The organism is Streptomyces sp. NPDC048288, from assembly GCF_043201555.1.
Classification (GTDB): domain Bacteria; phylum Actinomycetota; class Actinomycetes; order Streptomycetales; family Streptomycetaceae; genus Streptomyces.
Window position 1 is genome coordinate 1 of the sequence record NZ_JBICZD010000016.1, and the last position, 56592, is coordinate 56592.

Annotated in this window: 55 protein-coding genes; 21 read left to right on the forward strand and 34 right to left on the reverse strand. The window is 69.6% G+C overall.

Annotation, left to right across the window (positions count from 1 at the left end):
- Positions 1-198 precede the first annotated feature (198 nt).
- The 4 genes from ACGFZS_RS41820 to ACGFZS_RS41835 all read left to right on the forward strand — a co-directional run bounded on the left by ACGFZS_RS41820 (position 199) and on the right by ACGFZS_RS41835 (position 4179).
- Complete coding sequence (locus tag ACGFZS_RS41820; protein ID WP_393799564.1) at positions 199-1155, forward strand: ATP-binding cassette domain-containing protein; 957 nt, start codon at positions 199-201, stop codon at positions 1153-1155.
- A gap of 1 nt (position 1156) precedes the next feature.
- The gene (locus ACGFZS_RS41825) at positions 1157-1933 is read left to right on the forward strand and encodes an ABC transporter permease (RefSeq protein WP_393799565.1); all 777 of its coding nucleotides are present in this window, start codon (positions 1157-1159) and stop codon (positions 1931-1933) included.
- Positions 1934-2053: 120 nt separating this feature from the next.
- Positions 2054-3304: an ABC transporter ATP-binding protein gene (locus ACGFZS_RS41830; protein WP_393799566.1), complete on the forward strand. Its 1251-nt coding sequence runs from the start codon at positions 2054-2056 to the stop codon at positions 3302-3304.
- Positions 3301-4179, forward strand: a complete 879-nt coding sequence (locus tag ACGFZS_RS41835) for an ABC transporter permease (protein ID WP_393799567.1) — start codon at positions 3301-3303, stop codon at positions 4177-4179. The genes ACGFZS_RS41830 and ACGFZS_RS41835 overlap by 4 nt, the downstream gene beginning before the upstream one ends.
- Before the next feature lie 11 nt (positions 4180-4190).
- Here the strand turns inward: ACGFZS_RS41835 and ACGFZS_RS41840 are convergent, their stop codons facing one another.
- Complete coding sequence (locus ACGFZS_RS41840) at positions 4191-4532, reverse strand: ATP/GTP-binding protein (protein WP_393799568.1); 342 nt, start codon at positions 4530-4532, stop codon at positions 4191-4193.
- 222 nt (positions 4533-4754) lie between these two features.
- On the opposite strand from ACGFZS_RS41840, the gene ACGFZS_RS41845 reads away from it, so the two are divergent.
- On the forward strand, positions 4755-5783 hold the full coding sequence (locus ACGFZS_RS41845; protein ID WP_393799569.1) for an LLM class flavin-dependent oxidoreductase: 1029 nt from the start codon (positions 4755-4757) through the stop codon (positions 5781-5783).
- Positions 5784-5886: 103 nt separating this feature from the next.
- On the opposite strand, the gene ACGFZS_RS41850 is transcribed toward ACGFZS_RS41845, so the two are convergent.
- A complete protein-coding gene (locus tag ACGFZS_RS41850) occupies positions 5887-6279 on the reverse strand; it encodes an SCO5389 family protein (RefSeq protein ID WP_355721006.1) in 393 nt (130 codons plus the stop codon).
- 289 nt (positions 6280-6568) lie between these two features.
- Between ACGFZS_RS41850 and nucS the strand changes: the two genes are divergently transcribed.
- The gene (gene nucS, locus ACGFZS_RS41855) at positions 6569-7240 is read left to right on the forward strand and encodes an endonuclease NucS (protein WP_393799570.1); all 672 of its coding nucleotides are present in this window, start codon (positions 6569-6571) and stop codon (positions 7238-7240) included.
- Positions 7241-7787: 547 nt separating this feature from the next.
- Here nucS and ACGFZS_RS41860 read toward each other — a convergent pair.
- The 3 genes from ACGFZS_RS41860 to ACGFZS_RS41870 form a co-directional block, all read right to left on the reverse strand.
- On the reverse strand, positions 7788-10286 hold the full coding sequence (locus tag ACGFZS_RS41860) for an ATP-binding protein (protein WP_393799571.1): 2499 nt from the start codon (positions 10284-10286) through the stop codon (positions 7788-7790).
- A gap of 291 nt (positions 10287-10577) precedes the next feature.
- Positions 10578-10901 carry an STAS domain-containing protein gene (locus ACGFZS_RS41865; RefSeq protein WP_329301685.1) on the reverse strand — a complete coding sequence of 108 codons (324 nt, stop codon included), beginning with the start codon at positions 10899-10901 and terminating at the stop codon, positions 10578-10580.
- A gap of 186 nt (positions 10902-11087) precedes the next feature.
- Positions 11088-11936 (reverse strand): 3-hydroxyacyl-CoA dehydrogenase family protein, encoded by an 849-nt coding sequence (locus ACGFZS_RS41870; RefSeq protein ID WP_351321981.1) that lies wholly within the window; start codon positions 11934-11936, stop codon positions 11088-11090.
- Positions 11937-12505: 569 nt separating this feature from the next.
- On the opposite strand from ACGFZS_RS41870, the gene ACGFZS_RS41875 reads away from it, so the two are divergent.
- Together ACGFZS_RS41875 and ACGFZS_RS41880 are read left to right on the forward strand one after the other, a co-directional pair.
- Positions 12506-13078 carry a cob(I)yrinic acid a,c-diamide adenosyltransferase gene (locus ACGFZS_RS41875; protein WP_393799572.1) on the forward strand — a complete coding sequence of 191 codons (573 nt, stop codon included), beginning with the start codon at positions 12506-12508 and terminating at the stop codon, positions 13076-13078.
- A gap of 193 nt (positions 13079-13271) precedes the next feature.
- The gene (locus tag ACGFZS_RS41880) at positions 13272-15092 is read left to right on the forward strand and encodes a glycosyl hydrolase family 18 protein (protein WP_393799573.1); all 1821 of its coding nucleotides are present in this window, start codon (positions 13272-13274) and stop codon (positions 15090-15092) included.
- A 5-nt stretch (positions 15093-15097) separates the two neighbouring features.
- Here ACGFZS_RS41880 and ACGFZS_RS41885 read toward each other — a convergent pair whose 3' ends face one another.
- The 19 genes from ACGFZS_RS41885 to ACGFZS_RS41975 form a co-directional block, all read right to left on the reverse strand.
- Positions 15098-15544: a DUF2550 domain-containing protein gene (locus ACGFZS_RS41885; RefSeq protein WP_355721018.1), complete on the reverse strand. Its 447-nt coding sequence runs from the start codon at positions 15542-15544 to the stop codon at positions 15098-15100.
- Positions 15545-15673: 129 nt separating this feature from the next.
- On the reverse strand, positions 15674-16048 hold the full coding sequence (locus ACGFZS_RS41890; protein WP_355721021.1) for a F0F1 ATP synthase subunit epsilon: 375 nt from the start codon (positions 16046-16048) through the stop codon (positions 15674-15676).
- Positions 16049-16182: 134 nt separating this feature from the next.
- A complete protein-coding gene (gene atpD / locus ACGFZS_RS41895) occupies positions 16183-17619 on the reverse strand; it encodes a F0F1 ATP synthase subunit beta (protein WP_359220708.1) in 1437 nt (478 codons plus the stop codon).
- Complete coding sequence (locus tag ACGFZS_RS41900) at positions 17619-18536, reverse strand: F0F1 ATP synthase subunit gamma (RefSeq protein ID WP_393799574.1); 918 nt, start codon at positions 18534-18536, stop codon at positions 17619-17621. The genes atpD and ACGFZS_RS41900 overlap by 1 nt, the downstream gene beginning before the upstream one ends.
- Positions 18537-18557: 21 nt before the next feature.
- Positions 18558-20147, reverse strand: coding sequence for a F0F1 ATP synthase subunit alpha (atpA, locus tag ACGFZS_RS41905; protein ID WP_393666962.1), 1590 nt, complete (start codon positions 20145-20147; stop codon positions 18558-18560).
- A 126-nt stretch (positions 20148-20273) separates the two neighbouring features.
- Entirely contained in the window at positions 20274-21089 is an 816-nt protein-coding gene (locus ACGFZS_RS41910; RefSeq protein WP_393799575.1) for a F0F1 ATP synthase subunit delta, read from the reverse strand.
- A complete protein-coding gene (locus ACGFZS_RS41915; protein WP_393542354.1) occupies positions 21086-21631 on the reverse strand; it encodes a F0F1 ATP synthase subunit B in 546 nt (181 codons plus the stop codon). Before ACGFZS_RS41915 ends, ACGFZS_RS41910 begins: the two co-directional genes overlap by 4 nt.
- A 38-nt stretch (positions 21632-21669) precedes the next feature.
- Entirely contained in the window at positions 21670-21906 is a 237-nt protein-coding gene (locus ACGFZS_RS41920) for an ATP synthase subunit C (protein WP_019060721.1), read from the reverse strand.
- A 72-nt stretch (positions 21907-21978) separates the two neighbouring features.
- On the reverse strand, positions 21979-22800 hold the full coding sequence (gene atpB / locus ACGFZS_RS41925; RefSeq protein ID WP_355721031.1) for a F0F1 ATP synthase subunit A: 822 nt from the start codon (positions 22798-22800) through the stop codon (positions 21979-21981).
- Between the two features lie 225 nt (positions 22801-23025).
- The gene (locus tag ACGFZS_RS41930; RefSeq protein WP_355721034.1) at positions 23026-23439 is read right to left on the reverse strand and encodes a hypothetical protein; all 414 of its coding nucleotides are present in this window, start codon (positions 23437-23439) and stop codon (positions 23026-23028) included.
- Positions 23440-23751: 312 nt separating this feature from the next.
- Positions 23752-25116 carry an MraY family glycosyltransferase gene (locus ACGFZS_RS41935; RefSeq protein ID WP_393799576.1) on the reverse strand — a complete coding sequence of 455 codons (1365 nt, stop codon included), beginning with the start codon at positions 25114-25116 and terminating at the stop codon, positions 23752-23754.
- 138 nt (positions 25117-25254) lie between these two features.
- Entirely contained in the window at positions 25255-26526 is a 1272-nt protein-coding gene (glyA, locus tag ACGFZS_RS41940) for a serine hydroxymethyltransferase (protein WP_393799577.1), read from the reverse strand.
- An 84-nt stretch (positions 26527-26610) separates the two neighbouring features.
- Positions 26611-27294, reverse strand: a complete 684-nt coding sequence (locus ACGFZS_RS41945) for a protein-tyrosine-phosphatase (RefSeq protein WP_355721041.1) — start codon at positions 27292-27294, stop codon at positions 26611-26613.
- Positions 27291-27938, reverse strand: a complete 648-nt coding sequence (locus tag ACGFZS_RS41950) for an L-threonylcarbamoyladenylate synthase (protein WP_217555092.1) — start codon at positions 27936-27938, stop codon at positions 27291-27293. Before ACGFZS_RS41950 ends, ACGFZS_RS41945 begins: the two co-directional genes overlap by 4 nt.
- Positions 27939-28032: 94 nt before the next feature.
- Complete coding sequence (gene prmC / locus ACGFZS_RS41955) at positions 28033-28878, reverse strand: peptide chain release factor N(5)-glutamine methyltransferase (RefSeq protein ID WP_393666764.1); 846 nt, start codon at positions 28876-28878, stop codon at positions 28033-28035.
- A gap of 30 nt (positions 28879-28908) precedes the next feature.
- Positions 28909-29985: a peptide chain release factor 1 gene (gene prfA, locus ACGFZS_RS41960; protein WP_359220722.1), complete on the reverse strand. Its 1077-nt coding sequence runs from the start codon at positions 29983-29985 to the stop codon at positions 28909-28911.
- Between the two features lie 113 nt (positions 29986-30098).
- The gene (rpmE, locus tag ACGFZS_RS41965; protein WP_030672379.1) at positions 30099-30323 is read right to left on the reverse strand and encodes a 50S ribosomal protein L31; all 225 of its coding nucleotides are present in this window, start codon (positions 30321-30323) and stop codon (positions 30099-30101) included.
- Between the two features lie 165 nt (positions 30324-30488).
- Complete coding sequence (locus tag ACGFZS_RS41970) at positions 30489-31604, reverse strand: LCP family protein (RefSeq protein WP_393799578.1); 1116 nt, start codon at positions 31602-31604, stop codon at positions 30489-30491.
- Between the two features lie 228 nt (positions 31605-31832).
- Entirely contained in the window at positions 31833-33665 is a 1833-nt protein-coding gene (locus ACGFZS_RS41975; RefSeq protein ID WP_393799579.1) for a trypsin-like serine protease, read from the reverse strand.
- A 404-nt stretch (positions 33666-34069) separates the two neighbouring features.
- Here ACGFZS_RS41975 and ACGFZS_RS41980 point away from each other — a divergent pair, with 404 nt between their 5' ends.
- Positions 34070-34600: a hypothetical protein gene (locus ACGFZS_RS41980; RefSeq protein WP_393799580.1), complete on the forward strand. Its 531-nt coding sequence runs from the start codon at positions 34070-34072 to the stop codon at positions 34598-34600.
- 106 nt (positions 34601-34706) lie between these two features.
- Here ACGFZS_RS41980 and rho read toward each other — a convergent pair whose 3' ends face one another.
- From rho to ACGFZS_RS42015, 7 genes are all read right to left on the reverse strand, one after another.
- The gene (gene rho / locus ACGFZS_RS41985; protein WP_393799581.1) at positions 34707-36731 is read right to left on the reverse strand and encodes a transcription termination factor Rho; all 2025 of its coding nucleotides are present in this window, start codon (positions 36729-36731) and stop codon (positions 34707-34709) included.
- A 404-nt stretch (positions 36732-37135) separates the two neighbouring features.
- Positions 37136-38065 (reverse strand): homoserine kinase, encoded by a 930-nt coding sequence (gene thrB, locus ACGFZS_RS41990; RefSeq protein ID WP_393799582.1) that lies wholly within the window; start codon positions 38063-38065, stop codon positions 37136-37138.
- 299 nt (positions 38066-38364) lie between these two features.
- Positions 38365-39423 (reverse strand): threonine synthase, encoded by a 1059-nt coding sequence (thrC, locus tag ACGFZS_RS41995; protein WP_393666779.1) that lies wholly within the window; start codon positions 39421-39423, stop codon positions 38365-38367.
- A 6-nt stretch (positions 39424-39429) separates the two neighbouring features.
- Entirely contained in the window at positions 39430-40722 is a 1293-nt protein-coding gene (locus ACGFZS_RS42000; protein ID WP_393666781.1) for a homoserine dehydrogenase, read from the reverse strand.
- 134 nt (positions 40723-40856) lie between these two features.
- Positions 40857-42248 carry a diaminopimelate decarboxylase gene (lysA, locus tag ACGFZS_RS42005; RefSeq protein ID WP_393799583.1) on the reverse strand — a complete coding sequence of 464 codons (1392 nt, stop codon included), beginning with the start codon at positions 42246-42248 and terminating at the stop codon, positions 40857-40859.
- A 19-nt stretch (positions 42249-42267) separates the two neighbouring features.
- Positions 42268-43305, reverse strand: a complete 1038-nt coding sequence (nrtL, locus tag ACGFZS_RS42010) for an ArgS-related anticodon-binding protein NrtL (protein WP_393799584.1) — start codon at positions 43303-43305, stop codon at positions 42268-42270.
- A gap of 114 nt (positions 43306-43419) precedes the next feature.
- Positions 43420-43956: a response regulator gene (locus ACGFZS_RS42015; protein WP_393799709.1), complete on the reverse strand. Its 537-nt coding sequence runs from the start codon at positions 43954-43956 to the stop codon at positions 43420-43422.
- A gap of 265 nt (positions 43957-44221) precedes the next feature.
- Between ACGFZS_RS42015 and ACGFZS_RS42020 the strand changes: the two genes are divergently transcribed.
- From ACGFZS_RS42020 to ACGFZS_RS42040, 5 genes are all read left to right on the forward strand, one after another.
- Positions 44222-44440 carry a hypothetical protein gene (locus tag ACGFZS_RS42020; RefSeq protein WP_393799585.1) on the forward strand — a complete coding sequence of 73 codons (219 nt, stop codon included), beginning with the start codon at positions 44222-44224 and terminating at the stop codon, positions 44438-44440.
- Positions 44441-44503: 63 nt separating this feature from the next.
- Positions 44504-44728, forward strand: coding sequence for a hypothetical protein (locus ACGFZS_RS42025; RefSeq protein WP_393799586.1), 225 nt, complete (start codon positions 44504-44506; stop codon positions 44726-44728).
- Positions 44729-45502: 774 nt separating this feature from the next.
- Entirely contained in the window at positions 45503-45778 is a 276-nt protein-coding gene (locus tag ACGFZS_RS42030) for a hypothetical protein (protein ID WP_355721088.1), read from the forward strand.
- A gap of 58 nt (positions 45779-45836) precedes the next feature.
- Complete coding sequence (locus ACGFZS_RS42035) at positions 45837-46046, forward strand: hypothetical protein (RefSeq protein ID WP_393799587.1); 210 nt, start codon at positions 45837-45839, stop codon at positions 46044-46046.
- A 374-nt stretch (positions 46047-46420) separates the two neighbouring features.
- Entirely contained in the window at positions 46421-47896 is a 1476-nt protein-coding gene (locus tag ACGFZS_RS42040) for a sialidase family protein (protein WP_393799588.1), read from the forward strand.
- Positions 47897-47991: 95 nt separating this feature from the next.
- Here the strand turns inward: ACGFZS_RS42040 and ACGFZS_RS42045 are convergent, their stop codons facing one another.
- A complete protein-coding gene (locus tag ACGFZS_RS42045; protein ID WP_393799589.1) occupies positions 47992-48201 on the reverse strand; it encodes a hypothetical protein in 210 nt (69 codons plus the stop codon).
- Positions 48202-48727: 526 nt separating this feature from the next.
- Positions 48728-48958: a hypothetical protein gene (locus tag ACGFZS_RS42050; RefSeq protein WP_393799590.1), complete on the reverse strand. Its 231-nt coding sequence runs from the start codon at positions 48956-48958 to the stop codon at positions 48728-48730.
- Positions 48959-49466: 508 nt separating this feature from the next.
- Here ACGFZS_RS42050 and ACGFZS_RS42055 point away from each other — a divergent pair.
- Positions 49467-50396: a phosphotransferase enzyme family protein gene (locus tag ACGFZS_RS42055; RefSeq protein WP_393799591.1), complete on the forward strand. Its 930-nt coding sequence runs from the start codon at positions 49467-49469 to the stop codon at positions 50394-50396.
- Positions 50397-50416: 20 nt separating this feature from the next.
- Here the strand turns inward: ACGFZS_RS42055 and ACGFZS_RS42060 are convergent, their stop codons facing one another.
- The gene (locus ACGFZS_RS42060; protein WP_393799592.1) at positions 50417-51664 is read right to left on the reverse strand and encodes a hypothetical protein; all 1248 of its coding nucleotides are present in this window, start codon (positions 51662-51664) and stop codon (positions 50417-50419) included.
- Between the two features lie 412 nt (positions 51665-52076).
- Here ACGFZS_RS42060 and ACGFZS_RS42065 point away from each other — a divergent pair, with 412 nt between their 5' ends.
- The 6 genes from ACGFZS_RS42065 (at position 52077) to ACGFZS_RS42090 (ending at position 56587) form a co-directional block, all read left to right on the forward strand.
- On the forward strand, positions 52077-52628 hold the full coding sequence (locus ACGFZS_RS42065; RefSeq protein ID WP_393799710.1) for a bifunctional DNA primase/polymerase: 552 nt from the start codon (positions 52077-52079) through the stop codon (positions 52626-52628).
- Positions 52618-52926, forward strand: a complete 309-nt coding sequence (locus ACGFZS_RS42070) for a hypothetical protein (RefSeq protein ID WP_393799593.1) — start codon at positions 52618-52620, stop codon at positions 52924-52926. Before ACGFZS_RS42065 ends, ACGFZS_RS42070 begins: the two co-directional genes overlap by 11 nt.
- A gap of 3 nt (positions 52927-52929) precedes the next feature.
- Positions 52930-53259 (forward strand): hypothetical protein, encoded by a 330-nt coding sequence (locus tag ACGFZS_RS42075; protein WP_393799594.1) that lies wholly within the window; start codon positions 52930-52932, stop codon positions 53257-53259.
- 542 nt (positions 53260-53801) lie between these two features.
- Positions 53802-54605, forward strand: a complete 804-nt coding sequence (locus tag ACGFZS_RS42080; protein ID WP_393799595.1) for a DUF6928 family protein — start codon at positions 53802-53804, stop codon at positions 54603-54605.
- 173 nt (positions 54606-54778) lie between these two features.
- Positions 54779-56158 carry a TIR domain-containing protein gene (locus ACGFZS_RS42085; protein ID WP_393799596.1) on the forward strand — a complete coding sequence of 460 codons (1380 nt, stop codon included), beginning with the start codon at positions 54779-54781 and terminating at the stop codon, positions 56156-56158.
- A gap of 6 nt (positions 56159-56164) precedes the next feature.
- Positions 56165-56587, forward strand: coding sequence for a hypothetical protein (locus ACGFZS_RS42090; RefSeq protein ID WP_393799597.1), 423 nt, complete (start codon positions 56165-56167; stop codon positions 56585-56587).
- Positions 56588-56592 lie beyond the last annotated feature (5 nt).

Consider the following 56592-nt stretch of genomic DNA (forward strand, 5'->3'; position numbering starts at 1 on the left):
ACCCCGGTGGCGGCGCCCCCACCATTGTGGGTGGGGGTGCGCCCCTCCGTCGGCGGCCCCCCCCCCCGGGGGGGGGGGGCGCGCCGCCCCCCCCCCCCCCCCCGGGGCGCGGGGAACTGCGCGAGCAACCACACACGACCCGCACCCGGGCGACAGCCTCAGGTGGCACCCCCTGCACCCCCGTCTTAGCGTGGCCGCATGATCGAGCTGGAGGGACTGACGAAGCGGTACGGCGACAAGACGGCGGTCGACCATCTCACGTTCGCCGTCCGGCCCGGCATCGTGACCGGGTTCCTCGGGCCCAACGGTGCGGGGAAGTCCACCACCATGCGGATGATCCTCGGGCTCGACCACCCGACGGCCGGCGACGTGCGGATCGACGGCAAGCGGTACGAGCAGCTCAAGGACCCGTTGACGTACATCGGCGCGCTGCTGGACGCCAAGGCCGTGCACGGCGGGCGCAGTGCCTTCAACCATCTGCTGTGCCTGGCGCAGAGCAACGGGATCGAGAAGAGCCGGGTGGCCGAGGTGCTCGACACCGTCGGGCTGACGGCCGTGGCGCGGAAGAAGGCCAAGGGGTTCTCGCTGGGGATGGGGCAGCGGCTGGGGATCGCCGGGGCGCTGCTGGGCGACCCCCGGATCCTGATGTTCGACGAGCCGGTGAACGGGCTCGACCCGGAAGGGATCCACTGGATCCGGACCCTGATGAAGTCGCTGGCCGCGCAGGGCCGGACGGTGTTCGTGTCGAGTCACCTCATGAGCGAGATGGCGCTGACCGCCGAGCACCTCGTGGTCATCGGGCAGGGACGGCTGCTCGCCGACACCTCCATGGCCGATTTCATCCGGGCCAACTCACGGTCGTACGTCCGGGTCCGCTCCCCCCAGCGCGAGCGGCTGCTCGACGTGCTGCACGGGGCCGGGATCACCGTCGTGGAGACGGGGAGCGGGGCGCTGGAGGTGGAGGGCGGGAAGGCCGAACCGATCGGGGAGCTGGCCGCGCAGAACGGGATCGTGCTGCACGAGCTGAGCATCCAGCAGGCCTCGCTGGAGGAGGCGTTCATGCAGTTGACGGCGGAGTCCGTGGAGTACCACGCGCACACCGACTCGCCCCCGGTGCCGCAGGCCTGGGGCACCGGCTGGGACAAGGGGGCCTGACATGGCGGTCGTCACCCAGGCCGTGCGGTCCGAGTGGACCAAGATCCGGTCCGTCGCCTCCACGGTGTGGACGCTGTCCCTGGCCGTGGTCGTCTCCGTGGCCCTCGGGATGCTGCTCTCCGCGCTGGCGAACCACCAGTTCGGCAACATGCCCGTGCGCGAACGGCTCTCCTTCGACCCGACGAACATCAGCTTCGCCGGGATGACCCTCGGCCAGCTGGCGATGATCGTGTTCGGGGTGCTGGTCGTCTCGAACGAGTACAGCACCGGGATGATCAGGACCTCGCTGGCCGCCGTGCCGCAGCGGGCCACCTTCCTGTTCAGCAAGATCGGGGTGGCGGCGGTGCTGGCCCTGGCGGCCGGCATGGTCACCAGCTTCGCGGCCTTCTTCCTCGGGCAGGCGATGCTCGGCCCGCACCGGGCCCACCTCGGCGACCCGGGGGTGCTGCGCGCGGTCATCGGCGGCGGGCTCTACATGACGCTGATCGCGGCGTTCTCCATGGGCGTGGCCGCGATGCTGCGCTCGCCGATGCTGTCGCTGGGCATCCTGATGCCGTTCTTCTTCCTGATCTCCAACATCCTCGGCAACGTCGACGCGACCAAGAAGATCGGCCGGTTCCTGCCGGACCAGGCGGGCAGCCACATCATGCAGGTGGTGCCGAGGGCCGGGGACGACGTCCCGTACGGGCCCTGGGGCGGCCTCGGGATCATGGGGCTGTGGGTGGTCGCCGCGCTGGCCGGGGGCTATGTCCTGCTGAAGAAGCGGGACGCCCAGTGACCTGATCGGTACCGCCCGGCTTTGCCAGCTCTTGGTGGGAACCGTCAGCGCCCGGATATCCTCCTAACCCTTACGGGGGCGTCTGCCCTGCTGTCCTGATCCTTTCGATGGGTGCGGAGCATGATCGAGGCTGTCGGCCTGACCAAGCGCTACGGCGACAAGACCGCCGTCTACAACCTTTCCTTCCAGGTACGGCCGGGAGCCGTCACCGGCTTCCTCGGGCCCAACGGCTCGGGCAAGTCGACGACCATGCGGATGATCCTGGGTCTGGACAACCCGACCGCCGGTTCCGTCACCATCGGCGGCTACCCGTACCGCAGGCTGCCCAACGCCGCCCGCCAGGTCGGCGCGCTGCTCGACGCCAAGGCGGTGCACGGCGGCCGCTCCGCCCGCAACCACCTGCTCTCCCTGGCCCAGCTGTCCGCCATCCCGGCCCGCCGGGTCGACGAGGTGCTCGGGGTCGTCGGTCTGCAGGACGTGGCGGGCAAGCGCTCCAAGGGCTTCTCGCTCGGTATGGGCCAGCGGCTCGGCATCGCCGCCGCGCTGCTCGGCGACCCCCAGGTGCTGCTCTTCGACGAGCCGGTCAACGGCCTCGACCCCGAGGGCATCCTCTGGGTGCGCAACCTGATGAGGTCGCTGGCCGCCGAGGGCCGTACGGTCTTCGTCTCCTCGCATCTGATGAGCGAGATGGCGCTGACCGCCGACCACCTGATCGTCATCGGGCGCGGCCAGCTGCTGGCCGACATGAGTGTGACGGACTTCATCTCGGCCAACTCGGCCGACTTCGCGCGGGTGCGCACCCCGGACACCGAGCCCCAGCAGCGCGAGAAGCTCAGCTCGGCGCTGACCGAGGCCGGCGGCCATGTGCTGCCCGAGCAGGACGGCGCGCTGCGGGTGACCGGCCTGCCGCTGCCCCGCATCTCCGACCTCGCGCACGAGGCGGACGTACGGCTGTGGGAGCTCTCCCCGCACCAGGCCTCGCTGGAGGAGGCGTACATGCGGATGACGCAGGGCGCCGTCGACTACCGGTCCAGCATCGACCAGAAGGCCGGTCTCCAGCAGCCGCTGCCGCCGGGCGCCCAGCCGCCCATGCCGGTGCCCGGGCAGGGCCAGCCGGGCTGGTACGCCCCGCCGCCGCCCCAGCAGGGCGGCGCCCCGTTCGCGAACCCGTACGGGGCACAGGGGGCGCCCGCGGGGCCGTACGGCGCTCCACAGGGGCCGTACAACCCCTACGCGGCCCCGGCGCCCGCGCCTGCCCCGGCGCCCGCCGCCGAATCGTCACAGCCGGCCTCGGCGCCCGCCACGGCCCCCGCCGCGCCCGCGCCCGCCTCCGCCCCCGCCGACCTGACCAAGCCCGAGGACGCCCGATGAGCACCCACCAGCCCCCGATGCCGCAGGCGACCCCGGCCGCGCCCGACTGGCAGGCGGCGCCCGGCGGTCCGTACTCCGGCTACACCTCGCCGATCCCGGTGGTGCGCACCCACCTCGGGCACGCGATCTCCTCCGAGTGGACGAAGATCCGGTCGGTGCGCTCGACGATGTGGACGCTCGGTGTGTTCGTCCTGCTCGTCGTCGGCATCGGCCTGCTCGCCGCCGCGGTGGTCAGCGGCTCCTCCGCCGAGGACCTCGGCGGGGAGAACGCCCTGTCCCTGGGCTTCTTCGGACTGCTGCTCGGCTCCATCTGCGTCATCACGCTGGGCGTGCTGACCACGGCTTCCGAGTACGGCACCGGCATGATCCGCACGACGACGGTGGCCTGCCCGTCCCGGCTGCGAGTGCTCGCCGCGAAGTCGATCGTCTTCTTCGCGGTCGCCTTCGTGATCACCCTCGCGGCCAGCTCGTTCGTGGCCATGACGCAGGTGTCGATCCTGGGCGACAGCGCCCGGACGCCGACCGGCGGGGAATGGCTGAAGGCAACCGTCGGCGTCAGCCTCTACATCGCGCTGCTCGGGCTGCTCGCCCTGCTCATCGGCTCGGTCATCCGGCACTCGGCGGGCGCCATCACCATCATGATCGGCGCGGTGCTCGCCCCGCTGGTGATCGCGCTGTTCATGTTCTCGTCGTCGCTGGAGAAGGTGCGCGCGGCGCTGTTCCAGTACTCGATCCCGAACCAGATGAGCATCTTCTACTCCAACTCGCTCAGCCAGGAGGGCCCTTCGGGCTGGGACCCGCTGTGGATCATCCTGGGCGTGACGGCCGTCGTGTTCGCGGGCGCCTGCGCGCTGCTGGAGAAGCGGGACGTGTAGCCGTACGGCCCTCAGAACTTCGGCGCGTTACGGGACCGCTGCACCCGCGTGGTGCGGCGGTCCTTCGCGTTCCAGCAGGCCTTGTGCCAGTGCCGGCGCTCGTCCACGCCCGAGTGCTCGGGCCAGGCCACCACGTGCGGGACGCCGGAGGGGATCACCTGGTCGCAGCCCGGGCAGCGGTACGTCTTGCCGACCGCGCTGGCGCCCGCCACATGCCGTACGTTCCACTCCTCGCCCTGCCAGTCCTCCGTGGACTGCCAGCCGCCGTACCGGTCCGCGCGGTCGTCCTCGGAGCTCCGGCCGGAGGAGGGGGCTCCATTCGGGCCCTGGGGTCGGTTGCGACGCGGGGACACGGAACACCTCTCGGGGCTATACAGGAAGCAAGGGCTGCGTCCAGCCTACGACGCGCGCACGGGGGTACGCGTAGGGCACCAACCCCCACAAGTCCCCCTCCAGGGCGACCCATTCTCCAGACAATCCGCAAATCTCTTCGCCAGGCCGTGTCCTCGGCACGTGTCAGACGGTTATGCCGGGAGGGGGAGCTCCGGGTCGGAGCCAGGAAAGCAGGAAATGCGATGCACGTAGGAAGTTTTGTGCTGGCGGCCCAGTTCCCGGGCCAGGGCCAGGGGGAGGCCCTGCACCGGGCGGTGCGCACGGCGGAGGTGGCCGAGGAGGCCGGGCTGGACGCGGTCTGGCTGGCCGAGCACCACTTCGTGCCGTACGGCACCTGCCCGTCGGCGGTCACGCTGGCGGCTTTACTGCTGGGCCGCACCCAGCGCCTCCGGGTCGGTACGGCGGTCAGCGTACTGCCCACGGTCCACCCGGTGGCACTCGGCGAACAGGCCGCGCTGCTGCATGTGACGAGCGGCGGCCGCTTCACCCTGGGCGTGGGCCGGGGCGGGCCCTGGGTGGATCTGGAGGTGTTCGGATCCGGACTGGAGGCCTACGAACGCGGCTTCCCTGAATCACTCGATCTGCTGATGCGCTGGCTGCGCGAGCCGGCCGTGTCGGCCTCGGGCCCGCGCTTCTCGTTCCGTGAGGTCCCGGTCGTACCGCGCCCCTCGGAGGCGCTGACGGAGGTGCCGGGGCCGGAGGTCGTGGTCGCCTGCACCTCGCAGGCGAGCATCCGGCTGGCCGCCGAGCAGGGGCTGCCGATGCTGCTCGGGATGCACGTCGGGGACGAGGAGAAGGCCGAGATGGTCGCCCTGTGGCGGCAGTACGCGCGGGCGGCCGGGCGGCCGGGCGAGGAGGTCTCCGGCGCGGCCCATGTCTCGGCCGGCGTCTGCCAGATCGCCGACCGGCGCACGGAGGCGGTGGAGACGCTCACCAAGGCGATGCCGGGCTGGCTGAAGCAGGGCCTGGAGGCCCATGTGACCGTGGACGGCCGGTTCCGTTCGATGCGGGACCCGCTCGCGTACACCGAACTGCTCTGCGGGCTGCACCCGGTGGGCACCCCGCGGCTCTGCGCCGACCGGCTCGCCGCGACCTCGGAGCGCACCGGGATCTCCCGCTTCGCCCTGCTGACCGAAGGCTCGGGAGACCTCGCGGCCACCGAGGAGAACGTACGACGGCTGGGTGCCGAGGTACTGCCGCACCTCCGGTGACCGCGGTGCCGCGGAGAGCTTGCCGCCCCAGTGACTGATGCACCTCCCGCGTGTGGAGCGGCAAGCAAGCGGCTCACTGCGTCAGCAGTACCGGAGCTCCGCGTCAGCAGTCCCGGAGCTCCGGGGACTGGTTCAGCAACTGACTGCGCACCGAGGTGAAGCGGGCCAGCGTCTCGTCGACCGAGGCGTCCAGCGGGAACACCGCAACCCGGTGGCAGTTCTGGAAGGCCAGCCGCACACCGAAGTGCCGCTGCAGGGCGCCGCGTATGGCGTCACTCGCGAGCGCACGCAGCAGCTGACCGCGTGCCTGCTCGTCCGGCGGGGGCGTCTGGTTGTCGGCGAAGGCTCCGCCGTCCACCTTCAGCTGGGCCACCAGGGAGCTGATCATCTCCCACGCGTAGGGCAGGGAGGTCCGGACGCAGTCGACGAATTCTGCTTCGTCGACCTCGCCTCGCTCGGCCTGTTCGAGTAGGGCCGGTGAGACGTCGAGCGACATGGGTTCTCCTCTCGCACCCCCGGACAGCGGGGGTTGCCGGACAGGTAAGGGAGTTCGCGATACCGAACACGCTGAGTACACACATCGCGACCTCCCGTTTACTACGGTAGGCAACGGACGGTGACGCCACCAGGAGATTGCGTATATGCGACGGTCCCTTTAGGCACACAATCGGCCAGGTTTGAACAGGGGTGTTCAGACGACCCAGCAGCAGCGGCCGCCCGGGGGCCGGGTCGGCTTTGGTGGGCGAATCGCGTGAGGGGTGGGGCGTCGAGTAGCGTTGCCGACCATGCGTCTCGTCATCGCCCGGTGCTCCGTCGACTACGCCGGCCGGCTCACCGCCCACCTTCCCTCGGCCCCCCGTCTGATCCTGGTCAAGGCGGACGGCAGCGTCTCGATCCACGCGGACGACCGGGCCTACAAGCCCCTCAACTGGATGTCGCCGCCGTGCACGCTCAAGGAGGGGGCCGGTGACGAGGAGGGCGTCTGGACCGTCGTCAACAAGGCGGGCGAGAAGCTCATCATCACGATGGAGGAGGTCCTGCACGACTCCTCGCACGAGCTGGGCGTCGACCCGGGGCTCATCAAGGACGGCGTGGAAGCGCACCTGCAGGAGCTGCTGGCCGACCGTATCGAGACCCTCGGCGACGGCTACACCCTGATCCGCCGCGAGTACATGACGGCGATCGGCCCGGTGGACATCCTCTGCCGCGACGCCGAGGGCCAGACCGTCGCGATCGAGATCAAGCGCCGGGGTGAGATCGACGGCGTCGAACAGCTCACCCGCTACCTCGAACTCCTCAACCGCGACCCCCATCTCGCCCCCGTCCGCGGCATCTTCGCCGCCCAGGAGATCAAGCCCCAGGCCAAGGTCCTCGCCACCGACCGCGGCATCGGCTGCACCATCCTCGACTACAACGCCCTCCGCGGCATCGAGGACGACAAGCTCCGCCTGTTCTGAGAGAAACCGCCGCCGGGCCCCCTCTCAATGCGGCCGCCGCCTCGGCATGACCCCGTTCAACGGAACTCCCGCCGCCAGGGGCGGCCCCCATTCAATGGAACCCCCGCCGCCGGGGGCGGCCCCCGTTCGACGCGGCAACCGCCGCCGGGGCAGCCCCCGTTCCACGATGCTGACGCCTCGACACGGCCCTGTTCAGTGGGGCTGCCGCCAGCCGGGGTGGCCGGCCACCGTCCGAGGCGGCAGCCGACGTCGCACAGCCCCCGCTCCACAAGGCTCCCGCCGCCGGGACGGCCACCGATCGATGCGGCGACCGGCATCGGGCGGCCCCCGTCCCATAGGGCTCCCGCCGCCGGGACAGCCCCCGTTCCCCAGGGCTGCCGCCGCCGGGGCAGCCCCGTTCGATGACGCTGCCGCCGAAGATGCGGCCGCCTTTCAATCCGCCGCGACGGCGCGGAGCGGCGGTGCCGGACAGCGCTCAGGCCGGTGGTGAGTGCCGGGTACGGCTGAGGGCCGGTCTCCGTGTGGGAGACCGGCCCTCGGTCGTGGCTCAGATGACCGTGTCGGTGGATGTGCCCGGACTGGTGCCTTCCGATGCGCTCGACGTGGTGACCGACGGGGAGTCGGACACCGGGCCGCTTGCGCTGTCGCTCGTGGACGGGGTGTCGGACGGCGACGCAGAGGGCGAGTCCGACGGGGACGCCGACGGCGACTCGGACTTCGACGGGCTCGCGGACGGCGAGTGCGACGACGAAGACGTCGGTTTGCTCGTCGTCGGCTTGCTGGACGTGCTCGGGGTTCCCCCGCCGGACGTGCCCTTCGTGCCCGACGGCGTGTCCGACGGAGTCTCCGTGTCCGTGGGTGGGGTCGGGTCGTCCGAGGTGCCGAGGGTGCCGTCGGGGCCCGGGTCCGTCGGCGTGGCCGAGGTGGTGCCGGAGTCGCCGGTGCCGGAGCTCTGCTTCGGGTCGGCGCCGAGGCTGCCGTCGCCCGTGCCCTCGCTCGCCGACGGGTTGACGCTGACGTTGTTGGCCGGGTTGTCGGCGTTGTCGTGGGAGGTCATGCCGAGCCCCACCACCGTGCCGAGGACCGCGGTGAGGAGCACGCCCGCGCCGACCGCCACCAGGTTGCGGCGGGCCATCCGTACCAGGCCGTTGCCCTGGGCCGGCGCCGGCTGCGCCGGGACCCGGTGGGTGATCAGGGTCTCCGACACCGGGGAGTGGACGGCCGGGAAGGGCGTCGTGACGCCGCCCGCCGGGGATATGGACTCCTCGTGGCGGGCGTCGGGGATCTCGTCGCCCGCCATCGCGGCGAGGAGCGGCAGCACCTCGCCGGAGCGGTCGGCGACCAGGGCCAGCGCGCGCCGGCCGGCCGTCGTGCCCCGCTTGTCGGAGAGGGCGCCGCGCAGGCCGATCGAGGCCTCCAGTTCCGCCCGGGCCCGGTCCAGCTGGTCCCCGCAGAGCGCGAGGATGCCCAGCTCGTGGTGGAAGTAGGCCTGTTCGCCCACCTCCCCGGCGAGCCGGGAGGCCTCGGCGCCGGCCCGCAGCGCCCGCTCCCAGGCGCTCCAGTGCAGCCCCGCCGCGAACGCGGGCGCGGCCGTACGGGCCAGTCGTACCGGCGTGGACTCCTCGTCCTCGCCCGGCGGCACGGTGTCGGGGACCAGGACCGTGAGGGCGGCGAGGATCGCGTCGGCCTCCGCGCAGACCCGCTCGGGGGTGACCGACGGGTGCCCGGACCACCAGGCGTAGTGCTGGGCGGCGGTGAGCGCCCGGACCGGGGTGTCGTCGCCGTACCCCGCGGCCTCCAGCTGCTGCAGGACGCCCGCGGCGAGCCGGTAGCGGGAACCCACCGGGGAGACCAGTCCGCAGGCCGCCAGTTCGCCGAGGGCGGCGTCCGCGTGGGTGTCGCCGACGAGCGCGGGGAGGTGGGCCTGGTGCGGCACCTCGCCACCGAGGGCGACGGCGAAGCGCAGGGTGGCCCGGGCCGAGGTGCTCAGCCGGGCGGCGAGCAGCGGGGCGGGCGCCGCGGCCTCGCCGAGGGACGGGAGCGGGACCTCGTCGGTGGACTCGGCGTCGAAGGGCGCGTCGACCGGGATGGCGTCCTGGAAGACCCCCAGCTCGTCGACGGCGCCGGTGCTGGCCCGCAGCTGGTCCCGCTGCCGCAGCAGCGACCCGGCCTGGACGAACCGCAGCGGCAGCCCCTCGGACTCGAACCAGAGGTCGCCGGCCCAGTTGGCCTCCTCCTCGGTGAGCACCCGGCCGACCGCGCGCTCCAGGATGTCCACGCCCCCGGCCCGCTCCAGGCCGCTGAGGAAGACCTCCTCGACGGCGGAGTCGGCGGACGGCGCCGGTACCTCCGGGGTGGCGCCGATCAGGAACGCGCACTCGGGGGTGGCGTCGATCAGCTCGTCGAGTCCGGCGCCGCCGAACTCGATGTCGTCGAGGACGACGACAGCGCCGATGTCCCGGACGAGGCCGAGGAGTTCGTCGTGGTCGGGGCGGTGCCCGGGCGCCTTGTAGACGGCGTGGAAGAGGTCGTGGAGCAGGTCGTCCGAGGTGCGGTGGAAGCCGCTGAGGCGGACCACGCCGTCGGGGGCGAGGTCGGAGCAGTCGTCGGCGACCAGGTCGAGCAGCGCGGTGCGGCCGGAACCGGCGGGGCCGGTGAGCCGGACGGAGCGGCCGCGGGCGAGGAGCCGTACGAGACGCTCGCGGTCGTCCTGGCGCTCCAGGAGGTGCAGTTCGGGCTGGGCGGGGCCGGGCGGTACCGGCGGCCGGGCGGCGCGCTCGTACTCGGCGCGCTCGTCGGCGCTGCGCTTCTCCGGTCTGGCCGGGCGCTCGGCCGGGGGGCAGGGTTCTATCTCGCTCCCGTCGACCGGGTTGACGGTCAGCAGGAAGTCGCCGGAGACCAGCCGGGCCGTGCGGGCCGTGCGGGCCGTGGCCGGCGTGCTCTGGCCGAAGTCGTTGGTGAGGGATTCCCTGGGCGGGCGCTGGCGCGGCGTGCTGCCGTCACCGTCCTGGCCGTACCCCTCGGGTCCCGGGTTCATCGGGTCCATAGGTTCCTAGCCCCCCAAAAGCGTCGTGTGCCGTGAATTCCGGCCCCTCCCGGCCTGTTGCACACCGCGCTGTCGCTTCTGGTCCGGGCCCGCGCTCGAAGGGTGGCAAGGGCGGCGGGCGACCGAACCTTAAACCTTGGCACAGTATCTACGACAGCCCGGGGTACCGCGCCGTCCGGGACATCACAGTCTCGTGAGGATTGCGTCTGACATGCGCTTGTGCGCGGTCCGTCCGGGTCACCCCCGTCGCCCGGTGCACACCGGATCACCACCGCACGGCCCGTCCCGGTGTCACACCCGGGGCAGTGACTCCACCCCGATGCCCCCCTCGATCGCCAGGATCCGGTGCAGCCGGGTGGCCACCAGCAGGCGCTGCATCTGCGGTGGCACACCGCGCAGCACCAGGCGGCGGCCGCAGCGGCCGGCCCGCCGGTGGGCCCCCATGATCACCCCGAGTCCGGTGGCGTCCCAGGAGTCCAGCTCGGACAGGTCCAGCACCAGATCGCCGGCTCCGTCGTCGACGGCCGTGTGCAGGACCGTACGGGCGTCCGCCGCGCTGCGTACGTCGAGGCGGCCCCCGACGACCAGCTCGGCGTGGTCGCCCCTGATGTACATATGCGCTCCCCGAGAGTGCGTGTCCTACTCCGTGAAATGTGATGTCCGGTGATGCAACCTCTGACTGCGTTCGGCGGTCAGAGGTTGCCATTTGTAAGCGAACCGATACCGAATTCACCCCCTGGGGTGAAACCCCCAGGGCTTGTGCGCTTTCAGTGGCGGTCAGGGGCTGTACGCACTGATGTTTCAGTACGTGTAGAAGCCCTGCCCGCTCTTGCGTCCGATGTCACCGGCGTCAACCATCCGGCGCATCAGCTCCGGCGGGGCGAACTTCTCGTCCTGCGACTCGGTGTAGATGTTGCCGGTGGCGTGCAGCAGGATGTCGACGCCGGTGAGGTCGGCCGTGGCCAGCGGGCCCATGGCGTGCCCGAAGCCCAGCTTGCAGGCCAGGTCGATGTCCTCGGCGGTGGCAACGCCCGACTCGTACAGCTTGGTGGCCTCGACGACGAGCGCCGAGATCAGCCGGGTCGTCACGAAGCCGGCGACGTCCCGGTTGACCACGATGCAGGTCTTGCCGGTCGACTCGGCGAACTCCCGCGCGGTGGCGAGGGTTTCGTCGCTCGTCTTGTAGCCGCGGACCAGCTCGACGAGCTGCATCATCGGCACCGGCGAGAAGAAGTGGACACCGACGACCCGTTCGGGGTGCTCGGTGGCCGCCGCGATCTTGGTGATCGGGATGGCGGAGGTGTTGGAGGCGAGCACGGCGTCCGGGCGCACGATCTTGTCGAGCGCGCGGAAGATCTCGTGCTTGACCTCCAGCTTCTCGAAGACCGCCTCGACCACGATGTCCGCGTCGGCGACGGCGTCCAGGTCGGTGGTCGTGGTGATGCGGGCCAGGGCCGCGTCGGCGTCGTGCGCCTCGAGCTTCCCCTTGCTCACGAACTTGTCGTACGAGGCCTGGATACCGCCTACGGCACGGTCCAGCGCCTCGTCGGTGACGTCACGCAGGACCACGTCCCAGCCGGCCTGTGCGGCGACCTGGGCGATGCCGGAACCCATCAGGCCGGCACCGATGACGGCAAGCTTCCGTGCCACTCCGCTCCCCTTACACGCTGTTTAGGTATGGCTCTTGGGCGGACCCTAGCGCTCGTCGGGGGCCGGGCAACCCGGTAAGTAATGCGTGTCACGGTCTCAGGGGGTGAGACAACCGTCACGTCCCGTCAGAGGAGACCGGCGGCACCGCTCATTACGCGCCACGCACGGCGTAGTTGAGGACCTTCCCGCTCAACAGGTCCTCGATGTCGCCGAGAAGCATCAGTACCTCTCGTGACACTTCGCACGAATCACACGGCTTGACCATTTCACGCCTGATGACCGTCATGACCGAGTTGCACACCCAGCCGGCCGGCCGGTCGACCGGCCCGGTGGCGACGTCCGAGATGTACTGCCGGGTCTGCCGCTTCTTCCGCCCCCTGAGTCCCTCTGCCTTTCCGGCCCCATGACAGCAGTCGTCCCGGGGCCGGCAGGACCATCACCCTGCGCGGGGTCGTACACGAGTACGCGCATGCTCTGCGGCGTGCCGGTCGCCGTCACCCTCGTGACACCGGCCGTGACAGTGGGCACACGCGTCTTCCGTACGGCGGGCGGGTAACTACGCTGGTCGCATGGTCAATCTGACGCGCATCTACACCAGGACCGGCGACCAGGGCAGCACCGCCCTCGGGGACATGAGCCGGGTCGCCAAGACGGATCTGCGGATCTCGGCGTACGCGGACGCCAACGAGGCGAACGCGGTGATCGGGACGGCGATCGCGCTGGGCGGGCTGGAGGCCGAGGTCGTCGCGGTGCTCACCCGGGTGCAGAACGACCTCTTCGACGTCGGCGCGGACCTGTCCACGCCCGTGGTGGAGAACCCGGAGTTCCCGCCGCTGCGGGTCGAGCAGTTCTACGTCGACAAGCTGGAGGCGGACTGCGACCGCTTCAACGAGCGCCTGGAGAAGCTCCGTTCCTTCATCCTCCCCGGCGGCACCCCGGGCGCGGCCCTGCTCCATCAGGCCTGCACGGTCGTCCGCCGGGCCGAGCGGTCGACATGGGCCGCCCTCGAGGTGCACGGCGAGGTGATGAACCCGCTGACCGCGACCTACCTCAACCGGCTGTCGGACCTCCTGTTCATCCTGGCCCGCACAGCCAACAAGGAGGCCGGGGACGTGCTCTGGGTCCCGGGCGGGGAGCGCTGACCCGGAAGACCCACGTCAGCCGGTTGCCGGGCGCAAGCGGCAGTGTCGGCACGGGAGTTGGGGACCCGATCGTCGTATACAGAAGTGGTCCAGACCTATTGACCGGTGGTCCAGACCTTTCTATCCTCTCGGCACCATGGGCATGAAGGCTCAGTCATGCCCACGTCATCCCCGATCGAGAGGGAGGCGCAGCATGCGCTTCAGACACAGAGCCGCGGCGGGGTTCGCGACCCTGTTGCTCCCCCTGGCCGGCCTGGTCGGCCTCGCGAGCCCGGCCCAGGCCGCGACGTCCGCCACGGCCACGTACACCAAGTCCTCGGACTGGGGTACCGGCTTCGGCGGCGGCTGGACCGTCAAGAACACCGGCACCACGTCCATCAGTTCCTGGACCGTCGAGTGGGACTTCCCCTCCGGAACCTCGGTCACCTCCGCGTGGGACGCGGACGTCACCTCCTCCGGCACCCACTGGACCGCCAAGAACAAGTCCTACAACGGCACCATCGCCCCCGGCGGTTCCGTCTCCTTCGGCTTCAACGGCGCCGGCTCGGGTTCGCCCAGCAACTGTCTGGTCAACGGCGCCAGTTGCGACGGCGGCACCACCGTCCCCGGTGACGCGGCACCGTCCGCGCCCGGCACCCCGACCGCGTCGTCCGTCACGGACACCTCGGTCAACCTCGCCTGGTCCGCGGCCACCGACGACAACGGCGTCAAGAACTACGACGTGCTGCGCGACGGCAAGGTCGTCTCCACCGTGACCACCACGTCGTACACCGACACCGGGCTCACGGCCGGCACCGACTACTCGTACACGGTCCAGGCCCGCGACACCGCGAACCAGACCGGGCCGGTCAGCGGCGCGGTCGCCGTGCACACCACCGGCGGAACCACTCCCCCGACCACCGGCTCCAAGGTCAAGCTCGGCTACTTCACCGAGTGGGGCATCTACGGCCGCAACTACCAGGTCAAGAACCTGGTGACGTCCGGCTCGGCGGCGAAGATCACGCACATCAACTACGCCTTCGGCAACGTGACGAACGGCCAGTGCGCGATCGGTGACGCCTACGCCGACTACCAGAAGACGTTCACCGCCGACCAGTCGGTCAGCGGTGTCGCCGACACCTGGGACCAGCCGCTGGCCGGCAACTTCAACCAGCTGCGCGAGCTGAAGGCCAAGTACCCGAACATCAAGATCCTGTGGTCTTTCGGCGGCTGGACCTGGTCCGGCGGCTTCGCGCAGGCGGCGGCCAACCCGACCGCCTTCGCGGACTCCTGCTACAACCTGGTCGAGGACCCGCGCTGGGCCGATGTCTTCGACGGCATCGACATCGACTGGGAGTACCCGAACGCCTGCGGGCTGAGCTGCGACACCAGCGGCTCGGCGGCCTTCAAGAACCTGATGTCCGCGCTGCGCGCCAAGTTCGGCTCGAACAACCTGGTCACCGCGGCCACCACGGCCGACGGCTCCACCGGCGGCAAGATCGACGCCACCGACTACGCGGGCGCCTCCCAGTACGTCGACTGGTACAACGTGATGTCGTACGACTTCTTCGGCGCCTGGGCCACCACCGGACCGACGGCCCCGCACTCCCCGCTCACCTCGTACACCGGCATCCCGACCGCCGGCTTCGACACGGCCGACGCGATGGCCAAGTTCAAGGCGCAGGGCGTGCCGGCGAGCAAGCTGCTGATCGGGATCGGGTTCTACGGGCGCGGCTGGACGGGTGTGACGCAGGACGCGCCCGGCGGGACCGCCACCGGTCCGGCGGCGGGCACGTACGAGCAGGGCATCGAGGACTACAAGGTGCTCAAGACGTCCTGCCCGGCCACCGGCACCGTCGCGGGGACCGCGTACGCGCACTGCGGCAGCAACTGGTGGTCGTACGACACCCCGTCGACCATCGCCGGGAAGATGAGCTGGGCCAAGAACCAGGGCCTCGGCGGCGCGTTCTTCTGGGAGTTCAGCGGCGACACCAGCAACGGCGAGCTGGTGAGCGCCATCAGCAACAACCTGTAAGGCCGTCAGGCGACGTTGACGCGCTGACCGGGCGGGGCTGCTTCCAGCCACGCGAGGAATCCGGTCAGCGCGTCTTCGCTCATCGCGAGTTCGAGGCGGGTGCCCCGATGGGTACAGGCGAGGATCACGGCGTCCGAGAGCAGCGCCAGTTCCTCCTCGCCCTCGGGGAGGCGGCGGCCGGCCACCTCGATCTGGGCCCGCTCCAGGACCCGGCGGGGGCGGTAGGCGTAGGAGAAGACGCGGTACCACTCGACGCTGTCGCCGTTGTAGCGGGCCACGCCGTAGCTCCAGCCCTTTCCGCTGGCGTCCGGTTTCTCGGGGACGTCCCAGCGCAGGGAACAGTCGAAGGTGCCGCCGGAGCGCTGGATCAGTCTGCGGCGCAGGCCGAAGAGGAAAAGTCCCAGTACCACCAGCGCGACCACGATTCCGGCCACAGTCAGAGCGAGGACCATCGGCACCGACCTCCCCGTCTCCTAGGTAATGGAACGTAAAAAGACCCAGATCTACCTCAGCCGCGGCTGGGTCCGGATGGCTCCGGTCCCAGCCGCGGCTGAGTTACGTCAACGCATACGCGCAGTGTGTCAGCGAGCGGTCGCCGCCCGCAGGCGGACGTCGGCGCGCCGCTCGGCGGTGGCGTCGCCCTCCGCCTTCGCGCGCTCCAGCTCCCGCTCCACGCGCTGGACATCGATCTCGTCCGAGAGCTCGGCGATCTCCGCCAGCAGCGACAGCTTGTTGTCCGCGAACGAGACGAAACCGCCGTGCACCGCGGCGACGACCGTCCCACCTTCACTCGTACGGATGGTCACCGGGCCCGACTCCAGCACACCGAGCAGCGGCTGGTGACCGGGCATGACGCCGATGTCGCCGGACGTGGTGCGCGCGACGACCAGGGTGGCCTCGCCGGACCAGACCTGGCGGTCCGCGGCGACGAGCTCGACGTGCAGCTCAGCAGCCAAGGGTGGCTCCTCGGGTCACCACCCGGCAGGGGTGCCGGGTGTTGGGGTCAATTCTAAGGGGCGTGGGAGAGGGGGCGGGACGCGCCCGCCCCCTCACACGAAGAACACAAGGAGTTCCGGGGAACTCGGGGTGTTCAGGAGACGCCCAGCTCCTTGGCGTTGGCCTTCAGGTCCTCGATGCCACCGCACAGGAAGAACGCCTGCTCCGGGAAGTGGTCGTACTCGCCGTCGATGATCGCGTTGAACGCGGCGATCGACTCCTCCAGCGGGACGTCCGAACCGTCGACGCCGGTGAACTGCTTGGCGACGTGGGTGTTCTGGGACAGGAAGCGCTCCACGCGACGGGCACGGTGGACGGTGAGCTTGTCCTCCTCGCCCAGCTCGTCGATACCGAGGATCGCGATGATGTCCTGGAGGTCCTTGTACTTCTGGAGGACCGTCTTCACGCGCATCGCGGTGTTGTAGTGGTCCGCCGCGATGTAGCGCGGGTCCAGGATCCGGGACGTGGAGTCCAGCGGGTCCACGGCCGGGTAGATGCCCTTCTCCGAGATCGGACGGGAGAGCACCGTCGTCGCGTCGAGGTGGGCGAAGGTGGTGGCCGGGGCCGGGTCGGTCAGGTCGTCCGCGGGGACGTAGATCGCCTGCATCGAGGTGATCGAGTGACCACGGGTCGAGGTGATGCGCTCCTGGAGGAGACCCATCTCGTCGGCCAGGTTCGGCTGGTAGCCCACCGCGGAGGGCATGCGGCCGAGCAGGGTCGAGACCTCGGAACCGGCCTGCGTGAAGCGGAAGATGTTGTCGATGAAGAACAGCACGTCCTGCTTCTGGACGTCACGGAAGTACTCGGCCATGGTGAGGCCGGCCAGCGCGACGCGCAGACGGGTGCCCGGGGGCTCGTCCATCTGGCCGAAGACAAGAGCGGTCTTGTCGATAACACCGCTGTCGGCCATCTCCTCGATGAGGTCGTTGCCCTCACGGGTGCGCTCGCCGACACCGGCGAACACGGAGACACCGTCGTGGTTGTTGGCGACGCGGTAGATCATCTCCTGGATGAGCACCGTCTTGCCGACGCCGGCACCGCCGAACAGACCGATCTTTCCACCCTTGACGTACGGGGTGAGAAGGTCGATGACCTTGACGCCGGTCTCGAACATCTCGGTCTTCGACTCGAGCTCGTCGAAGTTCGGGGCCTTGCGGTGGATGGACCAGCGCTCGCCCTCGTACTGCTCGTCGACGTTCAGCACCTCACCGAGGGTGTTGAACACCTTGCCCTTGGTGAAGTCGCCGACCGGGACGGTGATGCCGTCGCCGGTGTCGGTGACCGGGGCCTGGCGGACCAGACCGTCGGTGGGCTGCATGGAGATGGTGCGGACCAGGCCGTCACCCAGGTGCTGGGCGACCTCCAGGGTCAGCGTCTTCTTCTCGCCGGCGTTGGCCGGGTCGGCCACCTCGACGTGAAGGGCGTTGTAGATGTCCGGCATCGCGTCGACGGGGAACTCCACGTCGACGACCGGGCCGATGACCCGGGCGACGCGGCCCGTGGCCGTCGCGGTCTCAACAGTGGTGGTCATTATCGGTCACTCCCCGCGGTCGCGTCGGCCAGGGCGCTGGCGCCACCGACGATCTCGCTGATTTCCTGGGTGATTTCGGCCTGGCGGGCCGCGTTGGCAAGACGGGAGAGCGTGTTGATCAGCTCGCCCGCGTTGTCGGTGGCCGACTTCATCGCGCGCCGCGTGGCGGCGTGCTTCGAAGCCGCCGACTGGAGCAGCGCGTTGTAGATACGGCTCTCCACGTAGCGCGGCAGCAGGGCGTCGAGGACGTCCTCCGCCGAGGGCTCGAAGTCGTACAGCGGGAGGATCTCGCCCTTGGGGGCGTTCTCCTCGGCGACCTCGTCGAGGCTCAGCGGCAGCAGCCGGTCGCCGAGCGCCGTCTGCGTCATCATCGACACGAACTCGGTGTAGACGATGTGGAGTTCGTCCACGCCGCCGTCCGCCGTCTCCGTCTCGATGGCCTCGATCAGCGGGGCCGCGACCTTCTTGGCGTCCGCGTACGAGGGCTCGTCGGTGAAGCCCGACCACGACTCCACGACCTTGCGCTCGCGGAAGTTGTAGTGGGCCAGACCGCGGCGGCCGACGATGTACGTGTCGACCTCCTTGCCCTCCGCCTCAAGGCGCGCCGTCAGCTGCTCGGCGGCCTTGATGGCGTTGGAGTTGAAGGCACCGGCGAGACCGCGGTCGCTCGTGAGGAGCAGCACCGCGGAACGCGTCGGCGTCTGAGCCTCGGTGGTCAGCGGGTGCTTGGTGTTCGAGCCGGTACCGACCGCCGTGACCGCGCGGGTGAGCTCGGTCGCGTACGGCGCGGAGGCCCGCACCTTGCGCTGCGCCTTGACCACACGCGAGGCGGCGATCATCTCCATCGCCTTGGTGATCTTCTTGGTCGCGGTGACGGATCGGATGCGACGCTTGTAGACCCGGAGCTGGGCTCCCATGAGTCAGGTCCCTTCCTTACGTCACTTGGCCGCGGCCGGGGCGTCCTCGCCGAGAAGCTTGCCGTCCGAGGTCTCGAACTGCTTCTTGAAGTCGGCGATCGCGTCGGCAACAGCGGTGAGGGTGTCGTCCGACATCTTGCCGCCCTCCTTGATGGAGGTCATGAGGCCCTGCTCCTTGCGGTGCAGGTACTCGAGCAGCTCCTTCTCGAAGCGGCGGATGTCGTTGACCGGGACGTCGTCCATCCGGCCCGTGGTGCCGGCCCACACGGAGACGACCTGGTCCTCGGTGGACATCGGCTGGTACTGAGCCTGCTTGAGCAGCTCGACCAGACGCTGGCCACGCTCCAGCTGCGACTTCGACGCGGCGTCCAGGTCGGAACCGAAGGCGGCGAACGCCTCCAGCTCGCGGTACTGGGCGAGGTCCAGACGCAGACGGCCGGAGACCTGCTTCATCGCCTTGTGCTGCGCGGAACCACCGACTCGGGAGACGGAGATACCGACGTTCAGCGCGGGGCGCTGACCGGCGTTGAACAGGTCCGACTCCAGGAAGCACTGGCCGTCGGTGATGGAGATGACGTTGGTCGGGATGAACGCCGAGACGTCGTTGGCCTTGGTCTCGACGATCGGCAGACCGGTCATCGAGCCGGCGCCCATCTCGTCGGAGAGCTTGGCGCAGCGCTCCAGCAGACGGGAGTGCAGGTAGAAGACGTCACCCGGGTAGGCCTCACGGCCCGGCGGGCGGCGCAGCAGCAGGGAGACGGCGCGGTAGGCGTCGGCCTGCTTCGAGAGGTCGTCGAAGATGATGAGGACGTGCTTGCCGTCGTACATCCAGTGCTGGCCGATGGCCGAGCCGGTGTACGGCGCCAGGTACTTGAAGCCGGCCGGGTCGGACGCCGGGGCGGCGACGATGGTCGTGTACTCAAGGGCGCCGGCCTCTTCGAGCGCACCACGCACGGAGGCGATGGTCGAGCCCTTCTGGCCGATGGCGACGTAGACGCAGCGGACCTGCTTCTTCGGGTCGCCCGAGCGCCAGTTGTCGCGCTGGTTGATGATCGTGTCGACGGCCAGGGCGGTCTTGCCGGTCTGGCGGTCGCCGATGATCAGCTGACGCTGGCCGCGGCCGACCGGGGTCATGGCGTCGACGGCCTTGTAGCCGGTCTCCATCGGCTCGTGCACCGACTTACGGGCCATGACGCCGGGAGCCTGCAGCTCCAGGGCACGGCGGCCGGACGTCTCGATCTCGCCGAGGCCGTCGATCGGGTTGCCGAGCGGGTCGACGACGCGGCCGAGGTAGCCCTCGCCGACCGCGACGGAGAGGACCTCACCGGTGCGCTGCACCGGCTGACCCTCCTCGATGCCGCTGAACTCACCGAGGACGATGGCGCCGATCTCGCGCTCTTCCAGGTTCAGCGCGAGGCCGAGGGTGCCGTCCTCGAACTTCAGCAGTTCGTTGGCCATGGCCGAGGGAAGACCCTCGACCTTCGCGATGCCGTCGCCGGCAAGGGTGACCGTACCGACCTCCTCGCGCGAGGCCGCGTCCGGCTGGTACGACTGGACGAAGTTCTCCAGCGCGTCCCGGATCTCCTCCGGCCGGATCGTGAGCTCCGCCATCTGGGTTCCCTGCTCTCCTTGTTGGGCCCGAAGTTTCACTTGGGGGGTCTGGGGGCGACCCCCAGGATTCTTCTTGTACGGCCCAACCCGGGCCGTCGTAAGTACGTACTGCTCTTGAGTCGGGTGCTAGCTCGCCATGCGGCGGGCCGCGTCCTCGAGCCGGTCCGCGATGGAACCGTTGATGACCTCGTCACCGACCTGCACCCGGATCCCGCCGACGACCGCGGGGTCGACGTCGAGGTTGAGGTGCATCGTGCGGCCGTAGAGCTTCGCGAGGGCGGCGCCCAGGCGCTGCTTCTGCGGCTCGCTCAGCGGCACCGCCGAGGTGACCACGGCGACGACGCGGCTGCGGCGGTCCGCGGCGAGCTTGGACAGGGCCTCCAGGCCCGCTTCCAGGCTACGTCCCCGCGGCGCGGTCACAAGGCGCGTGACCAGACGCTCGGTGACCGGCTTGGCGCGACCGCCGAGCAGCCGGTGCAGCAGCTCCACCTTGGCGGCGACGGTGGCCTTGCGGTCGGTGAGCGCGGCGCGCAGCCCGGTGCTGGAGGAGACGATCCGGCCGAACCGGAACAGCTCGTCCTCCACGTCGTCCAGCGTGTCCGACTTCTGCGCGGCGGTGAGGTCGGCGACGTCCGCCAGCTCCTCCAGCGCGTCCACCAGGTCGCGGGGCTGCGACCAGCGGGAGCGGACCATGCCGGACACCACGTCGGCGGTGGTCTCGGAGACCTGGCCGCCGATCAGGCGCCGGACCAGCTCGGCCTTGGCCTCGCCGGGCTGCGCCGGGTCGGTGAGGACCCGGCGCAGGCCTGCCTCGCGGTCGAGCAGCGCGGTGACGGCCGCCAGCTCGTCGGCGAGCTTCGTCGCGTCCACGGACGTGGAGTCCGTCAGCGCGTCGAGTCGCTCGCGTGCGGCTGCCAGGGCCTCGCGGCTCGCTCCGTTCATCGCGCCGCCTCGGCCTTCTCCTCGAGCTCGTCGAGGAAGCGGTCGATCACACGGCTCTGCCGGGCGTGGTCCTCGAGGGACTCACCGACGAGCTTGCCGGCCAGGTCGGTGGCCAGGTGGCCCACGTCCTGGCGCAGGGACTGCGCGGCGGACTTGCGGTCGGCCTCGATCTGGGCGTGACCGGCGGCGACGATCTCCTCGCGCTGCCGCTGGCCCTCGGCGCGCATCTCGGCGATGAGCGTGGCGCCCTGCTCCTGAGCCTCCTGGCGCAGGCGGGCGGCCTCGTGGCGGGCCTCGGCCAGCTGCGCCTTGTACTGCTCAAGGACGCTCTGGGCCTCGGTCTGCGCGGCCTCGGCCTTCTCGATACCGCCCTCGATCGCCTCGCGGCGCTGCTCCAGAACCTTGTTGATGTTCGGAAGGAGCTTCTTGGCGAGGAAGCCGAAGACGATGACGAAGGCGATCAGGCCGATGACGAGCTCTGGGATCGGCGGGAAGAGGGGGTTTTCGGCCTCCTCCGCCGCCAGCTGAACCAGGGGGCTCATATCAGTGCCTTTCGTCTAGTCAGTGGTTGATCGACAGATCACTTGCCGTAGACGAACGGCATGACCAGACCGATCAGGGCGAGCGCCTCACAGAAGGCGAAGCCGAGGATCTGGTTGGCACGGATCAGACCGGCCGCCTCGGGCTGGCGGGCCAGCGCCTGGGTGCCGTTGCCGAAGATGATGCCGACGCCGACGCCGGGGCCGATGGCAGCGAGGCCGTAACCGATGGAGCCGAGCGAGCCGGAGACAGCGGCAAGGGTCTCAGTGGCAGCCATGATTCTTCCTTCTTTTCTGATGCCGGCGGGGGTTGGCCACCGGACGACTAGCAGGTGTGGGGTGCGAGGCGCTCAGTGGTGCTCGGCGAGCGCGCCCTGGATGTAGGTGCAGGTCAGCAGGACGAAGACGTACGCCTGCAGGGCCTGGATGAAGAGCTCGAAGGCCGTCATCACGATGGTCATGATGAAGCTGACGCCGGCGTAGGCGATGCCGATGCCGTTCAGCAGGTACCAGCTGGCGATCGTGAAGAGCAGCAGCAGGGTGTGGCCCGCGAACATGTTCGCGAACAGTCGCACCGCGTGGGTGAACGGCCGGACGAGCAGGTTCGAGAAGAACTCGATGACCATCGCCAGCGGCAGGACCGCACCGAGCGACTTGTCGTAGCCGGTGACGTTCTTGAAGAAGCCGACGAAACCGTGGCGCTTGAAGGTCAGCGAGACCCACAGGACGTAGACGATGAGGGCCAGGACGAGCGGGTACGAGATGATCGCCGTCACCGGGAACTGGGCGAGCGGAATGATCGACCAGAGGTTCATCATCCAGACGAAGAAGAACAGCGAGACGATCAGTGGAACGTACTTCTCGCCTTCCTTCTTGCCGATGGTCTCGTAGACGACGCCGCGGCGGATGAAGTCATAACCCGACTCGGCGACCATCTGCAGCTTGCCGGGAACGACCTGCGGCTTGCGGAACGCGGCCCAGAAGAAACCGACGATGATGACCGAGCCGAGCAGCGCCAGCAGCATCGTCTTGTTGAAGTACAGGTTGCTGTCGGCATCGCCCCAGAGGGGCTTGAACAGGAACGAGTGCAAGCCGGGAGCCGGGAAGCCACAGCCGTCGAAGATGTGGCAGTCGGTCTCGAAGGCGAGCACCTGCGTCGGGTCAGCACTCACCGCGGGCTCCTTCAGCGTGGCGCATAGGTACGGCAACCTCGTTGTGTCGGCGCGGCGCAGGGCCGCGGTTCGGCACGGGACTGGTGTTACGGATGTGGGGGCGGCTGGGGGGCATCTCGCCTCGCGATTGAGCAGGCGTCAGCTCAGATGCCCGCGCCCGCGATGCCGCAGTTGGCACCGGACGATAGCAGCATCTCTCGTGCGGCTTTATCCCGGCCCTACCTCTCACGACGGCTGCCCGGTCTTCTCGGGCTCGACGTAGAGGATCTTGGCCTTCATGTGGGCGCGCGCCTGGGCGGCGATCCACGTCAGGGTGCCCGCCAGGAGAGCGGCGGCGAACGCCCGGGGGTTGAACAGTGTCGTGTCCTTGAAGGCCGCGACGAAGATGAACAGGACCAGCAACTGCGCCGTGTACAGCATCAGTCCCATGGCCTGGAACAGGTGCGGAAGCGATTTCGCGGTGCGCTGCAGAACGTAGAGGCCGATTCCCATGAAGAGGATCACCACCAGCGTTCCGACGACGGCGCCGAGAGCCCCCTTGCCACCCGCGACCACACCGCTGACAACGGCGGCGAGTACGCCGACGGCAGCCGTGGGTACGGCGGCCTGGGCCAGGTTCCGGGCGTCATTGGACGGCATGGCGGCAACTCCGCTTTCACAGGGGGCAGGTGTCGTCATGGACGAGCGTAGTCCCGGTCGGAGGGGCGAAAACCTCACGCCGACCTCACGCCAATGGACCATCGCACTTGGGTCCTTCGGCTCTGTCCGGGGTTCTCGTGAACCGTATCACAAACTATTTGATGAGGTCTTTACCTGGTAGGTGTGCCAGCTGTCACACATGAGAGTGAACGTGCCCGTCCGAGCGAAAACCGAGCCGTTGTGTCTGGTATTGGGGGCCTTTACTCCCCCACGACTTGGCAATGCTCTAGTCAGATTCTTACCTTGGCGGCGTCAGCGGGAGGTCTCGGAAGTGTGCCGGTCCAGGAAGCGCGAACGGGCTCCGATGGCGGTCGCGCCGTTGGCCGCGGCGGACACCGGGGAGCGGTACTCGTCGCTTTCCGGCTTCTCGACGGCCGCCGCCGGCTGCGGGGACGCCGCGTCCGGCGCCTCGGCCTCCTCGGCCGCCAGGTCGGCCGTCAAGGCGGACCGGCGGCGCCGGTAGCGGGGCGGCACGACGGCCTGCGCCCACATCGGGGCGCGCGGGGTGAACCGCGGCAGCAGGAGCAGCGCCAGGCCGATCGCACTGAGGAACACCACCCCGAGCACGATCCACATGGACGCGGAGTTCACCGAGTAGGCCAGCGCCCCGAAGCCGATCAGCGCCGACCAGAAGTACATGATCAGCACGGCCCGGCTGTGCGAGTGGCCGATCTCCAGCAGCCGGTGGTGCAGATGCCCCCGGTCGGCGGCGAACGGCGACTGGCCGCGCCAGGTACGCCGCACGATGGCGAGGACCAGGTCGGCGGCGGGCACCGCGATGATCGTCAGCGGCAGCAGGAGCGGGATGTAGACCGGCACCATCTGGTGGACGGTGTTGCGCTCGGACCCGGCGAACAGGTTCATCACGTCCGGGTCGACCTGGCCCGTGACGGAGATCGCGCCGGCGGCCAGCACCAGGCCGATCAGCATCGAGCCGGAGTCGCCCATGAAGATCCGCGCGGGATGCATGTTGTGCGGCAGGAAGCCCAGGCACATGCCCATCAGGATCGCCGAGAACAGCGTGGCCGGGGCGGCGGCCTCGATGCCGTACGAGTACCAGATCCGGTAGGCGTACATGAAGAACGCCGCGGCGGCGATGCACACCATGCCGGAGGCCAGGCCGTCCAGGCCGTCGACGAAGTTCACCGCGTTGATGGTGATGACCACCAGCGCCACCGTCAGCAGGGTGCCCTGCCACGGGGTGAGCGCCACCGTGCCGACGCCCGGGACAGGCAGCCACAGGATCGTCAGCCCCTGCCAGACCATGACGCCCGCGGCGATCATCTGACCGCCCAGCTTGATCAGGGCGTCGATCTCGAACTTGTCGTCGAGCACGCCGATCAGCCAGATCAGCGCGGCGCCGGAGAGCAGCGCCCGCGGCTCGTTGCCCTTGGTGAAGACGTCGTTCAGGTTGGTCAGATGATCCGCGACCAGCAGACCCGCGCACAGGCCGAAGAACATCGCGATCCCGCCGAGCCGCGGAGTGGGTTCCCGGTGCACGTCACGTGCCCGGATCTCCGGCATGGCCCCGGCCACGATCGCGAACTTCCGCACCGGCCCTGTCAGCAGATACGTCACCGCGGCCGTGATGCAGAGCGTCAGCAGGTATTCACGCACGGGCTTCCCCACAGGTCTCGCTGGCCATCACAGCCCCACACCCTAGCGAGGGACGCATATGCATGGGGACTTCCGGGTAGCGAAGATGGTTGCACGGGTGGCTGTGAGCCGGACATAAGACAGTCTTCACCAGGTTCGTTACGACCCTCCGCCTACCCCGTCCCAGCCGGGATACGGCGGGAACCCGGCCGTGAGCCCGCGCACCTCGGCCCGCACCCGCGCCCCGTCCGCCCCGCCGCGCAGTACCGCGCCGAGGAGGGCCGCGATCCGGGTCATCTCCGGCTCCCCCATGCCCTGGGTGGTGACGGCGGCGGTGCCCAGGCGCAGCCCGCGGGCGTCGCCGTGCGGCAGGGCGCAGCAGTCCAGCACGATCCCGGCCGCGGCCAGCCGGCCCCGGGCGGCCCGCCCGTCCACGCCGAGCGGCAGCGGGTCGGCCGTGATCAGGTGCGTGTCCGTGCCGCCCGTGGTCACCGCCAGCCCCTGGTCGGCCAGCGCGGCCGCGAGAACGCGCGCGTTGGCGACCACCTGATGGGCGTACCCGGTGAACGCCGGTGTTGCCGCCTCCCCGAACGCGACCGCCTTCGCGGCGATGGTGTGCAGCTGCGCGCCGCCCTGGGTGAACGGGAACACGGCCCGGTCGAGCCGCTCGGCCAGCTCCGGCGATCCGCACAGCAGCATCCCGCCGCGCGGTCCGCGCAGCACCTTGTGGGTGGTCGCGCACACGACGTCGGCGTACGGCACCGGGTTGGGTGCCGCTCCCCCGGCGACCAGCCCGATGGGGTGCGCGGCGTCGGCGATCAGATACGCGCCCACCTCGTCGGCGACGGCGCGGAAGAAGGCGTAGTCGATGTGGCGGGGGTAGGAGATGGAGCCGCACACGATCGCCTTGGGCCGGTGGCCGCGGGCCAGCGCCCGCACCTGGTCGTAGTCGATGAGCCCGCTCTCGGCGTCCACCCCGTACCCGACGAAGTCGAACCAGCGGCCGGAGAAGTTGGCCGGCGACCCGTGGGTGAGATGACCGCCGTAGGGCAGCCCCAGGGCGAGGACGGTGTCACCGGGGCGCAGCAGGGCGGCGTAGGCGGCCAGCACGGCGGAGGAGCCGGAGTGGGACTGCACATTGGCGTGCGCGGCGCCGAAGAGGGCCTTGGCCCGGTCCACGGCGAGCCGCTCGGCGACGTCCACGATCTCGCAGCCGCCGTGGTAGCGGGCGCCCGGGTAGCCCTCCGCGTACTTGTTGGCGAGCGGTGAGCCGAGCGCGGCCAGCACGGCCCGGGAGGTGAAGTTCTCGGCGGCGATCAGCTGCAGCGACGTCGACTGCCGGGTCAGCTCGCCCAGCAGGATCTCCGCCAGCTCCGGGTCCTGCCGCCGCAGCAGCGGACCGGCCTCATCGAGGGTAGGGGTGACCGGCATGACGGGCTCCGGGCGGTCGACGGTGACGTAGGTCCAATGTAGGCCCGGGGTGGGTGGGGTGCGCGGTGTGTGCGGCGCCTCGGGCTACATCCGGGCCGGGACGCCGGTGAGCGCCGTGACGACCGGGTCCAGCGCCTCGTGTATCTCGTCCCCGATGGACTGGAAGAACGGCAGCGGGGCGCCGTACGGGTCGTACACCTCGTCGGCCTCGGCCGTGGGCGCGAGGAGCCAGCCGCGCAGCGCCGCCGCGGCACGGACCAGGGCGCGGGCGCGGATCACCACGCCCTCGGTGAGCGGCGGCAGGGTCGCCGGGTCGATCGCGCGGACCAGGCGGGTGAACTCCTTCAGGGTGAAGGTGCGCAGGCCCGCCGAGTGGCCCATGGAGATGACCTGGGCGCGGTGGTCACGGGTGGCGGTCAGCACCAGGTCGGCGCGGATGACGTGCTCGTCGAGCAGCTCCCGCCCCACGAACCCGGTCGGGTCCGCGCCGAAGTCGGCCAGCACGGCCTCCGCGTTGGCCTCCATGGGGGCGCCCTCGTGGCCCCAGGTGCCCGCGCTCTCCACGATCAGCCCGCCGCCGAGAAAGGTGCCGAGCCGGTCCGTCACGAGATGGCGGGTCAGCCGCTCGGTGATCGGCGAGCGGCACACGTTGCCGGTGCTGACATGGAGGATCCGGAAGCTGTCACGAGGCAGCCCCACGAACGTCGTCGTGATCTCCGCCGCGCTCTCCCCGTTGCCTATGCCACGCCCCGCGTCAGGGGCTGTCAATTCGCCACCTCGAGGTCGGGTACGACCTTCCGCAGCTCCTCCGCCGAGATCGCGCCGGCGCGCAGCAGCAGCGGCACCTCGCGGGTGACGTCGACGATGGACGAGGGCACGTTGCCCGGGGTCGGACCGCCGTCGAGGTACACGGAGACGGAGTCGCCGAGCATCTCCTGGGCGGCGTCACAGGTCTCCGGGGACGGGTGGCCGGTGAGGTTGGCGGAGGAGACGGCCATCGGGCCGACCTCGGTGAGCAGCTCGATGGCGACCGGGTGCAGGGGCATGCGGACGGCGACCGTGCCCCGGGTGTCGCCCAGGTCCCACTGCAGGGACGGCTGGTGCTTGGCGACCAGGGTGAGGGCGCCCGGCCAGAACGCGTCGACGAGCTCCCAGGCCATCTCCGAGAAGTCGGTGACGAGACCGTGGAGCGTGTTCGGGGAGCCGATCAGTACGGGGGTGGGCATGTTGCGGCCCCGGCCCTTGGCGTCGAGCAGGTCGGCGACCGCCTCCGAGGTGAACGCGTCGGCGCCGATGCCGTACACCGTGTCGGTGGGCAGCACCACCAGTTCGCCCCGGCGGACGGCGGACGCGGCCTCGCGCAGACCCGTCACGCGGTCGGTCGCGTCATTGGTGTCGTATCGCCGTGCCATGTCTAGCGGGCCTCCTCGTACACGAAGTACACGTACTTCCGGGACATCCGGTTCCGGGGATTCCGGGACTTGCGGCAAACAGTCTGGGGGGTGCTCACGGCAGCGCCTTGCGCGCGGTCGCGAAGCGGGGGCGCTTGTTGAGGTCGGGGTGGTCGGCCGCGTCGGCCCAGCCCCGCTCCTCGGTGAAGATCCACGGCACCTGGCCGCCCTGGGTGTCGGCGTGCTCGATGACGACGACACCGCCCGGGCGCAGCAGCCGGTGCGCGGTGCGTTCGATGCCCCGGATGAGGTCCAGGCCGTCCTCGCCGGAGAACAGGGCCAGCTCCGGGTCGTAGTCGCGGGCCTCGGGGGCGACGTACTCCCACTCGGTGAGCGGGATGTACGGCGGGTTGGAGATGACCAGGTCGACATGGCCGTCGAGGTCGTGGAAGGCGTCCAGGGCGTCTCCCTGGCGCAGGTCGACCCTGGAGCCCGCCACGTTCTTGCGGGTCCACTGGAGCGCCTCCTCGGACAGCTCCACGGCGTGCACGCTGGACCGCGGGACCTCCTGGGCGAGGGCGAGCGCGATGGCGCCGGAGCCGGTGCACAGGTCGACGATGCACGGTTCGACCACGTCCATCGCGCGCACCGCGTCTATGGCCCAGCCGACCACCGACTCGGTCTCCGGGCGGGGCACGAACACGCCCGGGCCCACCTGGAGTTCGAGATACCGGAAATACGCCCGCCCGGTGATGTGCTGGAGCGGCTCGCGCTGCTCGCGGCGGGCGATGGCCTCCCAGTAGCGGGCGTCGAAGTCGGAGTCCTTGACGGAGTGCAGCGCTCCCCGCTTCACGCCGTGCACGAACGCGGCGAGCTCCTCCGCGTCGTTGCGCGGCGAGGGCACGCCGGCGTCGGCCAGCCGCTGGGCGGCCTGGGCCACCTCGGCGAGCAGCAGGTTCACGCTGGTCCTCCGTGTAGTAACTCGTACCTCTTATGCAGCTGCCAGCTTGGCGGCCGAGTCCGCGTCGACGCAGGCCTGGATCACCGCGTCGAGGTCGCCGTCCAGGACCTGGTCCAGGTTGTACGCCTTGAAGCCGACACGGTGGTCCGAGAGGCGATTCTCCGGGAAGTTGTACGTGCGGATCTTCTCGGAGCGGTCGACGGTGCGGACCTGGCTGCGGCGGGCGTCGGCGGCTTCCTTCTCCGCCTCCTCCTGCGCCGCGGCGAGCAGCCTGGAGCGCAGGATACGCAAGGCCTGCTCCTTGTTCTGCAGTTGGCTCTTCTCGTTCTGGCAGGAGGCCACGACTCCGGTGGGCAGGTGCGTGATGCGCACCGCGGAGTCGGTGGTGTTGACGGACTGCCCGCCGGGCCCGGAGGACCGGTAGACGTCGATCCGCAGGTCGTTCGGGTTGATCTCGACGTCGACCTCCTCGGCCTCCGGCGTGACCAGGACACCGGCCGCGGACGTGTGGATCCGGCCCTGCGACTCGGTCGCCGGCACGCGCTGCACGCGGTGCACACCGCCCTCGTACTTCAGCCGCGCCCAGACGCCCTGCCCGGGCTCCGTGGCGCCCTGGCCGCCCTTGGTCTTCACGGCGACCTGGACGTCCTTGTAGCCGCCGAGCTCGGACTCGGTGGAGTCGATGATCTCGGTCTTCCAGCCGACGCGCTCGGCGTACCGCAGGTACATGCGCAGCAGGTCACCGGCGAACAGCGCGGACTCGTCACCGCCCGCGCCCGCCTTGATCTCCAGGATGACGTCCTTGTCGTCGGACGGGTCCCGGGGCACGAGCAGCAGCCGCAGCTTCTCGGTCAGCTCGTCGCGCTGCTTGTCCAGCTCCTTGACCTCGGCGGCGAAGTCGGGGTCGTCGGCGGCCAGTTCACGCGCGGTCTCGATGTCGTCGCCGGTCTGCTTCCAGGAGCGGAACGTGGCGACGATCGGGGTGAGCTCGGCGTAGCGCTTGTTCAGCTTGCGCGCGTTGGCCTGGTCGGCGTGGACCGACGGGTCGGCGAGCTTCTTCTCCAGGTCTGCGTGCTCGACGACGAGTTCCTCGACGGCCTCGAACATGTTGGGCTCCTGATACTGCTACTGCGACGGAAGGGAAGGCGGGCGACCAAAAACGCCGGTCCCGGGCACACCCCTCACGGGGGCGTGGCCGTGGACCGGCGAAAGAGGGCTCGCTACTTCTTGGAGCCGGCGGCAGCCTTGCCGAAGCGGGCCTCGAAGCGGGCCACACGGCCACCGGTGTCGAGGATCTTCTGCTTGCCCGTGTAGAACGGGTGGCACTCGGAGCAGACCTCAGCACGGATGGTGCCGGACTGGATGGTGCTGCGAGTCGTGAACGACGCGCCACAGGTGCAGCTGACCTGCGTCTCGACGTACTCGGGGTGGATGTCGCGCTTCAAGGGATTCTCCTAGATTTCGGGAGGGCACCGGGTCGCCTTCGCGGGTTTGCGGGGCGTGAACCGGGGCCGACGTATCAGTCTGCCAGCACTGACCGCATCCCCCCAAACCGAGGGGTGCGGTGATCTATTCCCCGCGGGCCGGCGGGGGCTCGCCGGGCGGCCGGACTACGACGTCACGACGCCCTTGGCCTGGCCCGTCGCCGTGCCCTTCGTCGCGGACGCCGGGATCGGCGCGTCGTTCTCCAGCGCCTTCCAGACCAGCTTCGCCTTCGCCTCGGCGACGATGACCCGGTTCGGGTCGGACGGGTCGTACTCGACCGGCATGGTGACCATGTGCATGTTCTTGGCGCTGATGGACTTCAGGCCGTCGGCGAAGTCGATCAGGGAGTTCACCGAGCCCAGGTCGGAGTCGGTGGTGACGGTCCTGGTCGCGGTGTCGGCCAGGTCGTACAGCTTCTTGGGGCTGGTGAAGATGCCCACGTGCTTGACCTGGTTGATCAGGGCCTTCACGAACGCCTGCTGGAGCTGGATGCGGCCCAGGTCGGAGCCGTCGCCGACGCCGTGCCGGGTGCGGACCAGGCCGAGCGCCTGCGCGCCGTCGAGCGTGTGGGTGCCGGCCTTGAGGTCGAGGTGGCTCTCCCGGTCGTCGATGGCCTTGGTGGTGGTGACCTCGACCCCGCCCAGCTCGTCGACGAGCTTCTCGAAGCCGGAGAAGTCGACCTCCAGGTAGTGGTCCATCCGGATGCCGGTGATCGACTCGACCGTCTTGACCGCGCAGGCCGCGCCGCCCGTGGAGTAGGCGGAGTTGAACATCACGCCGGTCGCGGCGGAGTGCTTGACGCCCCGCGCGTCGGTGCAGGACGGGCGGTCGATCAGGGTGTCCCGGGGGACGGAGACCACACTGGCCTTCTTGTGGCCCTCGTAGACGTGGATGATCATCGCCGTGTCGGAGCGGGCGCTGCCGTCGTCCGCGCCGCCGCCGAGCTTCTTGTTGGCGCCGGACCGCGAGTCCGAGCCGAGGACCAGGATGTTCTCGGAGCCGTTGTCGACCTTGGTGGGCCGGTCGCTGCCGAGCGCCTGGTTGATGTCTACGGTCTTCAGGTTGCCGTTGAGCTTGAAGTACAGGTAACCGACGCCGGTGCCGCCCAGCACGAGGATGCCCGCCGCCGTCCAGGCCGTGACGAGAAGCGCCTTGCGGCCCGCCCCTCGGGGCTTGCGGTGGTTCCTGGCCTTCGTGCCGGGCCCGGGTATGCCCGGACCGGGCGTGCTCTCCGCGGACATGGGCTCCTCTGTTCTCCTGCGACTGCTCGGTACACCCCTGCTTTCAGGGTCGGGTCCGGCGTACCCGGATCATCGGCACGTACCGGACCATCGTCACTCCGCCTGGTCAGACGGCGAAACTCGGGAAAGGGTTGCACAACGCAGTGTGCCCACCGCGTGGAGCGGTGGGCACACTGCGTGACCGGGAGTCATCGGGCAAGTGGGGCGAACCCCCGCTCACCAGCCATGTCAGCCGAAGATGTCGTACTGCTGGAAACCGGTACCGAGCGACTTCCTTGTGCCGAAGATCTCACTGGTCCCCTTGCCGGTGCCCGGGTAGAGGTACAGCGTGCCGCCGGTCGTACGGGCCAGCAGGTCGGCCTTGCCGTCGCCGGTCATGTCGCCGACCGCGGCGAGGGTGTTGAAGCCGGTCCAGGCGGAGCGGACCTTCACCCGGGCCGAGAAGAGGCCGGTGCCGGCCTTGCCGGTGCCCTTGTACAGGTACAGGTCGCCGCCGGTGCTCTTGCGGGCCAGCAGGTCGGCCTTGCCGTCGCCGTTGAAGTCGCCGACGCCGCGCAGCTGGTTGTACTGGCTCCAGCCGGTGCCGATCCTGACGCGGGCGCCGAAGGTGCCGTTGCCCTTGCCCGGGTACAGCCACATCACCGCGCTGGAGTCCACGGAGAGGACGTCCGGCAGGTAGTCACCGGTGAGGTCGCCGGGGACCACGATGGCCTTGCGGGTCTTCCAGTTGGTGAAGATCTTCGTATCGGTCCAGGTGCCGTCGGTCTGGTCGCTGTTCAGCACGAAGTGCCACCAGTAGACGTCACCGCTGGAGGCCACCCGGTAGACGAGGTCCTGGAAGCCGTCGCGGTTGAGGTCGGCCTGCAGGATGACGTTGACGCCGGTGAAATCGCCCCAGGAGGCGCGGGCGGCGAGCGAGGTGCCCTTGGAGTCCAGCTCGTAGCCGACCTTGGTGGACGACTTGCGCGCGAACAGGTCGGCCTTGCCGTCGTTGAGCTTGTTGAACAGGCTCAGGTTGGCGTCGGTGATCTGCGCGTAGGCGGCACCGACGTAGGCGCTGACCTTCGTGAAGACCGGGTAGGCGCCCTTGGCGACGCAGTCCTCGACGCCCCAGGAGACCACGCCGACGATCCGGCCGCCGACGACCAGCGGGCCGCCGGAGTCGCCGTTGCAGGTGGTGGTGGTGCCGGTGTCGGAACCGGTGGCGGCCTTGCCGGCGCAGACCATGTGGCCCTTGACGTAGTCGCTGCCGTAGGCGCCCGTGCAGGTGGTGTCGGACTGGACGGGCAGCGTGGCCGTCTTCAGGGTCTCGGAGATGTCGTCCGAGGTGGAACTGGTGCGGCCCCAGCCGTACACCTTGGCGCTGGTGTTGGCCTTGTACGAGGTCGTGTCGGTGTTGGTCGTCAGCCGGATCGGCGTGGCCTTGACCGGGGCGGCCAGGGTGAGCACGGCGACGTCGTTGTTGGGGACGCCGCGGGTCGACACGGTGTACGACGGGTGGTTCCACTGGCGCAGGACGGCGGAGACGGTGCCGCCGTGCAGGTTGGCCGTGCCGTCGCTGTTGGTGGTGGGCAGCGAGGCGGTGCCCGTGACGACCACGGACTGGGTGGTGCTCCACTTGAAGCCCTTGACGCAGTGTGCGGCCGTGAGGATCTTCGTGGGCGAGACGACCGAGCCGCCGCAGAAGAAGCCGACGTCGTCGCTGGTGCTGGTGGTGCCCTTGTCGTCGTAGTACCAGAGCTGGGCCATCCAGGGCGCCGAGGAGATGGCGGTCGTACCGCCACCGATGATCTTCGGCGAGACGGCGGAACCGCTGCTCGACGTCTTCGTGGTGGTGTCGCCGTCGACGGCGGCGACGGCGGCGGCGGCGCGCTGCTTCAGCGTGGCCTGCGACGGCGTGCTGACGGCCGCCTTGGCCGTCGGCACCGGCTGGGTGGCCGCGCTGGCGGACGTCGAGATCAGTGCGGCCGTGACGGCGGCGGCGATTCCGGCCGCGGCGACGGGCAGAGCGAAACGTATCCGGCGTCTGTGCCGACCGCTCCCGGACGTGGGTGTACCCACCTAAGTCCCCCCTCGGGATCAGGAGTTCGTGAATCGGTCAATTGACCGAAGGGCGCGATCGTACATCGCAGAAGGAAACGTGAAGGGCCACCCCCCGCGTCTTGCCGGGTGCGGTCCCGTTCTTTGCTCCGCGCTGACCGGGGCCGCGCGTCCGCGGGACCGCCGCGCGGTTCCTCCGGCCGCCTTCCCCCACGGCATCGCGTGGAGCGGGCCGTAGGCGCCCGGTCCCCGGGGCAGGCCGATGCGGAGTTCGGCTCGCGCGGCGCATGCGAATACCGGAATTCCGCGCGCGCCGCGGGCACCGAATACCCAGTCCGCTTCTTATGGGGCAGGTAAAGCCCCGCCTGTGCGGATGAGTACGCGCACTCATGCGCGGCGCGGGGCGGCGGCCGGAGACTGCGCGCATGACACCGATCACTGCTCCCGTCAGCGCCTTCACCCGCCCCCGACGCACCCTCGCGGTCGCCGCCCTCGCCGCACTGGCCCTGGCCGGCTGCGGAACCGACGGGTCGGGTGACAGCGGGAGCGCCGGGCGGTCGACCTCCGAGCGGGCGGCGGCGTTCGCGGCGATGCTCGACGAGGTCGCGCAGCCGTGTTCCTCGACCACCGAGCCTGAAGAGGGGCAGGGCCTCGCCCCCACTGCGACTCCCCCGACGGAACCGACCGAGCCCGCCGCGCCTACGGAAGCGAGGCTCAGCGACCGGGACCGGTGCGCGAGCGTCCAGCACGAACAGCGCGTCATCCAGGCGCTGCAGGCGGTCCCGGACCCCACCCCCGCCAAGGTGCGCAGGAGCCTGAACGCCCTCGGCCACATCGACGAGCGCCTGCGCGCGAAGGGCGGCCGGCTCTGTGAGGCGGGTACGGCGGCGGGCGAGGAATCGGATGTCGTCCCGTGCGTGGCTCCCTCCACCGGATCGTTCGAAAAGCAGAGGTAAAGGAACCGGATCGACAGGGCCGGAATCGCCGCACAAATAAAAGGCCGCCCTCCGCTGCTTGCGGAGGGCGGCCCTTTTCCCTGCTTTACGGCCTTGACGACAGCACTCAGTCGCCGTTGCCGGGCGTCGGCGTCGTCTTCTGGATCTGCATCAGGAACTCGACGTTCGACTTCGTCTGCTTCATCTTGTCGAGCAGCAGCTCGATCGCCTGCTGCTGGTCGAGCGCGTGCAGCACCCGGCGCAGCTTCCAGACGACGGCCAACTCCTCGGCACCGAGCAGGATCTCTTCCTTACGGGTGCCGGACGCGTCCACGTCCACCGCCGGGAAGATGCGCTTGTCGGCGAGCTTCCGGTCGAGCTTGAGCTCCATGTTGCCGGTGCCCTTGAACTCCTCGAAGATCACCTCGTCCATGCGGGACCCGGTGTCCACCAGGGCGGTGGCGAGGATGGTCAGCGAGCCGCCGTCCTCGATGTTGCGGGCCGCACCGAAGAAGCGCTTCGGCGGGTACAGGGCGGTCGAGTCGACACCACCGGACAGGATGCGACCGGAGGCCGGAGCCGCCAGGTTGTACGCACGGCCCAGACGCGTGATCGAGTCGAGCAGCACGACGACGTCGTGGCCCAGCTCCACCAGACGCTTGGCCCGCTCGATGGCCAGTTCGGCGACCGTGGTGTGGTCCTCGGCCGGGCGGTCGAAGGTCGAGGAGATGACCTCGCCCTTGACCGACCGCTGCATGTCGGTGACCTCTTCCGGACGCTCGTCGACCAGGACGACCATCAGGTGGCACTCGGGGTTGTTGTGCGTGATCGCGTTGGCGATCGCCTGCATGATCATGGTCTTGCCGGTCTTCGGCGGGGCCACGATCAGACCGCGCTGGCCCTTACCGATCGGCGACACGAGGTCGATGATGCGGGTGGTCAGCACGCCCGGGTCCGTCTCCAGGCGGAGGCGGTCCTGCGGGTAGAGCGGGGTCAGCTTGTTGAACTCCGGGCGGCCACGGCCGTGTTCGGGCGCCATGCCGTTGACGGAGTCGAGGCGGACCAGCGCGTTGAACTTCTCGCGCCGCTCGCCCTCCTTGGGCTGGCGGACCGCGCCGGTGATGTGGTCGCCCTTGCGCAGGCCGTTCTTGCGGACCTGGGCGAGGGAGACGTACACGTCGTTCGGACCGGGCAGGTAGCCGGAGGTCCGGATGAACGCGTAGTTGTCGAGGATGTCGAGGATGCCCGCGACGGGGATCAGGACATCGTCGTCGGCGACCTGCGGCTCGGCGCCGCCGATCTCGTCACGGCCGCGACGGCCACGGCGGTCCCGGTACCGGCCGCGACGGCCACGGCGGTCACCGAACTCGTCGTCGTCCTGCGGACCGGTGTTGCGGTCCTGACGGCCGCCGCCCTGCTGCTGCGGCTGCTGACGGTCCTGGCGGTCCTGCCGGTCCTGGCGACCGCCCTGGTCCTGGCGGCCGCCCTGGCCGCCGCCCTGCTGCTCGTCGCCCTTGCTGCGGCGGTCGCGGTCACGGCCGCGGTCACGGCGGTCGCGGCGGCCGCGGCCCTCGCCGTCACCGGCGTCGCCCTTGGCCTCGCCCTGCTGCGGCTGCGCGGCGGGGGTCTCCGCCTTCGGCTCGCTCTTCGCCTCGGCGACGATCGTGTCCGCGCCGTTCGCGGTGGGGCTGCCCGCCTCGGCGGTGGCGCGGCGACGGCGGCGCTCGGCCGGCGCGTCCTCGCTGGCCGGCTGGCCGGGGATCTCGATCTGCTGCTGGGCCACGGCCTGCTCGGCGGGGGCCGCGACGGGCTGCTCCGCCTTCTTCTCGGCGGCGTCCTCGCCCGTACGGGCCTTGGAGGTGGCCCGGCGCTTCGGCTTGGTCTCGGTGGCCGTCTCGGCCTTGGCGGGGGCTCCCCCGCCGGCCTGCGCCTCCTTGATGACCTCGATCAGCTGGCTCTTGCGCATCCGCGCGGTGCCCCTGATGCCGAGGCCGGATGCGACCTGCTGAAGCTCGGCCAGCACCATGCCCTCGAGGCCGGTACCGCGGCGCCGCCGGGAGCCGGCACCGGTGGCAGGCGCGGAGGCGTCCGTGGCGGGCGCGGCAGCGGTCTCCTCGACACGTGCGCCCATCAGATCGGTGGTGTCGCTCACGAAGGGTCCTTCCCTGGAGCGGACGTCGGCCTGTCTGGCTCGGCGACCGGTTGTGCTGTCCGGCTTTCGGTCCTTGCTGTGTGGACCGTGCCGGGGCGGTGGTCCGCCAAAGCGGCGGAGAGAATTTCTGATGACGGCGCTTCCGCAGCCGTGGCACCCGGTGTCACGAGGCGTGGTCGCACCAATTCCGGAGCGTGCCCAGCGGCCCGCTCAGTGTCGGCGTACGGCGTACTGCCCATGTACGACGTACGAAACGCTGAGTGGCTTGGGAGACTCCCGGAAGAATGTCTGTCCCGGACGGGGACACGAAGCACCTCGCCATGGTGGGGTCGGGTGCAGACTTGAGGTTAACACTACCGGATCCAACAAACATTCCCCCTCTCCAAATCCGGCAATCGTGCGCGTCACATGTCACTCGAGGGCGCGAGCGGCAGCACGCTCGCGCCGTACAGGTCCAGGTCCAGGCGGTTGGCGGCCCAGTCCGCACCGGCCAGGGCCTGCACCTTGTCGGCGCTCTCGGCGTCCGCGAGCGCCATCACGGTGGGGCCGGCGCCGGAGATCACGGCCGGGATCCCGTCGGCGCGCAGCCGCTCCACCAGCGCCGCGCTCTCCGGCATCGCGGGGGCGCGGTACTCCTGGTGGAGACGGTCCTCGGTGGCGGGCAGCAGCAGCTCGGGGCGCCGGGTGAGGGCCTCGACGAGCAGGGCGGCACGGCCCGCGTTGGTGGCGGCGTCGACGTGCGGCACGGTGCGCGGGAGCAGTCCGCGCGCGGTCTCGGTGAGGACCGGCTTCCCGGGCACGAAAACCACCGGAACGATGGAATCACCGGGCTCCATCCTGATCGCCCGGGCGGCGCCGGACTCCATCCAGGAGAGCGTGAAGCCGCCCAGCAGACAGGCCGCGACGTTGTCGGGGTGGCCCTCGATCTCGGTCGCCAGCTCCAGGAGCGCGCCGTCGTCGAGCCGGGTCTCGCCGCCTATGGTGACGGCGCGTGCGGCGACGATGCCGGCGCAGATCGCGGCGGAGGAGGAGCCGAGGCCGCGGCCGTGCGGGATGCGGTTGGCGCACACGATCTCCAGGCCGCGGGGCTGTCCGCCCAGCAGGTCGAAGGCGGTGCGCAGGGAGCGGACGAGGAGGTGGCTCTCGTCGCGCGGCAGCGTCTCGCTGCCCTCACCCGCGATGTCGATGTGCAGCCCTGAGTCGGCCACCCGGACGACGACGTCGTCGTAGAGCCCCAGCGCGAGGCCCAGGGCGTCGAAGCCCGGGCCGAGGTTGGCGCTGGTGGCGGGGACGCGCACCCGGACGGCGGCGGCGCGGAACGCTGGACCGGCCATCGCTCGATGACTCTCCTTGAGCTGCGTGATGGTCGAATGACACTCGATAGGTACGTGATGACCCTCGGGCCGTGGAGACGGCGCGGCACCGCGCCATATGCGGAGGCATATGCAGCGGGCGGGTTCGGTACAGCCTATCGAAGGAAGGTTCTGTGGCGACATAGGGCGCACAGGAGGCGCACGATGCGTGTCGTAAGCCCCCTGTGCCCCCTTCATAGGGAGTGCCCTCGCACTCCCTGCCTCCGAGGTACTCCTGGGGTACTCCTGCAGTACGTCTCGAGTACCCCTTGAGCGGTTCTCTAGGCGAGCCCGAGGCGCTCGGCCGCGGCGGCCGCGTCGACCGGCACGGTGACCGGCTGCGGGGCGCCGGCGACGGCCCAGTCGGGGTCCTTCAGGCCGTTGCCGGTGACCGTGCAGACGATGCGCTGGCCGGGGTCGACCTTGCCCTGCTCGGCGGCCTTCAGCAGACCGGCCACGGAGGCGGCGGAGGCGGGCTCCACGAAAACACCCTCCTGCGCGGCCAACAGCCGGTAGGCGCGCAGGATCTCACGGTCCGTCACCTCGTCGATGAGGCCCTCGGACTCGTCCCGGGCCGCGAGCGCGAACTGCCAGGAGGCGGGGTTGCCGATCCGGATCGCGGTGGCGATGGTCGACGGGTCCTTGACGACCTCGCCGCGCACGATCGGGGCGCTGCCGGAGGCCTGGAAGCCCCACATCCGGGGGGTCTTGGCGGAGATGCCGTCACCGGCGTACTCCTTGTACCCCTTCCAGTACGCGGTGATGTTGCCCGCGTTGCCGACCGGCAGGACGTGGATGTCGGGCGCGTCGCCGAGCATGTCCACGATCTCGAAGGCGGCCGTCTTCTGGCCCTCGATGCGCACCGGGTTGACCGAATTGACCAGCGCCACCGGGTAGTTCTCGCTCAGCTTGCGGGCGAGGGTGAGGCAGTCGTCGAAGTTGCCGTCGACCTGGAGGATCTTCGCGCCGTGGATGAGCGCCTGGCCCATCTTGCCGAGCGCGATCTTGCCCTGCGGGACGAGCACGGCCGAGACCATGCCCGCGCGCACGGCGTACGCGGCGGCGGAGGCGGACGTGTTGCCCGTGGAGGCGCAGATGACCGCCTGCGCGCCCTCCTCCTTGGCCTTGCTGATGGCCATGGTCATACCGCGGTCCTTGAAGGACCCGGTCGGGTTCGCGCCCTCCACCTTGAGGTGGACCTCGCAGCCCGTGCGCTCGGAGAGCACCTGCGCGGGCACGAGGGGCGTGCCGCCCTCGCGGAGCGTCACGACCGGCGTGGTGTCGGAGACGGGCAGCCGGTCCCGGTACTCCTCGATGATTCCGCGCCACTGGTGGGTCATTGCTGGTTACTCTCCTTCAACCCGCATGATGCTGGCGACACCCCGCACGGTGTCGAGCTTGCGCAGCGCCTCGACGGTCCCGGACAGGGAGGCGTCGGAGGCCCGATGGGTGACGACGACGAGGGAGGCCTCGCCGTCCTTGCCCGTCTGCCGAACCGTATCGATGGAAACCCCGTGCTCGGCGAACACGGTGGCGACCTGGGCGAGAACACCCGGTTTGTCGGCGACGTCGAGGCTGATGTGGTAGCGCGTGACGACATCGCCCATCGGCGAGACGGGCAGGGCGGCGTACGCCGACTCGCCGGGCCCCGTTGCCCCGCTGAGCCGGTTGCGGCAGACGGCGACCAGGTCGCCGAGGACCGCGGAGGCCGTGGGCGCACCGCCGGCGCCGGGCCCGTAGAACATCAGCTGGCCGGCCGCGTCGGACTCGACGAAGACGGCGTTGTACGCACCGCGCACCGAGGCGAGCGGGTGGGTCAGCGGAATCATGGCGGGGTGCACGCGCGCGGTGACGGAGCCGCCGTCGCCGGCGCGCTCGCAGATGGCGAGCAGCTTGATGGTGCAGCCCATGTTCTTGGCGGAGGCGAAGTCGGAGGCGGTGACCTCGGTCATGCCCTCGCGGTAGACGTCGTCGAGGCGGACCCGCGAGTGGAAGGCGATCCCGGCGAGGATGGCGGCCTTGGCGGCGGCGTCGAAGCCCTCGACGTCGGCGGTCGGGTCGGCCTCGGCGTACCCGAGCGCGGTGGCCTCGTCGAGCGCCTCCTGGTACCCCGCCCCCGTGCTGTCCATCTTGTCGAGGATGAAGTTGGTGGTCCCGTTGACGATGCCGAGCACCCGGTTGACCTTGTCGCCGGCGAGGGACTCGCGCAGCGGCCGGATCAGCGGGATCGCGCCCGCGACGGCGGCCTCGTAGTAGAGGTCCTTGCCGTTCTGCTCGGCGACCGCGTGCAGGGCGGCGCCGTCCTGGGCGAGCAGCGCCTTGTTGGCCGACACGACCGACGCGCCGTGCTCGAAGGCGGTGGTGATCAGGGTGCGGGCGGGCTCGATACCGCCGATGACCTCGACGACCACGTCGATGTCCCCGCGTTTGACCAGGGCGGTCGCGTCGGTGGTGACCAGGTTCGGGTCGATGCCCTCACGGACCTTGGACGGCCGCCGCACGGCGACCCCGGCGAGTTCCACCGGGGCGCCGATCCGCTGGGCGAGGTCGTCGGCGTGCGTCGTCATGATGCGCGCCACCTCTGAGCCGACAACCCCACAGCCCAGCAGCGCCACCTTCAGCGGACGCGTACGCATCATCCGACCTCGTTTCCTCATACCGTCTACGGTTGGACCAGTCTCACTCACTGGACGGCAGTTTCTACCCTTCGTCCGGATCGTGAGACATCTATTTCATTTTCGGGAGGCGGAAGACCGGAGATCTTCCGCCCGTGTCAGCCGACGTCGAGACGCAGGAGGTCCTCCTCCGTCTCCCGGCGGACGATCACCCGGGCCTCGCCGTCGCGCACCGCGACGACGGGCGGCCGGAGCACATGGTTGTAGTTGCTCGCCATGGAGCGGCAGTAGGCGCCGGTCGCCGGTACGGCGATCAGGTCACCGGGTGCCAGGTCGCCCGGCAGGAACGCGTCCTTCACGACGATGTCCCCGCTCTCGCAGTGCTTGCCGACGACGCGGGCGAGCATCGGCTCGGCGTCGCTGGTCCGCGAGACGAGAGCGACGCTGTACTCGGCGTCGTAGAGCGCGGTCCGGATGTTGTCGGACATGCCGCCGTCGACGGAGACGTAGGTGCGCAGCCCGTCGAGGGGCTTGACGGTGCCGACCTCGTAGAGGGTGAAGGCGGTCGGCCCGACGATGGCCCGCCCGGGCTCCACCGAGATCCGGGGCGTGCGCAGCCGGGCGGACTCGCACTCCCGCGACACGATCTCGGTGAGCGCCTTGGCGATCTCGTGCGGCTCGCGCGGGTCGTCGTCGCTGGTGTACGCGATCCCGAGTCCGCCGCCCAGGTCGATCTCCGGCAGCTCCACGCCGTGCTCGTCCCTGATGTCCTTCAGCAGCCCCACGACCCGGTGCGCGGCGACCTCGAACCCGGACATGTCGAAGATCTGCGACCCGATGTGCGAGTGGATGCCGATCAGTTCGAGCCCGTCGAGCTGCAGCGCCCGCCGCACGGCCTCGGCGGCCTGCCCGCCCGCCAGTGGGATCCCGAACTTCTGGTCCTCGTGGGCGGTGGCGATGAACTCGTGCGTGTGGGCCTCGACGCCGACGGTGATACGAATCTGCACGCGCTGGCGCACGCCCCGGGACTGGGCGATGTGGGCGACGCGGACGATCTCCTGGAAGGAGTCGAGCACGATCCGCCCGACACCGGCGTCGACCGCCCGCTCGATCTCGTGCGTCGACTTGTTGTTGCCGTGGAAGGCGATGCGGTCGGCGGGCATGCCGGCGGACAGCGCGGTGGCCAGCTCGCCGCCGGAACACACATCGAGGTTGAGCCCCTCCTCGTGCAGCCAGCGCACGACGGCACGGGACAGGAACGCCTTCCCCGCGTAGAACACGTCGGCGTCCGGGCCGAAGGCGCCGCGCCAGGCCTGGGCCCGGGCGCGGAAGTCGGTCTCGTCGAGGACGTAGGCGGGGGTGCCGTGCTGCTCGGCGAGGGTCTTCACGTCGACACCGCCGACGGTGACCACACCGTCCTCGCCACGGCTGACGGTCTGGGCCCACACCTTGGGGTCGAGGGCGTTGAGGTCGGTGGGCGGAGCGGCGTAGTGGCCCTCGGGAAGGACATCGGCGTGCCGGGGCCCGGCGGGGTGTGCGGAACGGCTCATTGCTCTTCTGGCGCTCTCTTCAGAGGTGATCGGGTGCGTCGATGCCGAGCAGGGACAGGCCGCCGGCCAGCACCGTCCCGGCGGCTTCGGCGAGGGCGAGCCGGGCACGGTGGGCGGCCGAGGGTTTCTCGTCGCCGCGGGGCAGCACGGTCGTCAGATACGGCAGGACGGCATCCGCGACGGTGACGAGGTGCCGGGCGAGCCGGTCGGGGGCGCGGTGGGTGGCCGCGGCGGTGAGGATGCGGGGGTAGTCGGCGAGGGCGGTGACCAGGGCGCTCGTGCCGTCACCAGGTGCGGCGTCAGGTACGGCGTCAGGTACGGCGTCGCCAGGTAGGGCGTCGCCGTGTACCGCGTCTCCGGGGGCGGCAGCGAATCCGAGCCGTCCGGCGCCGCGCCCGACGGCGCGGGTGCGGGCGTGGGCGTACCGCACCCGGAACAGCGGGTTGCTCTCCCGCTGCACCAGGTGGTCGGCGGTGATCCGGGGCCGGTCGTGGGCGGCGGGATGCAGCAGGGCCCACTGGGCGGCGTCCGGCCCGAGCGGCAGGGGGTCCTCCGGTGCCGGTACGGGCCGCAGGTTCACGGGGTCGCCGTGATCGACCTCACCGCGCCCGCCCTGCGCGGCGACGATCCGCACCACGGCGTCGGCGACGACCTCGGCCCGGATCTCGTACGGCACCCGCAGCGCGACCACCTGCCCGGCGAGGGCGTCGCCGTGGCCGTAGCGGGGCCCGAGGGCGCGGATCTCCGCGACCAGGGTGGCCGTCGGCGACCCGGCGGGGCTGAGGCTGATGTTGAGGAACCCGGGTCCGGTGACGACGACGTCGTCGACGCCGGCGCAGCTCGCGAGGTGGGGCAGCAGGATCTCGGCGACCCGCAGTGGCGGCTGCCCGGCCGGCCGGGCGAGCCGCAGCGCGATGTTCGTGGCGTAGTCCCCGCAGCCCCCGGGCCCCGGCGGGGTCACCGCGGCCCACTCCGGCACGCTGACGCTGAGCTCCCCGTCGTCCACAGCACGACGTACCGCGCGCAGCACGGTACGGGAGAGCTCGACGGGGGTCACGGGACAAGCGTAGGGGAGGAGGGGGGTGGGTAGGCGAGTCGGTTTGGGGACGGTCCGGCATGTGGACGGTGTGTCCAGGACTCTGTGACGGGCGGCTCTACGGCACTCCCCCGGTCACGGGTAGACGGGGTTGCCCCCGGCCCGCTCCCCGGAGTACTCGACCTCGCCGTCCTCCCCCTCGTGCGCGCGCTCCTGCCGCCCTGTCCGCCGCTCCATCAACTCCCGCACCATGCGGACGAGTTCGGCCGGTTCGAAGGGCTTGGCGAGAAACGCGTCGACGCCGACGTCGAGGCCGGTCTCGACCTCGTACTGCGTACAGGCGCTCACGATGGCGAGCGGAAGATCACGGGTTCGTGGATCGGCACGCAACTGGGCGGCCGTCCGCAGTCCGTCGAGCCGGGGCATGACCACATCGAGGGTGATCACGTCGGGCCGTACCCGATGAACGACTTCCAGACACTCGGCACCGTCGGCCGCGGTCACGACCTCGAGACCCTCCAGTTCGAGATTGACCCTGATCAGCTGTCGGATGACCTTGTTGTCGTCCACAACAAGCACCCGCCCCGACGCGCCTGGCACAACTCGAGAGTAGGTCCGGACCGGCCATCGCGTCCGGGTTTTCCGGACTTCCACCTCGCGCGGGCGAGCCACGCCCACCGGTCGGCCGACCGGCCGGCCTCCCGCTCTACCGATCTTGCCGTCGATCCCGCCGTCGATCCCGCCGTCGATCCGGAAGCCGATGCTCCGCTCCCCGGCACCGAGATCCTCACCGCGTCCGGCGTCACCGTGGTCCCGATCCCCGACTGCGGCCACAACATCACGCTGGACAACCCGGACGCGTTCGCCCGAGCCACCGCCACCGCACTCGGCCGGGCGCCGATGGACGCATAAATCGAACACGTGCTTGAATTCAGGCATGCGATCGTTTCCCGCCGACCTGGCCCGGGCGCAGCAGGAATGGAGCGCCACCTACCGGCAGCTCGCCGAGCGGCCCGGCCGCACCGAGCTGCGCCGACGGCTGCATCGGCTGTCGACCCAGCTGTTCTTCCACCCCTACTGGCAGCAACGGCGACCGGGCCCCGCGGCATGGTGGGAGCTGCGACACCCGGGGCACGTCCCGCCGTCCGGACACTGAATCAGGGGTCCCCGAATGACAAGCCGGAGTGCGGGACCGTACGTCCCGGAAGATCCTGAGGGCATGGCCGGACCGATACGCGTGATCGTGCATCCCCCGTCCCCCACGGGCGGCCGCCGGGTACGCGTCGACGGCGAGATCCTCGGCCTCGCCCACAACCCCACCGACCTCGCCGAGTTCCTCCGCCGAGCCGGACTGGAGATCGACCCGGCGGAGGTCGCGGAAGCGCCGTGGATCGATTGGCGCGGGGTGGGGCCGGAGCGTTGGGGGCCGGAGACAGACGACTGACATGCCGTCACATCGGAGGGGGTGGCGGGGACTTGCGCGGCGAGCCTCCTACCCGCCGGCCAGCCGACGCCTCCACCACCGGTCGGAACCCCACTGCCGGTCAGCGGCGAACGGATCCGGCAGCGTACGCGTCACATACCTGTCGTCCAGCACACGCACGGTACATCGTCGAAGGAACAGCCCCGGCACGAGCACTCCGGATCCTGCGGGTAGAGAGGACGTCGCCCCGGTACGCGCAGAAAGGCCCGATACCGCCGCAGAGCGCGGTCGGTGGCACCGGGATATACGTAGTAGTCGCCCGAGAGCCGCTCCATGTAGTCGCCCGAGAGCCGCTCCATCCGATCGATCGCGGCGCTGGTTCGGGCGGAGAGACCGTGGATGCGGCCTGGCGGCACGCTCCACTCGACGCGAGGTTCTTGTTCGGCGCGCTGCACGCCGGGCCGCCTACGCGGCATCGGCCTTTCGGTGCATGGTCATGACCATCAGCATGCCGGCCAAGCCCCCAGGACGGGCGGGCAAGAGGATGCGACGCTGGAGTGAGGGACCGGCGAGTGGCGGTCCGCGTGCGTCTCATCCGGTCCGGGGCCCTCTTCTTCGGCCTGGCGCCCCTGTTCCGGTACGGATCGACGACTGCGGCGGCCCGGAATCGTGCGGTGGGTCGGTGAACCCACCGGCCGGGCACCACTCACCGAGCGTCGCCAGGCGGCCGTACCGCGTGGATCCGGCCCGCCGGGGCCAGGAGCGCGCGACCAGCCCGGAAGGCAGGTGCGTCCCATGCGCACGTCGACCCGTATCGCCGGTGCCGTCACCGGCCTGACCCTCACCTTCGGCGGGGTGGTGCTCGCCGCTCCCGCGGCCCGGGCGGACATCCCCGCCTGCACGAAGATGGCCGAACTGGCCGGTGCCACCGCCTCCGACTCCGTCACCGCGGCCTGCGGCCGTGGCGTGGTCGGAGACCTGCAGAGTTGTGTGACCGGGCTGACCGGGGCCGGTGTGGCGGGCGGCGCCGCGACCGCGGCCTGCCGGGCCGCGGCCCACGAACCGCGTTAGCCGCTCCGCCCCCGGGCACTCACCGCCCGGACGCGGCGCCCAAGAGGAGGAGGAAGTCATGCGCGTACGAAGAATCCTGGGCCTCGCCCTGGCCGCGGCAACCCTTGCCGGCGTGAGCGCCGTCGGCGCTGCCAGCGCCGGGGCCGCTGCCTCGTCTCCGAACATCTCCAGAGACGACTGCACGGCCGCCGGCGGACAGGTCGTCGCACGCCCCTACGCCGGCTACGTCTGTTCGCTGCCCGACGGGACCGCGCAGGCGATCACCTGACCGGTCGCCGCGCCGCAGGGCGACCCCAGCGCGGGCGGGAGTCGAGTGACGGCACCCGGTCCACCGCCGAGTGGCCCGCCCGCGCCCGCCTCTCCTTCCCGGGGACGCCGCGCTCCTGAACAACCCGGGGGGGGACAACCCGGCGGACAACCCGGCGGAAAACCCAGGCGACACCCCGGGGAACGACCCGAGGGACGACCCCGGCGACGACTCCGTCGTTCGGCCCATCAAGGGCACCGGCCGCAGCGCCGAAAAGGACCAGGACCAGGCGGAGTCGCCCCACCCTCGCGTTCCGGCGGTACACCTCCGCGCCCCGGCCCGCCCCGATGACGGCGGACCCGTACGCAGGCCGACAGGCCCGGAGGAGATCCCGCATGCGCGTCCGCCTGCCCCTGACCGCCGTCACCACCGCCACGCTGCTGCTCGTCACGGTCACCGGCACGGCTCCCGCCGCGGCGGAACGGAACCCCGAAGGCACACCGGTGCTGGTCAAGGTGTCCCACGGCGACCCGTACGCGAAGTGCGCCATCGGAGCGAGGTCCGCCGACAGCGTCGTCTACCCGGGCACCGAGGTCGAGCCGTACCTGTCCGTCGATCCGCGTGACCCGAGGCGCGTGGTCACCGTGTTCCAGCAGGACCGCTGGAACGACGGCGGCGCCCGCGGCCTGGTGGCCGGCTGGTCCACGGACGGCCGCACCTTCCACCGGAGCACGCTGCCGTTCAGCCTGTGCGCCCCCGGCGGCGCGGACTACGAACGGGCCACCGACCCCTGGGTGAGCACCGGCCCTGACGGCACGGTCTACGCCGGCGGGGAGGGCGTCGACTTCACGAAGAGCACGCGCACCGCCCTCCTGGCCGCCACCTCCCGCGACGGCGGCCGCACGTGGCGGAACCTCACCACCACGCACGTCGACGAGCAGCCGTTCTTCAACGACAAGCCCTCACTCACCGCCGACCCGGTCCGCAAGGGCACCGCCTACCAGGTCTGGAACCGCCTGGACAACGACCCGCCCGGCCCCAGCTCCCTCGACGGCCCCGGCTACATCTCCCTCACCCGCGACGGCGGCCGCACCTGGAGCGAGGCCCGCCGGTTCGTCGACACCAGCGCCGTGCCCGACACCCAGACCATCGGCCACCAGATCGTCGTCGACCGGCGCACCGGCACCCTGTACGACTTCTTCGACCGGATCACCTACGCCGACGACCTGACCACCGTCGTCGAGGCCCACTACCAGATGGTCACCTCGACCGACGCCGGAGCGACCTGGAGCGCCCCGGTCACCGTGGCCCGGGACACCTCCGTACCGGAGGTCGACCCGAACGACCCCGCCAAACCGCTGCGCGACGGGACCACCCTGCCGAGCCCGGCCGTCGACCCCACGACAGGCACGCTGTACATGGCCTACGAGGGCGCGGACTTCTCCGGCGGAAAGTTCGACTCCGTCCAGCTTGTACGGTCCACCGACGGCGGACGCACCTGGGGAACCCCGGAGCTGATCAGCCCCAAGAACGTTCCGGCCTTCTCCCCGTCGATCGCGGTCACCAAGGCGGGCACGGTCGCGCTCACCTACTACGACCTGCGCTTCCTCAAGCCCGGCAACACCACCACCCTCCCCACCGCCTACCAACTGGCCACGCTCCGGCACGGAAACCCGAAACTCCGGACCGAACGACGGATCTCCCGGGTCTTCGACTGGCTCCAGGCACCGTTCTCCGGGGGCTACTTCCTCGGCGACTACCAAGGCCTGGCAGCAGACGGCAAGGGAGTACGGCCCGTACTCACCATGACCAACTCCGGCACCCCGAACAACCGCACGGACGTGTACACCAGCAGCCTCCGCACCCCCTGACCGACGCGGACGCCGGGCGGTGTACCGACTCGGACCACGCTCACAGTCGCGCGGGAGCGCCCCGCAGCGCGTGGCCGCGGGGCGCCTGGTGGGTTTCAGTCGATCGTCTCCCCGTCGTGCGAACCGCCCTTGCAGACGTTGTTCGCCAGATCGGCCGTTCCGCCGCCCTGCTTGCACTGAGAAGGGGTGACGTAGGACGAGGCACCCTGTGCCGTGGCGGCGGTGGCGCTGGCAGCGCCTGCGAGGCCGCCTCCGGCGAGGGCTGCCGTAGCGATGACGGCGGCGAGGATTCGACGAATGCGCATGTGGTTCCCCTTTCACGAATTGCCTCGGTCGGGGCACTAGCCAGTTTGATCTTCACCCAAGTGGGTGGCACGTCACGTTGGGCCATTCGGGTGACACCGCTACCGGGCGCGGGGCGGTACCGCGCCCCTGCTCCAGCCACCTCGACTTGCGGATCGGGCAATACGTCCCCCTCGGCCACGGCCGCGCGCCAAGCGGAAGAACATCGCAGGCGAGCTCACACTCGCCGAAAACCGAAGCTCGGAACCGCGGCAGGCAATGCGCCGGGGCGAGGCTTTCGAGTTCGAATTCTGCCGCAAATACGCTTGCAGCCGGGGATCGTTCCCGCGAATGCAGACGACGATCCGCCGGCCGACCTCAAAGCCGCGCAGGACTGGAGAACGTGCTGTACCGCCTCGGACACAAGCTGGACGACACCCCGGCGGCGGGTGAGACCGCTCTTATGGGTCGGCACGTACCTGCGACTCTCCCGCCTACGCTCGCATGGGAGCGCCCCGCAGCGCGTGGCCGCGGGGCGCCTGGTGGGGTTTAGTCGACATCCTGCCCGTTGAACTTGCCGCCCTTGCAGGTCGGGAGCCCGGCCGCGGACGTGTGCGACCGATCGACCGTTCCGCCGCCCTGCTCGCACTCACCCGGGGTGAGGCTGGCGGGGGTGGCGGTTGTGGCGGTGGTGGTTATGGCGCTGGCGGTGCCTGTGAGGCCGAGTCCGGTGAGGGCTGCCGTGGCGATGACGGCGGCGAGGATTCGTCGAATGCGCATATGGTTCGCCTTTCACGGATTGCCTCGGTTAGGACACCACTCAGCTTGATGTTCATCCATGTGGGCGACACGTCATGTTAGGCCGTTCGGGTGACATTACTGTCGGGTGCGGGTGCGGTGGCGCGACACCCAAAAGCCCATCTCGATGGCGACTGAAATGGCGCCGCACTCTTCGAGGTAGGCGTGCTGCCACTGTTTCGATCGGTTTAGGTCATTGACCACGCAGTGAGAGACAACAAGAGAGGGCGGGAGTCAGTGAGACTGACTCCCGCCCTCTTCTGTCGGCATCCGCCCTGGTCACGTACCAGTTTTGGTAGGTGGTCCGGCGAGTGCCCCCGGCAGGATTCGAACCTGCGCACACGGCTCCGGAGGCCAGGTAGGGCTGGTGGGCCACCGCTGGCCTGACCTGCGGCGGAGGACATAGCTGCTTGAGGGTCGAGCAAGATCATTACGCCCCTATTACGTAGGCAGCCTGTCGGGCGCTGGGTCCGGCCCGTATGGTCGAGACATGATCTCGGGCAGCAGCGGGGGACCTGACGGCGGCGGCACGGAGTTCACGGCGGAGGGCCTGGAGCCCGTAGTCCAAGAGGCCTGCGCGACGGCCGGACTCGACTCCCGCGGCGCCGAGCTGCTGCGCCTCGGTTCGAATGCGGTCTACCGCCTCGCCTCGTTACCCGTCATAGTCCGCATCGCGCGTGATCCATCGGTCCGGGCGGAGATGGAGCGGGCTGTGGGCGTGGCCCGGTGGCTGGAGACACAGGACTTCCCGGCCATGCGCGTGCCGGCCTCGACAGCCCAGCCACTTGTCATCGCCGGCCGAGTGGTCACCTTCTGGGAGAGCGTCCAGGAGCGCGAGGAGTACGCGACGGTCGCCGAACTGGCCGACCTGCTCCGCCGTCTGCACTGGTTCGAAGAACCCGAATCCCTCGGTCTGCCGTACTTCGATCCGCTGGCCAAGGTGGCGGCGTCCCTCGAAGGGCTGGCCGGTATCTCGGATGAGGACCGGACGTTCCTCGATGAGCGAGCGGCCAGACTCGCCAAGGAGTACGACCGGCTGGACTTCGTTCTCCCCTTCGGCATGATCCACGGCGACGCCAGCATCGGGAACATCCTTCGGCATCGGGACGGGCACGCGGTGCTCATCGACCTGGACGGCTTCGCCCTCGCGCCGCGTGAGTGGGATCTGATCCAGACAGCGATGTTCTACGACCGGTACGGCTGGCACACCAAGGCGGAGTACGCGGACTTCGTGCACCGGTACGGCTTCGACCTGATGAACTGGCCCGGGTATGAGACGCTCGCTGACCTGCGCGAACTGATGATGGTCGCCTGGCTCGGGCACCAGGTCACGACCAGCGACTCGGCCTCGGCGGAATTCGCTCGTCGGGTACGGTCCCTTCGGACCGGGGAGGGGCGAGACGAATGGGGCCCGTTCTGAGCACCTGCTGAGTAGGCCTCTCAGACACCGACATGATCACCCGAGGCGATCCACAACCGGTGCTCTCTGGCCTGGTCGGTGAAGATCTGCACGTCCGCGCTCTCGCCAACCTGCGCGAGGTTCTGCCGAAACTCGGCAAGGTAGCTGATGCAGCGGGCCGACTTGAGCTGCTCCCCCAGGTCCAGCGCATCGAGGGCCACACGGCAGGCTTCTTCTACGTCGCCGGCACGTAGGTGGGCATCGGCCAGAACCATCGTCGCGAAGAAGTCGCTCCGCACATGGATGCCACTCATGGCGTTTTCGGCGTGAGCGACGGCCTGCCGGGCGCTGTTGACGTCTCGGAAGCAGTGAGCGGCCTCGGCCGCAAGCTCAGCCTCGTCGAAGTAGCTGATCCACTCGGGCTCGTCGTCGCTGTTCTTGCTCTCCAGGGACTTCGTGGCCGCGCTCAATGCGGCTTCACATGCCCGTACATCGCCGGTCCGAGCAAGCGCGCGGGCCTCCATCACGTGGAACTGGGCGCGCAGTGTCGGTGTGGCTACCGGGGAGATCCCCATGAGAGCCGCGCGGGCGAGTGTGGCGGCCTGGGTGTAGCGACCGAGGAACGTCGCCTGGTGGCTCATCGCCGACAAGATGCTTCCGGCGAGCCGGCGATCATTGGCGTCCTGGGCCAACCGGAGAGCTTGAAGGAAATATCTCTGTGCCAAGCCGTGCCGGCAGGCATCGTAGGACATCCAACCGGCCAGGAGCGTTGCCTCCGCGACGGTCGAGAACAGGGTCCGTCCGACCTGCTCGGTGTATTGGCCGCGCAGCAGGGGCGTCACTTCGGTACTGAGGTACTGGATGGCCGCGTGCCGGGCGTGATCGCCACCGAATCGGTCGTCCAACTGAGCGAACATGTCGGCGGTGGTCTTGATGGCGGCGACGTCTCCGAGACCGACGTGCATCCCGTCCCGACGCTGCCGGGGAACGGCGGGCTCGGGCGCGACCAACCACCGGAGCGAGGCTTCGTTCCACGCCGGCTCGGACGGTTCAGCCTGTAGCAGGGGCTCGTACCGGTTGAGATCGGCGCGCCACAGTTGACCGACGGCTTCGATGGCGCCTTCGGGGCTTCCCGGATAGCTGGCGTCCAAGAGGCCCGTGTCCCGCTCGCCTTCGTGGTTCAGCCCCAGCTCGACGGCGCTGACGTCGTACGCCTCGCACAGCAGTGGACCGTAGAAGGCGTCCGGCACGCTGTGCCCGTTCTCCCAGCTGGCAATACGACGCTTCACGCTCGCGTCCGACGGGAGCTGATGGCCACGGCGCACCGCAGCCTGACGCAACTCGCGTACCAACCGCGGCTGACTCCAGCCTCGGGCTACGCGAGCTTGCCGTAAGTGAACGCTGGTCGACTCCAGCGAAGACGTGACCATTCCTTCCCCACGTGTGAACGGGCGCGACTTCCGGGGCGCACGGTTCTCTGACCTTACGACCGAATGTACGCGCTGTTCATCGCCGCGCGCTGCAAGTAACCGTAGGCCGTTGATTGACGACGGGGGATGACACGTCCACGCTTGCCGCGTCATCCCCCGTCACCTCTCGTCATCTGCCCTGGCCCGGACCCTGCCCCCGACTCTGGACACAAGGCGGCGTCGCAGCCGCAACCGTCTCCGGTTCTGACCGAGGTGAGATGACGTGCAGAGGATGACGAGGAGGGGCATCGAATGGCTCTCCGCTGCCGCTGACGATCCGGCGCGCTGCCGGGCTACCTGGGCGGACGATCCTCGGGCGCCGTACATGCTCCCGGCCGGCCGCTACTTCGACATGGTGACGGTCGAGCAGCGAGTCGGCATCGAGACGTTCGATCAACTGCTGAGGCGCGGACTGCCTTTCGGCCCAACGGTGCTCGACCACAAGAGCCGGCGCGTGGGCTTCTTCCTGGGCTCGAAGAGTCGGGAGGACTTCGCTCACTACCTCGGACGTGAAGAGGGCACCCCGCCTCCGTACCGCTACCTGAGCAATGGGTCGGTGGTGGTCGTCCCTGGCCCCATGCCGATGCCCGGCGACCGTTACGAGTGGCTCCGCGCCCCGGTCCGGCGCCCAATGGCCAACCCGCTCAGGCCGGTCGCCTTGGCCACGATGCTCGTAGCCTCCGCCGAGTTGCTCGCCCGCGTGGACCGGTATGGCGAGCGCTACCCGTCTGCGGCTGCACTGGCTCTGACTCCCATCGAGGGGAGCGCGGCAGATGCCGGATGACGCCACGGACCGGCAAGACGCTGCCACCTGGTCCCCCTTGGAGAGCGACGGCTGGTATGCCGCCCGCAATGCCACGACCGCCCTACGGGACGCCTTGATCCGTGCAGGGATGGAGAGGGACTTCCCCTACCTGCGTGCCGACTTGAACGCCTTCGGGCACGGCCTGGTCGAACTCGGCCAGGTGTCGCCGGCCACCGCGGAGCGACTGGCCGAGCTGCTGCGGCTGGCGCTGACCACGGGCGTACGGGGTGAGAAGAGCGGCGGCGGAACCGCCGAACATCGCGCAGGAGAGGACTGAGCCATGACCGACCGACGGGGAGTCGTCGCCAAGCGCGCCGAGAACCTGATGCCCGGAGTTCCGTACGTCCGTGGTTGGGTTCAGGCTCGACGCAGCGCAGGAGCCTTGGCCGCACAGCTGACAGCCCTGGGCCTGGAGTCAGACTTCCCCGGCCTCGCGGCTGACGTGAATGTCTCCGGCGACGGCCTGGTACGCCTTGGGACCATCCGGCCGGAGGCGGCCGCGATGCTGGCCGAACTGATCGTCTCGGGCCTCGTGGCAGAGACGGGGAAGAGTCCCGACGTATTGCCGACGGCGACGCGCACGATCCGTCGGAGTTCGTCAGCAGCCTGACCGTATCGACCGGCGAGACTCCGGTTGGCCGCAGTGCTGGCAGGCTCCTGCGACCGGCCGGGCTGGCCCCGCACATCGCCATCTCTCCCGGCGGCCGATGTGCGGGGCCTTCTGCTGCCTGTCGACCCTTTGTCTGTCGTCTGCCGCTCGGCCGGGACCGGCGCCCCAGCGCCGCAGCCCGGACGAAGCGGCAGACCAGCATGTTCGCTGGTTGGGCAGCAAGGGGTGTACTTGTCCTCACAAGGGGACATCAGCTTGGGAAGCTGCGGGCATTTGGCACGGGCCCGGGTGCTGACCTGCACGAACAGGCCGGATGGAACCCGGTCGGCCTCGGCGGCACTCCCCGTGATTCCCCGCTGTTCCCCGCTCGATCTGGTGCGGATGTGGTGCGGTCACGGGTGCGAGCTGGGCGTCGGGCCGCCGTTGGGAAGCGTGAGGGGGTCCTGGGACGGCCCGGCCGGGCAGGGGGCTGGGGCAGCCCTGTTGTCAGTGCGTGCGGTTATGTTGCGTGAGCCGGGACGGGCATCGCTCTGGGAGGGGCTGTGGGAGCCAAGACGGGACTGCTGGTGTACGCCGACGGCGACATACCGGGGCTGCTTCGACGAGTGGGGCCGGCGGACCGTGACCGGACGGCCGCCATGATGCGGCGCCTGTATCCCGAGTGCGGGATCGAGGAGTGCGAAGGCTCGACTCTCTGGGACGGCGCGTACCCCCTGAAGGGAACGGCGTACGCCGCCAGCTGGCCTGGCGTGGAGGTCATCGGTGACCAGAGGGTGACGATCGACCTCCCCTCCCAGCTCCCTGAGCACCTGGTGACGGCAAGCGCCGGCCGACGACTCGTCCTGCACGCCATGCACAGCGTCATCGACTGGCTTGCGTTCGCCGTGTGGGAGGACGGGCACCTGGTCCGCTCGCTGAGCCTGTCCCCGGACAGCGGCGTCGTCGAGAACATCGGCGAACCGCTCCCCTTCGAACTGCCCTACTGGGCCGGAACCCGTCCGGCCGGCATCGTGCCCTGGCCTGACGAAGACGCAAAGCCGTACCCCCTGCCTTTTCACCCCTTGGAGCTGGGCGAGGACGCGTTGCGTGCCCTCTGCGGCTTCATCCTGGAGGGACGTCCCGAGCCCGATGACGTGGACGCAGACACCATCGAGCTGCACGGATTCCGTACGCGGGACCCCCACGGGCCCGATCCCGCAGAGCAGGAAGCGGAGTTGGGTAGAGCCGTGGAAGCCATGGCCCCGGCGCGCGCCTTCGCTGACGGCCGCGAGATTCCTGTTTCGGGTTATGAGCGCGGTGGCTCCTCGGAAGACGAGGACGAGGACCCCGACGAGGCCGCAGTCTGAGCGAAGGTCACACCGGCTAGCCCTAGTGGCTTCGGCGGGCGTGGTGGAGTCGGTGCTTACCGACGTCCGTCAGCACCGTTCGCGGTGCCCAAACCGCTACCCAGCGGCTCGTTAACGGGTAAACTGCATATCTTGCTATGGCGCACTGCATCAGGCTCGACCTGGAGACACGTATGACGCCCACCGCTTCTAGATCTCGGGTTCTCATCTCATATTCGCATGATAGCGAAGCGCACCGAGATGCCATTCGGCTTTTCGCCGATCGTCTCCGACAGGCCGGAGTTGACGCATGGATCGATCAATTTGACGAACATGATCCACCCGAATCGTGGCCAGATTGGATGCGACGCGAAGTCGAGAATTCCGATTTTGTCATCGTGGTCGTCACTAAAAATTACGTTGAGCGCTTCAATCGAGAGACTGGGCCAGGCATTGGCTCTGGTGTCCGCTGGGAGGGCGCCCTCATCACAGCGGACCTTTATCACAGCAGAAGGGAACGGGCTAAATTTATTCCGGTTGTCCTTCGGGCAGAGGATGCAAGTCTCATCCCGCCTCCCCTGAACCTCACCAGTTGGTTTGTAATTGGAGAGTCTGCCGACGCCGACCTTGGACGTTTGGCCAGCGTGCTCCTTCGCGACCCGGGGGACCTTCCTGCCCCACTTGGAATACCAAATTCCACGCCTGGCACTTCATTCCACTTCGACGGAATTCAGTCATCCCCTGACATTGATAAGGCTTTCGGTGCTGCCGCGCAAGGTGACACCCGGGATGCGATTCGGCAACTTGACGCATTGCTCTCAGTTCGGCACGGCGACGAGAGGGCATACGTTCTGTTCCTCGAAGGAGTCTTGCATCACAAAATCGGCGAAATGGGCCAGGCTATGGCATGCTTCGAGCGCGTCATAGAGACCACTGGGCATCCTCAACTGCAGAACTCATCCCGCCAACGGCTGGCAGTCCTACTCGCTGAGTTCGACTCCCATTATGGAGAAAATGGCCCTGTCGTCGCCGCCACTAATTGGCTGGAAAACCTTCAGCGCGGAAAGAAGCGCACAGTCTGGGCTGCGCTAACGCGTGAACTGCGACTGGCTTTGACTCAGGACTGGATTATCGCGAATGAGGGGCATCCTGGCCTGGCTCGCTATGATCGAGAAGAGCTGGCCGCAGAGCTGGCCGTCAAGAGCCCCAATCATCCCCTCGCCAAACATCTCCTAAAGAGCAAGCTTGAAGTCTTGCAAGATCATTATAGGAAATGGGATATTGATGGTTGGGGAGCGGCTAGCAATCCTCGCAGGATCGGTCTAGACTACGAACTGATCGTGATGTCACCAGCCGACGAAGGCGTATTGATCGTGAACGATGGGGAACTGCGCCCCGTGTATCCGATCCTTATGCGGAAGGTTGGGTTCGACTGGATGATTGCGAACTTTACATCCGCATATCCTATCCCGGGCTGGCCTCCACAGACGGAGGAAATCCCCGCATCCTCATTGGGATTCGAGAGGCTCGCCACCGACGCGGAAATCCACACGCCGCCGCACGCAGGGGAGTAGTCGCCCATGGAACCGCAGGCGACTTCGGAAAGCGAAAGGATTAAGCATCTTGAGTTCATCCAGGCAACCATTTCCCGACTCGGAAACAACTGCTTCGTAATACGCGGTTGGGCAGTCACCGCGACTGGGGTCCTTTTGGCCGTGGCGATCCAGGGCAAAGAATGGCGTGTGGCTGCCATGGTGCTGTTAATTGGACTTGGATTCTTGATCCTGGACAGCTCATACTTGCGCCGTGAACGAATGTACAGGCAACTCTATAACGACGCCATTCAGCGTGACGTGCAAATCGTTCCAATTTTCAGCATGGACACTCAGCGGTACGCCTTGAGGGTTAAATGGAAAGACTCTTTCCTCTCTGGCACTATTCTGATGATTCATCTTCCCCTTATTTCTACAGATATCGCCACGGCGATTCTGCTTTCTCGTTAGAGTCT

Bases quoted from the DNA above. Each gene is read 5' to 3' on its own strand.
- ACGFZS_RS41820 (WP_393799564.1), top strand. From the start codon at position 199: ATGATCGAGCTGGAGGGACTGACGAAGCGGTACGGCGACAAGACGGCG.
- ACGFZS_RS41825 (WP_393799565.1), top strand. From the start codon at position 1,157: ATGGCGGTCGTCACCCAGGCCGTGCGGTCCGAGTGGACCAAGATCCGG.
- ACGFZS_RS41830 (WP_393799566.1), top strand. From the start codon at position 2,054: ATGATCGAGGCTGTCGGCCTGACCAAGCGCTACGGCGACAAGACCGCC.
- ACGFZS_RS41835 (WP_393799567.1), top strand. From the start codon at position 3,301: ATGAGCACCCACCAGCCCCCGATGCCGCAGGCGACCCCGGCCGCGCCC.
- ACGFZS_RS41845 (WP_393799569.1), top strand. From the start codon at position 4,755: ATGCACGTAGGAAGTTTTGTGCTGGCGGCCCAGTTCCCGGGCCAGGGC.
- ACGFZS_RS41850 (WP_355721006.1), bottom strand. From the start codon at position 6,279: ATGTCGCTCGACGTCTCACCGGCCCTACTCGAACAGGCCGAGCGAGGC.
- nucS (WP_393799570.1), top strand. From the start codon at position 6,569: ATGCGTCTCGTCATCGCCCGGTGCTCCGTCGACTACGCCGGCCGGCTC.
- ACGFZS_RS41860 (WP_393799571.1), bottom strand. From the start codon at position 10,286: ATGGACCCGATGAACCCGGGACCCGAGGGGTACGGCCAGGACGGTGAC.
- ACGFZS_RS41865 (WP_329301685.1), bottom strand. From the start codon at position 10,901: ATGTACATCAGGGGCGACCACGCCGAGCTGGTCGTCGGGGGCCGCCTC.
- ACGFZS_RS41875 (WP_393799572.1), top strand. From the start codon at position 12,506: ATGGTCAATCTGACGCGCATCTACACCAGGACCGGCGACCAGGGCAGC.
- ACGFZS_RS41880 (WP_393799573.1), top strand. From the start codon at position 13,272: ATGCGCTTCAGACACAGAGCCGCGGCGGGGTTCGCGACCCTGTTGCTC.
- ACGFZS_RS41885 (WP_355721018.1), bottom strand. From the start codon at position 15,544: ATGGTCCTCGCTCTGACTGTGGCCGGAATCGTGGTCGCGCTGGTGGTA.
- atpD (WP_359220708.1), bottom strand. From the start codon at position 17,619: ATGACCACCACTGTTGAGACCGCGACGGCCACGGGCCGCGTCGCCCGG.
- ACGFZS_RS41900 (WP_393799574.1), bottom strand. From the start codon at position 18,536: ATGGGAGCCCAGCTCCGGGTCTACAAGCGTCGCATCCGATCCGTCACC.
- atpA (WP_393666962.1), bottom strand. From the start codon at position 20,147: ATGGCGGAGCTCACGATCCGGCCGGAGGAGATCCGGGACGCGCTGGAG.
- ACGFZS_RS41910 (WP_393799575.1), bottom strand. From the start codon at position 21,089: ATGAACGGAGCGAGCCGCGAGGCCCTGGCAGCCGCACGCGAGCGACTC.
- ACGFZS_RS41915 (WP_393542354.1), bottom strand. From the start codon at position 21,631: ATGAGCCCCCTGGTTCAGCTGGCGGCGGAGGAGGCCGAAAACCCCCTC.
- ACGFZS_RS41920 (WP_019060721.1), bottom strand. From the start codon at position 21,906: ATGGCTGCCACTGAGACCCTTGCCGCTGTCTCCGGCTCGCTCGGCTCC.
- ACGFZS_RS41930 (WP_355721034.1), bottom strand. From the start codon at position 23,439: ATGCCGTCCAATGACGCCCGGAACCTGGCCCAGGCCGCCGTACCCACG.
- glyA (WP_393799577.1), bottom strand. From the start codon at position 26,526: ATGCCGGTCACCCCTACCCTCGATGAGGCCGGTCCGCTGCTGCGGCGG.
- ACGFZS_RS41950 (WP_217555092.1), bottom strand. From the start codon at position 27,938: ATGGCACGGCGATACGACACCAATGACGCGACCGACCGCGTGACGGGT.
- prfA (WP_359220722.1), bottom strand. From the start codon at position 29,985: ATGTTCGAGGCCGTCGAGGAACTCGTCGTCGAGCACGCAGACCTGGAG.
- ACGFZS_RS41970 (WP_393799578.1), bottom strand. From the start codon at position 31,604: ATGTCCGCGGAGAGCACGCCCGGTCCGGGCATACCCGGGCCCGGCACG.
- ACGFZS_RS41980 (WP_393799580.1), top strand. From the start codon at position 34,070: ATGACACCGATCACTGCTCCCGTCAGCGCCTTCACCCGCCCCCGACGC.
- thrB (WP_393799582.1), bottom strand. From the start codon at position 38,065: ATGGCCGGTCCAGCGTTCCGCGCCGCCGCCGTCCGGGTGCGCGTCCCC.
- thrC (WP_393666779.1), bottom strand. From the start codon at position 39,423: ATGACCCACCAGTGGCGCGGAATCATCGAGGAGTACCGGGACCGGCTG.
- ACGFZS_RS42000 (WP_393666781.1), bottom strand. From the start codon at position 40,722: ATGATGCGTACGCGTCCGCTGAAGGTGGCGCTGCTGGGCTGTGGGGTT.
- lysA (WP_393799583.1), bottom strand. From the start codon at position 42,248: ATGAGCCGTTCCGCACACCCCGCCGGGCCCCGGCACGCCGATGTCCTT.
- ACGFZS_RS42020 (WP_393799585.1), top strand. From the start codon at position 44,222: ATGCGATCGTTTCCCGCCGACCTGGCCCGGGCGCAGCAGGAATGGAGC.
- ACGFZS_RS42025 (WP_393799586.1), top strand. From the start codon at position 44,504: ATGGCCGGACCGATACGCGTGATCGTGCATCCCCCGTCCCCCACGGGC.
- ACGFZS_RS42030 (WP_355721088.1), top strand. From the start codon at position 45,503: ATGCGCACGTCGACCCGTATCGCCGGTGCCGTCACCGGCCTGACCCTC.
- ACGFZS_RS42035 (WP_393799587.1), top strand. From the start codon at position 45,837: ATGCGCGTACGAAGAATCCTGGGCCTCGCCCTGGCCGCGGCAACCCTT.
- ACGFZS_RS42040 (WP_393799588.1), top strand. From the start codon at position 46,421: ATGCGCGTCCGCCTGCCCCTGACCGCCGTCACCACCGCCACGCTGCTG.
- ACGFZS_RS42045 (WP_393799589.1), bottom strand. From the start codon at position 48,201: ATGCGCATTCGTCGAATCCTCGCCGCCGTCATCGCTACGGCAGCCCTC.
- ACGFZS_RS42050 (WP_393799590.1), bottom strand. From the start codon at position 48,958: ATGCGCATTCGACGAATCCTCGCCGCCGTCATCGCCACGGCAGCCCTC.
- ACGFZS_RS42055 (WP_393799591.1), top strand. From the start codon at position 49,467: ATGATCTCGGGCAGCAGCGGGGGACCTGACGGCGGCGGCACGGAGTTC.
- ACGFZS_RS42065 (WP_393799710.1), top strand. From the start codon at position 52,077: ATGACGAGGAGGGGCATCGAATGGCTCTCCGCTGCCGCTGACGATCCG.
- ACGFZS_RS42070 (WP_393799593.1), top strand. From the start codon at position 52,618: ATGCCGGATGACGCCACGGACCGGCAAGACGCTGCCACCTGGTCCCCC.
- ACGFZS_RS42075 (WP_393799594.1), top strand. From the start codon at position 52,930: ATGACCGACCGACGGGGAGTCGTCGCCAAGCGCGCCGAGAACCTGATG.
- ACGFZS_RS42085 (WP_393799596.1), top strand. From the start codon at position 54,779: ATGACGCCCACCGCTTCTAGATCTCGGGTTCTCATCTCATATTCGCAT.
- ACGFZS_RS42090 (WP_393799597.1), top strand. From the start codon at position 56,165: ATGGAACCGCAGGCGACTTCGGAAAGCGAAAGGATTAAGCATCTTGAG.